The 57,671-nt window shown below is 50.8% G+C and carries 51 protein-coding genes (2 of these 51 only partly in view); 27 read left to right on the forward strand and 24 right to left on the reverse strand.

Annotated features, from left to right (window positions below; translation table 11 throughout):
• A protein-coding gene (locus JTN23_RS19700; protein WP_247236753.1) for an MDR family MFS transporter crosses the window boundary here: on the reverse strand, positions 1-152 show its beginning. Its footprint begins 1,600 nt before the window's first position; the window shows 152 of its 1,752 coding nt (coding positions 1-152); it begins with the start codon at positions 150-152; its stop codon lies beyond the left edge, outside the window.
• 24 nt (positions 153-176) lie between these two features.
• Positions 177-710: a hypothetical protein gene (locus JTN23_RS19705; RefSeq protein ID WP_247236754.1), complete on the reverse strand. Its 534-nt coding sequence runs from the start codon at positions 708-710 to the stop codon at positions 177-179.
• Between the two features lie 730 nt (positions 711-1,440).
• On the opposite strand from JTN23_RS19705, the gene JTN23_RS19710 reads away from it, so the two are divergent.
• The 6 genes from JTN23_RS19710 to JTN23_RS19735 all read left to right on the forward strand — a co-directional run bounded on the left by JTN23_RS19710 (position 1,441) and on the right by JTN23_RS19735 (position 8,045).
• Entirely contained in the window at positions 1,441-2,847 is a 1,407-nt protein-coding gene (locus tag JTN23_RS19710; protein ID WP_247236755.1) for an alkaline phosphatase PhoX, read from the forward strand.
• A gap of 154 nt (positions 2,848-3,001) precedes the next feature.
• Positions 3,002-4,768: a right-handed parallel beta-helix repeat-containing protein gene (locus JTN23_RS19715; RefSeq protein ID WP_247236756.1), complete on the forward strand. Its 1,767-nt coding sequence runs from the start codon at positions 3,002-3,004 to the stop codon at positions 4,766-4,768.
• A gap of 96 nt (positions 4,769-4,864) precedes the next feature.
• Positions 4,865-5,101, forward strand: coding sequence for a hypothetical protein (locus JTN23_RS19720; RefSeq protein ID WP_247236757.1), 237 nt, complete (start codon positions 4,865-4,867; stop codon positions 5,099-5,101).
• A gap of 57 nt (positions 5,102-5,158) precedes the next feature.
• Positions 5,159-5,386 (forward strand): hypothetical protein, encoded by a 228-nt coding sequence (locus JTN23_RS19725; RefSeq protein WP_247236758.1) that lies wholly within the window; start codon positions 5,159-5,161, stop codon positions 5,384-5,386.
• A 346-nt stretch (positions 5,387-5,732) separates the two neighbouring features.
• Entirely contained in the window at positions 5,733-7,064 is a 1,332-nt protein-coding gene (locus tag JTN23_RS19730) for an NAD(P)/FAD-dependent oxidoreductase (protein WP_247236759.1), read from the forward strand.
• A gap of 30 nt (positions 7,065-7,094) precedes the next feature.
• Positions 7,095-8,045, forward strand: a complete 951-nt coding sequence (locus tag JTN23_RS19735; protein ID WP_247236760.1) for an NADP-dependent oxidoreductase — start codon at positions 7,095-7,097, stop codon at positions 8,043-8,045.
• Between the two features lie 101 nt (positions 8,046-8,146).
• Here the strand turns inward: JTN23_RS19735 and JTN23_RS19740 are convergent, their stop codons facing one another.
• Positions 8,147-8,458: an EthD family reductase gene (locus tag JTN23_RS19740; protein ID WP_247236761.1), complete on the reverse strand. Its 312-nt coding sequence runs from the start codon at positions 8,456-8,458 to the stop codon at positions 8,147-8,149.
• Positions 8,459-8,815: 357 nt separating this feature from the next.
• On the opposite strand from JTN23_RS19740, the gene JTN23_RS19745 reads away from it, so the two are divergent.
• The 3 genes from JTN23_RS19745 (at position 8,816) to JTN23_RS19755 (ending at position 12,848) form a co-directional block, all read left to right on the forward strand.
• Positions 8,816-9,433, forward strand: a complete 618-nt coding sequence (locus JTN23_RS19745) for a hypothetical protein (RefSeq protein WP_247236762.1) — start codon at positions 8,816-8,818, stop codon at positions 9,431-9,433.
• 20 nt (positions 9,434-9,453) lie between these two features.
• Positions 9,454-11,478, forward strand: coding sequence for a heavy metal translocating P-type ATPase (locus tag JTN23_RS19750; RefSeq protein WP_247236763.1), 2,025 nt, complete (start codon positions 9,454-9,456; stop codon positions 11,476-11,478).
• Positions 11,479-11,627: 149 nt separating this feature from the next.
• On the forward strand, positions 11,628-12,848 hold the full coding sequence (locus tag JTN23_RS19755; protein WP_247236764.1) for an acyltransferase family protein: 1,221 nt from the start codon (positions 11,628-11,630) through the stop codon (positions 12,846-12,848).
• 7 nt (positions 12,849-12,855) lie between these two features.
• Here JTN23_RS19755 and JTN23_RS19760 read toward each other — a convergent pair whose 3' ends face one another.
• Positions 12,856-14,016, reverse strand: coding sequence for an MFS transporter (locus JTN23_RS19760; RefSeq protein WP_247236765.1), 1,161 nt, complete (start codon positions 14,014-14,016; stop codon positions 12,856-12,858).
• A gap of 117 nt (positions 14,017-14,133) precedes the next feature.
• Positions 14,134-15,552, reverse strand: a complete 1,419-nt coding sequence (locus JTN23_RS19765) for a four-carbon acid sugar kinase family protein (protein ID WP_247236766.1) — start codon at positions 15,550-15,552, stop codon at positions 14,134-14,136.
• Between the two features lie 170 nt (positions 15,553-15,722).
• Here JTN23_RS19765 and denD point away from each other — a divergent pair, with 170 nt between their 5' ends.
• The 3 genes from denD (at position 15,723) to JTN23_RS19780 (ending at position 19,104) form a co-directional block, all read left to right on the forward strand.
• The gene (gene denD / locus JTN23_RS19770) at positions 15,723-16,679 is read left to right on the forward strand and encodes a D-erythronate dehydrogenase (protein WP_247236767.1); all 957 of its coding nucleotides are present in this window, start codon (positions 15,723-15,725) and stop codon (positions 16,677-16,679) included.
• The gene (locus tag JTN23_RS19775) at positions 16,676-18,133 is read left to right on the forward strand and encodes a GntP family permease (RefSeq protein ID WP_247236768.1); all 1,458 of its coding nucleotides are present in this window, start codon (positions 16,676-16,678) and stop codon (positions 18,131-18,133) included. Before denD ends, JTN23_RS19775 begins: the two co-directional genes overlap by 4 nt.
• 110 nt (positions 18,134-18,243) lie before the next feature.
• On the forward strand, positions 18,244-19,104 hold the full coding sequence (locus tag JTN23_RS19780; RefSeq protein ID WP_247236769.1) for an aldo/keto reductase: 861 nt from the start codon (positions 18,244-18,246) through the stop codon (positions 19,102-19,104).
• Positions 19,105-19,181: 77 nt separating this feature from the next.
• Here JTN23_RS19780 and JTN23_RS19785 read toward each other — a convergent pair whose 3' ends face one another.
• Entirely contained in the window at positions 19,182-20,648 is a 1,467-nt protein-coding gene (locus JTN23_RS19785; RefSeq protein WP_247236770.1) for a S8 family peptidase, read from the reverse strand.
• A 448-nt stretch (positions 20,649-21,096) separates the two neighbouring features.
• On the opposite strand from JTN23_RS19785, the gene JTN23_RS19790 reads away from it, so the two are divergent.
• Both JTN23_RS19790 and JTN23_RS19795 read left to right on the forward strand, forming a co-directional pair.
• Positions 21,097-22,134, forward strand: a complete 1,038-nt coding sequence (locus tag JTN23_RS19790; protein ID WP_247236771.1) for an LLM class flavin-dependent oxidoreductase — start codon at positions 21,097-21,099, stop codon at positions 22,132-22,134.
• Positions 22,135-22,651: 517 nt separating this feature from the next.
• The gene (locus tag JTN23_RS19795) at positions 22,652-23,503 is read left to right on the forward strand and encodes a hypothetical protein (RefSeq protein ID WP_247236772.1); all 852 of its coding nucleotides are present in this window, start codon (positions 22,652-22,654) and stop codon (positions 23,501-23,503) included.
• An 82-nt stretch (positions 23,504-23,585) separates the two neighbouring features.
• Here the strand turns inward: JTN23_RS19795 and JTN23_RS19800 are convergent, their stop codons facing one another.
• The gene (locus tag JTN23_RS19800) at positions 23,586-23,873 is read right to left on the reverse strand and encodes a hypothetical protein (RefSeq protein ID WP_247236773.1); all 288 of its coding nucleotides are present in this window, start codon (positions 23,871-23,873) and stop codon (positions 23,586-23,588) included.
• A 108-nt stretch (positions 23,874-23,981) separates the two neighbouring features.
• Here JTN23_RS19800 and JTN23_RS19805 point away from each other — a divergent pair, with 108 nt between their 5' ends.
• Both JTN23_RS19805 and JTN23_RS19810 read left to right on the forward strand, forming a co-directional pair.
• Complete coding sequence (locus JTN23_RS19805) at positions 23,982-24,881, forward strand: sugar phosphate isomerase/epimerase family protein (RefSeq protein ID WP_247236774.1); 900 nt, start codon at positions 23,982-23,984, stop codon at positions 24,879-24,881.
• 57 nt (positions 24,882-24,938) lie between these two features.
• Entirely contained in the window at positions 24,939-27,623 is a 2,685-nt protein-coding gene (locus JTN23_RS19810; RefSeq protein ID WP_247236775.1) for a PVC-type heme-binding CxxCH protein, read from the forward strand.
• A gap of 16 nt (positions 27,624-27,639) precedes the next feature.
• Here JTN23_RS19810 and JTN23_RS19815 read toward each other — a convergent pair whose 3' ends face one another.
• Together JTN23_RS19815 and ygiD are read right to left on the reverse strand one after the other, a co-directional pair.
• Positions 27,640-28,647, reverse strand: a complete 1,008-nt coding sequence (locus tag JTN23_RS19815) for a hypothetical protein (RefSeq protein WP_247236776.1) — start codon at positions 28,645-28,647, stop codon at positions 27,640-27,642.
• Positions 28,648-28,789: 142 nt separating this feature from the next.
• Positions 28,790-29,623 (reverse strand): 4,5-DOPA-extradiol-dioxygenase, encoded by an 834-nt coding sequence (gene ygiD, locus JTN23_RS19820; protein ID WP_247236777.1) that lies wholly within the window; start codon positions 29,621-29,623, stop codon positions 28,790-28,792.
• Between the two features lie 596 nt (positions 29,624-30,219).
• Between ygiD and JTN23_RS19825 the strand changes: the two genes are divergently transcribed.
• Entirely contained in the window at positions 30,220-30,870 is a 651-nt protein-coding gene (locus JTN23_RS19825; RefSeq protein WP_247236778.1) for a hypothetical protein, read from the forward strand.
• A gap of 52 nt (positions 30,871-30,922) precedes the next feature.
• Here JTN23_RS19825 and JTN23_RS19830 read toward each other — a convergent pair whose 3' ends face one another.
• Positions 30,923-32,140 (reverse strand): RtcB family protein, encoded by a 1,218-nt coding sequence (locus tag JTN23_RS19830; RefSeq protein ID WP_247236779.1) that lies wholly within the window; start codon positions 32,138-32,140, stop codon positions 30,923-30,925.
• A gap of 251 nt (positions 32,141-32,391) precedes the next feature.
• Between JTN23_RS19830 and JTN23_RS19835 the strand changes: the two genes are divergently transcribed.
• Entirely contained in the window at positions 32,392-33,282 is an 891-nt protein-coding gene (locus JTN23_RS19835) for a hydroxypyruvate isomerase family protein (protein WP_247236780.1), read from the forward strand.
• A gap of 90 nt (positions 33,283-33,372) precedes the next feature.
• Here JTN23_RS19835 and JTN23_RS19840 read toward each other — a convergent pair whose 3' ends face one another.
• Positions 33,373-34,752 (reverse strand): SPW repeat domain-containing protein, encoded by a 1,380-nt coding sequence (locus tag JTN23_RS19840; RefSeq protein ID WP_247236781.1) that lies wholly within the window; start codon positions 34,750-34,752, stop codon positions 33,373-33,375.
• Between the two features lie 598 nt (positions 34,753-35,350).
• Between JTN23_RS19840 and JTN23_RS19845 the strand changes: the two genes are divergently transcribed.
• The 6 genes from JTN23_RS19845 (at position 35,351) to JTN23_RS19870 (ending at position 42,465) form a co-directional block, all read left to right on the forward strand.
• Positions 35,351-36,199 (forward strand): sterol desaturase family protein, encoded by an 849-nt coding sequence (locus tag JTN23_RS19845; protein WP_247236782.1) that lies wholly within the window; start codon positions 35,351-35,353, stop codon positions 36,197-36,199.
• Between the two features lie 173 nt (positions 36,200-36,372).
• Positions 36,373-37,572, forward strand: coding sequence for a Gfo/Idh/MocA family protein (locus JTN23_RS19850; RefSeq protein ID WP_247236783.1), 1,200 nt, complete (start codon positions 36,373-36,375; stop codon positions 37,570-37,572).
• Positions 37,573-37,643: 71 nt separating this feature from the next.
• The gene (locus JTN23_RS19855) at positions 37,644-38,663 is read left to right on the forward strand and encodes an SMP-30/gluconolactonase/LRE family protein (RefSeq protein WP_247236784.1); all 1,020 of its coding nucleotides are present in this window, start codon (positions 37,644-37,646) and stop codon (positions 38,661-38,663) included.
• Positions 38,664-38,751: 88 nt separating this feature from the next.
• Positions 38,752-39,255: a (2Fe-2S)-binding protein gene (locus JTN23_RS19860; RefSeq protein WP_247236785.1), complete on the forward strand. Its 504-nt coding sequence runs from the start codon at positions 38,752-38,754 to the stop codon at positions 39,253-39,255.
• Positions 39,252-40,256 (forward strand): FAD binding domain-containing protein, encoded by a 1,005-nt coding sequence (locus tag JTN23_RS19865; protein WP_247236786.1) that lies wholly within the window; start codon positions 39,252-39,254, stop codon positions 40,254-40,256. The genes JTN23_RS19860 and JTN23_RS19865 overlap by 4 nt, the downstream gene beginning before the upstream one ends.
• Complete coding sequence (locus JTN23_RS19870; protein ID WP_247236787.1) at positions 40,246-42,465, forward strand: xanthine dehydrogenase family protein molybdopterin-binding subunit; 2,220 nt, start codon at positions 40,246-40,248, stop codon at positions 42,463-42,465. The genes JTN23_RS19865 and JTN23_RS19870 overlap by 11 nt, the downstream gene beginning before the upstream one ends.
• 58 nt (positions 42,466-42,523) lie before the next feature.
• Here JTN23_RS19870 and JTN23_RS19875 read toward each other — a convergent pair whose 3' ends face one another.
• Complete coding sequence (locus JTN23_RS19875; RefSeq protein ID WP_247236788.1) at positions 42,524-42,793, reverse strand: hypothetical protein; 270 nt, start codon at positions 42,791-42,793, stop codon at positions 42,524-42,526.
• A gap of 15 nt (positions 42,794-42,808) precedes the next feature.
• Positions 42,809-43,048 (reverse strand): heavy-metal-associated domain-containing protein, encoded by a 240-nt coding sequence (locus tag JTN23_RS19880; protein ID WP_247236789.1) that lies wholly within the window; start codon positions 43,046-43,048, stop codon positions 42,809-42,811.
• Positions 43,049-43,661: 613 nt separating this feature from the next.
• On the opposite strand from JTN23_RS19880, the gene JTN23_RS19885 reads away from it, so the two are divergent.
• The 3 genes from JTN23_RS19885 to JTN23_RS19895 all read left to right on the forward strand — a co-directional run bounded on the left by JTN23_RS19885 (position 43,662) and on the right by JTN23_RS19895 (position 45,835).
• Positions 43,662-44,000 (forward strand): four-helix bundle copper-binding protein, encoded by a 339-nt coding sequence (locus tag JTN23_RS19885; protein WP_247236822.1) that lies wholly within the window; start codon positions 43,662-43,664, stop codon positions 43,998-44,000.
• A 182-nt stretch (positions 44,001-44,182) separates the two neighbouring features.
• Complete coding sequence (locus tag JTN23_RS19890) at positions 44,183-44,845, forward strand: metalloregulator ArsR/SmtB family transcription factor (protein ID WP_247236790.1); 663 nt, start codon at positions 44,183-44,185, stop codon at positions 44,843-44,845.
• Between the two features lie 54 nt (positions 44,846-44,899).
• Positions 44,900-45,835 (forward strand): sterol desaturase family protein, encoded by a 936-nt coding sequence (locus JTN23_RS19895; protein ID WP_247236791.1) that lies wholly within the window; start codon positions 44,900-44,902, stop codon positions 45,833-45,835.
• A gap of 44 nt (positions 45,836-45,879) precedes the next feature.
• On the opposite strand, the gene JTN23_RS19900 is transcribed toward JTN23_RS19895, so the two are convergent.
• The 11 genes from JTN23_RS19900 to JTN23_RS19950 all read right to left on the reverse strand — a co-directional run.
• Complete coding sequence (locus JTN23_RS19900; protein ID WP_247236792.1) at positions 45,880-46,200, reverse strand: 2Fe-2S iron-sulfur cluster-binding protein; 321 nt, start codon at positions 46,198-46,200, stop codon at positions 45,880-45,882.
• A 90-nt stretch (positions 46,201-46,290) separates the two neighbouring features.
• Positions 46,291-47,295 carry an NAD(P)/FAD-dependent oxidoreductase gene (locus tag JTN23_RS19905; protein ID WP_247236793.1) on the reverse strand — a complete coding sequence of 335 codons (1,005 nt, stop codon included), beginning with the start codon at positions 47,293-47,295 and terminating at the stop codon, positions 46,291-46,293.
• Between the two features lie 135 nt (positions 47,296-47,430).
• Positions 47,431-48,327, reverse strand: coding sequence for a LysR family transcriptional regulator (locus tag JTN23_RS19910; RefSeq protein WP_247236823.1), 897 nt, complete (start codon positions 48,325-48,327; stop codon positions 47,431-47,433).
• A 57-nt stretch (positions 48,328-48,384) separates the two neighbouring features.
• Positions 48,385-49,179, reverse strand: coding sequence for a TIGR04290 family methyltransferase (locus JTN23_RS19915; protein WP_247236794.1), 795 nt, complete (start codon positions 49,177-49,179; stop codon positions 48,385-48,387).
• 1 nt (position 49,180) lies between these two features.
• Positions 49,181-50,278, reverse strand: a complete 1,098-nt coding sequence (locus JTN23_RS19920; protein ID WP_247236795.1) for a CgeB family protein — start codon at positions 50,276-50,278, stop codon at positions 49,181-49,183.
• Positions 50,275-51,381 (reverse strand): CgeB family protein, encoded by a 1,107-nt coding sequence (locus JTN23_RS19925; protein WP_247236796.1) that lies wholly within the window; start codon positions 51,379-51,381, stop codon positions 50,275-50,277. The genes JTN23_RS19920 and JTN23_RS19925 overlap by 4 nt, the downstream gene beginning before the upstream one ends.
• Positions 51,382-51,387: 6 nt before the next feature.
• On the reverse strand, positions 51,388-52,500 hold the full coding sequence (locus tag JTN23_RS19930; RefSeq protein WP_247236797.1) for a CgeB family protein: 1,113 nt from the start codon (positions 52,498-52,500) through the stop codon (positions 51,388-51,390).
• Positions 52,501-52,552: 52 nt separating this feature from the next.
• A complete protein-coding gene (locus JTN23_RS19935; protein ID WP_247236798.1) occupies positions 52,553-53,695 on the reverse strand; it encodes a glycosyltransferase family 4 protein in 1,143 nt (380 codons plus the stop codon).
• Entirely contained in the window at positions 53,682-54,674 is a 993-nt protein-coding gene (locus JTN23_RS19940; protein ID WP_247236799.1) for a Gfo/Idh/MocA family protein, read from the reverse strand. The genes JTN23_RS19935 and JTN23_RS19940 overlap by 14 nt, the downstream gene beginning before the upstream one ends.
• 12 nt (positions 54,675-54,686) lie before the next feature.
• Positions 54,687-55,700 carry an MDR/zinc-dependent alcohol dehydrogenase-like family protein gene (locus tag JTN23_RS19945; protein WP_247236800.1) on the reverse strand — a complete coding sequence of 338 codons (1,014 nt, stop codon included), beginning with the start codon at positions 55,698-55,700 and terminating at the stop codon, positions 54,687-54,689.
• A protein-coding gene (locus tag JTN23_RS19950; protein ID WP_247236801.1) for a GDP-mannose 4,6-dehydratase crosses the window boundary here: on the reverse strand, positions 55,697-57,671 show its 3' portion. Its footprint extends 38 nt past the window's final position; 1,975 of the gene's 2,013 nt are visible here — the last part of the coding sequence; its start codon lies off the right edge, out of view — the gene reads right to left on this strand; it ends in the stop codon at positions 55,697-55,699. The genes JTN23_RS19945 and JTN23_RS19950 overlap by 4 nt, the downstream gene beginning before the upstream one ends.

Raw genomic sequence — 57,671 nt, forward strand, 5'->3', positions numbered from 1 at the left:
ACCATGTACGAGGTAGCTACCCAGGCATATCGCTCGAGGCCTTGTAGATCTTGTACAATACGGGGTAGGGCCGTGGCGACTATGGTCTGGTCCAGCGCGCCCAGAAACAGGGCTAAAAGTATTCCTATTAACGTGAGTATTCGGTCATCCATCAGGTAGTGTACGGGGTTAGAATGTTACGGTACCAGATCGAGGGGTTGTACGGGTATAACCACTATATGAATCCAGTGATGAGTCATGATCACACCTGATGCAAATATAAGGTGTGCCGGGAGCAGGCTGAACAGGTAAGGCCGGAGGTGCACCTTAGGCGGATTGGGATGTACCTTAAAGAACAGGTACCAGACCGTGCTGCCAAACAACCCGAAGGCCAGACCCAACAGGAAACTATGCAGGTAGTCGGGCTGACCAATGCCCATGTTCCATAGGAGGTGAAAACAGTAGGAGAATAAGATCCCAACGGTATAATGGGCCGCCGTACCTGCTACAAGTGCCAGCGGCTTACCCGAGAGTTGACCGGTAGGAGAGGTGCTGAATGTGAGCATGGTACCCAATATCTTCACTACTTTCATGGTACGGTGTGTCAGGTAGGTAAGTACATACATAAAAAGGGTCATAAGGGCAGTTCCGACTATTCCCTCCACCATAATGGCCCAGGGATTGGCCAGCCAGCCATCCGAAAGTATAACCTGTAGTTGTTTGCTGTACATATCTTACTCAGCCTTTACCCCTTACAGTGAGTCATCACCCGTATGATTAAATAACCATACCACTTCTGTCACCTTTCCCACAGTGCTCGTCTGCTGCTATAAAGGTCTTGTTAATGTTTTTTTAAACATCACTGATTGAAACGGGTTATAGCTTCGATCAAAATTAGAAATAACACAATTTTTAGACTTCGGCTTATTCTTTCAAAATTCAATGGACTCTGATGATCCCAAAGTCTTCCTTAGAAGATGGAAGCGTCCGCCATTTAAGCGCACCAGTCAGGGAGCTAAATTGGTAGGTTATGGTTTTTTATTCTGCATACTGCTCGCCATAGTGATGAAAGCAATTGACTATTTCCTGGGCTGAAGGGCGAGCAGCCACTTTTTTTAGATTTACTTACAGGCAAAACCTGACATATGTACGGGTTAAACAAGAGGCTGAATAAGGCTCAGGGGATCTCTTTACCAAATTTTCAAGCCTGGCCCATGTACAGTACCCGCTTGTAAAGTAGGTAGATCAGCACCAGATTAATTAAAAAAGAAGTATTCGGGGAAAAGGAAACAATATGTTTACACGACAGCTGCCACCTGTTTGGAGCGGCTGTTTTTATTTTGTGGTAGGTAATAGTCCAATGCTGCTTTTAGAGTGTACTAACTTCGGTTATCAGCCAGAGTAATCAATACGTAACCGTACTACTATTTCCTGACCCTTACCCTTTTATCGAGTACTTCTATGAACAAGATTTCCCCTACTACCCGCCGCGATTTTCTAAAACTAACCGGATGTGCATCCGTTGGTTTTCTGGGTCTGTTTTCCTTTGTTAATAAACCTGCTTCGGTCATGGACCAAATGGCTGAATCTGCCTTTGGGTATGGTCCCCTGCTACCTGACCCCAAGGGAGTCCTCAACCTGCCGAAGGGTTTTTCGTACCAGATGATCTCCCGCATGGGCAATACCATGAGCGACGGACTGCTGGTACCCGGCCTGCCCGACGGTATGGCTACTTTTAAAGGTACCAAAGGCCGTACGATTATAGTACGCAATCACGAGATGAACCCCAACCCGGAAGGAGGAGCCTTTGGATTGAAAAACGAACTACTTACCAAAGTAGATAAAGCTAAGTTTTATGACTACGGCAAGGGAGTACAACCTGAGCTGGGAGGTACTACTACCATTGTCTATAACCCGGCAACGGGCAAGGTAGAGAAGGAGTTCCTGAGCCTGGCTGGTACCACCCGCAACTGCGCTGGTGGCCCCACCCCCTGGAACAGCTGGCTGACCTGCGAAGAAACTACCAAGAAAGTCGGTAGCGACAATACCTGCGAAAAAGATCACGGGTATGTATTTGAAGTACCTGCTACCGAGAAGGTACAGCTGCACGCGGCGGTACCCATCAAGCCCATGGGTCGTATGAACCACGAAGCCGTGGCCGTGGACCCTCGCACCAGCATAGTGTACCTGACCGAAGATACCGGCGACAGCCTCATTTACCGCTATATCCCCAATGTACCCGGGCAGCTGCTCAAAGGAGGTAAACTGCAGGCACTGATGATCCGCGGGCAGAAGAGTGTGGACACCCGCAACTGGGAAACACTCACTACTCCGACTTTCCCGGTTCGCGAGCTGCACGAGGTGGAGTGGGTAGATATCGAAAATGCAGAGTCACCCAACAACGACCTGCGCTACCAGGGATTTGATAAGGGAGCGGCCCGTTTTGCCCGGGGCGAAGGCATGTGGTATGGCAACAAGGAGATATTCTTTGCCTGTACCAGCGGCGGACGCAACGGCAAGGGGCAGGTGTTCCGGTACGTACCCAGCCAGTACGAAGGTACCGCGCAGGAAAAGAGCGCTCCCGGAAAGCTTGAACTATACGTGGAACCCAACGATCAGGATCTGGTTAAAAACTGCGACAACCTGACGGTAGCACCCTGGGGAGATGTAGTACTTTGCGAAGATCATTCGCACCCGTTTGTAGTAGGCGTTACACCCCGGGGAGAGTACTACAAGCTGGCCGAAAACGTAGGCTTCCAGACGGAATTTGCCGGAGGGGTATTCTCACCGGGCGGCGAAACCTACTTCGTCAATATTCAGGGAGCTGGTATAACACTGGCTATCACAGGTCCCTGGAAGACGGTTTAAAACTAATAGTCCAAGTTATAATGCCTGCTGTGGTGGATCTGACCTGCCGCAGCAGGCATTTTTTGCGCCACTACATTCTTCCGAAGGGTCAGGTAAATTCGCTTTGATACTCGCTTCTTGAGGTAGTATGATTAATCTTCTATCAAGTAAGAGTATGTCCACTATTCTCAGAGTTCTTCTGCCTCTTCTGGTATTCGGAAACATCGCCGCTGGTACCCAGGCCCAAACCCGCCAGGCTGCTCCTCTCACTATTTATGTTTCTTTCAAAGGCAAGGATACCAACACCGGCCTGAGCCGGAGCCAGGCCTTTGGTACCCTGGCAAGAGCGCAGGCCGCGGTGCGGGAGCAACGGGCTAAAGGTTCCGTAACCAGACCCGTTACCGTAGCGATTGAAGCAGGTAGTTATTTTCTGGATAAACCTCTCGTCTTTACTCCGGATGACTCCGGTACCGAGCAGAGTCCCGTCACCTATACCTCCCAGAATGGAAAGGTGCTCATCCACGGCGGGCGGCAGATCAGGGGCTGGAAGCCGTACCAGGGTAACATCTACATGACCCAGGTACCCGAGGTAAAGGAGGGCGGGTGGAAGTTTCGCCAGCTGTATGTTAATGGTGCCCTGAGGCAGCGGGCTCGCATACCAAATACGGGTTTTAAGATAGTGAAGGGATTTCCGGATGGTGGTGCCGAGGTACATTACCATACCGACAGTCAACGATTTGAATACGCCAAAGGTGATCTTGATCCTACCTGGAAAAACCTCGAGGACGTGGAGGTAATTGTGTACCACTTCTGGACCGACTCCCACCTACCCATCCAGTCGCTCGATACCACCACCAACATCGTTACCTTTAAGCATAAAGCAGGCAAAGTCTTCACCGACGACTTCTCTAGTAACGGGGCTCGCTATGTGGTAGAGAACGTCATGGAGGGCCTGGACCAGCCCGGCGAATGGTACCTGGACCGGAAGACAGGTACCCTGTACTATATACCTATGCCGGGGGAAGATATGAGCAAGGCCGAGGTAATTGCGCCCGTAACCGAGAAGTTCATCACATTTCAAGGCGATGCCCAGGCCCGAAAGTACATAGAGCACCTCCACTTTAAGGGGCTGGACTTCATGTATACCAACTGGGACCTGCCTCCCGGCAACTCCAACGACAACCAGGGATCGGCCTCAGTACCCGCCAGTATCAGCCTTACCGGCACCCGTCATACCACGTTTTCGAACTGTACCATCCGCAACATAGGTACCTTCGCGTTCGAGATCGGAAGCGGGAGCTCTGACAATGCCTTTACTCATAATGAAATCGCCCATATCGCGGCGGGAGGGTTCCGGATCAACGGCGGTACGGAGGCTGATCATCCCCTGCTGCGTACCGGTCGTAATACCATCAGCGATAACGACATCCACCACTACGGTGAGGTATTTCCGTCGGCCGTCGGGATACTGCTGATGCACACCTTCGGTAACAGGATTGCCCACAACAACATCAACAACGGCTGGTACACGGGTATATCCATCGGCTGGCGCTGGGGGTACCAGCCCAGTGTCAGCCGCGACAATGTCATTGAGTTCAACCACATCCATACCATCGGGCAGGGACTATTATCAGATATGGGGGCTATTTATACGCTGGGGCTTTCGCCGGGTACGGTACTCCGCAACAACCTCATCCATGATGTAGATGCCAACCACTACGGAGGGTGGGGGATATATAATGATGAGGGGTCGACGCATTTGCTGGTGGAGAACAACATCGTGTATAACACAAAGTTTGCGGGCTACAACATCCACTACGCCAAAGAGATCACCGTCCGTAACAACATCTTTGCCCTGGGGCGGCTCGAGCAAATCAGCCGTACCCGGCAGGAGCCCCACCGGAGCGTCTTCTTCGAGAATAACATCATCTACTGGAAGTAAGGGGAGCTACTGAGCAAGAACTGGGAGGACAAACCGTACTCCTTCTACCTGCGCCCCGGCGACAAGGGTACCCAGGAGCAGACCAGTACCTTCGATATGGATTGGAATATTTACTACAATCCGGTAAGCCCTTTAGACAAAGTAAGCTTTAATGGAAAGAGCTGGCAGCAGTGGAATACCCTGGGCAAAGACCAGCACTCGCTCTATGCGGATCCGCTGTTTGTGGATGTCGACAAGTTTGACTTTCGTCTGAAAGAGAATTCCCCGGCTCTCGGTCTGGGCTTCCGGCCCATTGATATGAGTACCGTCGGTCCCCGAAAGCTAAATCAATAGGGGTAGTGCTTGTGGTGCCGTCAGTTTAAATCAAACCTGTATACCACCTTGAGAGCCTTGAAATTAAAATCCAGCCCGGATCACGATCCAGTATGGGGGCACGTAATGCTCATGGATGACAATGTCCATTACTTCCTGCTGGAATATCCAACCGGTAATGGTGTTCCGCATATTTTCTCCGACCCGTCGCTCACCCTGGAACAGATACGTTCAGCGCTACACCCTCAAAGCGACCCGCTGGATAGTTTTGAGTTAGTGGAGGTAGAGGTACTAGTGAAAAGGTAAAACAGGAGGAAAAGCAGTAAAAAAAGGCAGTTATTGGTAGTGGGTGACTAGTAAACATTTGATAAATAATCAGATTATACCACTATATTTTTACCGGTTGATTATGAAATTTTTAAAAATACATAGTAGTTTTAAGTGCTAAGATCTATCTAGCTAGTCTTAGTGTTGTGGATAGATACTCTGCTGATCCTGTCGGCAGAGTATTTCCATTTTTAGTCATCCTCTGGGTATATTCTCTTCCTTACCTGCCTCTGCGGGGGCTCCCGAGCTTCTATAAAAAAACATTCCGGGTCTATAATCGCTTTTTGATACTAGTTATTTAGTATCCAGCTGAACATATACGTATATGCTTCACAACGCCCGTATCGCCGAAACCGGAAAACAACGAGTAGTAATTATTGGAGGTGGATTTGCCGGTATAGAATTAGCCAAGTCACTCAAGGACCTGGACGTTCAGGTTATTCTGATAGATAAACATAACTTCCACACCTTTCAGCCCCTGCTGTACCAGGTGGCTACGGCTGGTATCGAGGCTTCTGACATAGCCCAGCCCTTTCGGGAGCTGTTTGAGTCGCAGGAAAATCTGTACTACCGGATGGCCGAAGCCATCTCGGTGGATACCGATCAGCAGGTAGTCGAAACATCCATCGGTCTGGTGCACTACGACTACCTGGTGATAGCGACCGGAGCCGAAACCAACTTTTATAACAACAGGGAAATAGCCAGCAAGGCCATACCCCTCAAGGATATTGAGGATGCCATGACGCTCCGGAACACCATCCTGAGCAACTTCGAGAAAGCCCTGCAGATCGACGAAGAGGAGCAGCTCAACAGCCTTATGGATTATGTCATAGTGGGGGGAGGACCCACCGGAGTAGAACTGGCCGGCGCACTGGGTGAGCTACGGCAGCACGTATTCCCGAAGGATTATCGTGAGCTTAACTTCAAGGATATGGATATTCACCTGATCCAGAGTGGCCCCCAGTTGCTGAAAGGAATGTCGGAGGAGGCCTCCCGGAAGGCGCTGGAATTCCTGGAGCAGTTTGGGGTAAAGGTGTGGCTCAACCGGCGGGTGAAGTCGTACGATGGGTACACGGTCATGCTGGATACGGGTGAAAAAATAATCAGCCGGACCATGGTGTGGGCGGCGGGCGTAGTAGGAGCCCCTATCAAGGGCATTCGTCCGGAAAGTGTACTGAAAGGGGACCGGTTGCAGGTGAATGTGTACAATCAGGTGCTAGGGTATACTAATGTGTTTGCGATCGGAGATATCGCGGCCATGGTCACTGAAGAGAATCCCTACGGACACCCGATGATGGCGCAGCCAGCCTTGCAGCAGGGTAGGTTGCTGGCCGACAACCTGAAGCGACTACTGGAAAACAAGCCCCTGAAAGCCTTCGAATACCACGACCAGGGATCCATGGCGACCATTGGCCGTAATCATGCCGTGGCTGATCTGAAGATCTTCAGGAAGGAATACCGCACCCAGGGCTTTCTGGCCTGGTGTATCTGGATGTTCATTCACCTGATCTCCATCATTGGGTTCAAAAACCGGATCACGGTATTCATGAGCTGGATATGGAGCTATTTTAACTTCAACCAGGGTATCCGCCTGATTATGGGTGAAGTTAAAGAGAACAAACCCGTGGAGGAGGTTACCGAAAAGAAACTGGTATAGACTATACAACATATATGACTTTTTAAATCAATGAAAGCTATCTTATTAACTGAGCCCGGTGGTACCGACAAGTTGACCATCTCCGACATTGATCTGCCCGTATTACAGGACAGCGAGGTACTTGTAAAGGTAAAAGCACTAAGTATTAATCCCGTCGATATAAAGACCCGCACTGGTAAAGGAGTATACGGTCGTATCAAGGAGCAGGCGCCCCTGATTCTGGGTTGGGACATTTCGGGAGAGGTGGTGGACGTGGCCGATAGCTCATCCCGCTTCAAACCCGGCGACGAAGTATTCGGTATGGTCAACTTTCCGGGTCACGGTCGGGCTTATGCCGAGTACGTGGCCGTACCTGAGCACCATCTGGCGCTAAAGCCGCAGGAAATATCCCACGAGGAGGCCGCTGCGGCCACCCTGGCGGCCCTTACGGCCTGGCAGGCACTCGTGCACCAGGGACAGGTACAACCGGGGCAGCGGGTATTTGTACATGCGGCAGCCGGTGGAGTGGGTCACTTTGCAATACAGATCGCTAAACATCTGGGCGCTTCGGTGGTCGGGACGGCTTCTGAGCCCAATACTGGATTTCTGAAAGGCCTGGGTGTTGACCAACCAATCGACTACCGGAGCGAGGATTTTGAGCAGGCGGTCCGGGAGGTAGACTTCGTGCTGGATCCCATCGGTGGAGATACCACCCGTAAGTCTCTGAACATACTCAGACCCGGAGGTAAGTTGATCTCCATTGTAGGCGGAGCCACTGAGGACGTACAGGCCCTGGCTCAGGAGCGAAGGGTAAGTGCGGCAAACTACCTGGTACAGTCCAATGGAGAGGATATGGAGCAACTGGCGGCCCTGCTGGCTACGGGCAAGATCATAGCTCATGTATCGCATGTATTTACTATGGATGAAATAGCCAAAGCGCACGAACAGATCGAAACCGGACGAACCATCGGGAAGGTAGTAGTTACCGTAGATGGTGATTAAGCAATAAGAAAGGGCCGCTGTACGGAGAGTAGCGGCCCTTTGCTGTATTACGAAAATCTACTGATTCCTCTCAAATGGATATCTCAAGCGGGTTAGCGTCCTTAACGGTCCTGGCTAACCTGCATGATGGGCTGCACGTTCGTGAAATTGGGAATATCGGCTATTAACTCCGCCGAATGCGTATTCATAGCCTGTTGAAGCTGATCCAGTGTTTCAAAGTTCAATGAACCGATCAGGGCATAAGCAGGAGGTACGTCGGGAGTGGGTCCCACCAGTCCTTCTTCAATATCAATATTCTTCAGACCCATCGGTATTAGCCGTTCCTTTACCAGGGGCACATGCACTTTAAGAAAGTAGTCAATATCAAACTGGCTTTCGGTGCTTTTAGGATACAGTACATTTAGCTTGATCATATATAGTATGGTTAAGGAATACCTATAACGTCAAGAATTTTGAATAGAGGGGGGGGATGAAGTAAGTACAGGCTTTTTCTCGAAAGAAACAGCCGGGGTACTTATGTATCCAAATATATAAAAGTCGTTACATATTTGCAACAGTTTTTATCCAGTGGTAATCGGCTTTGCAAAATCTTGCTCATTACTTGCTGATCCTATTTAACTTCGCCGCACCAGACCCCTGTACAACTTTTTTATTGAGCAGGTACTTGTTGAATATTTTATTGCCAAACCACTTTTAAATAAACAGGTACTTGCTGGTTGTACTGGTAGGTTTGGAGTTGATCGAGCCCTCATCGGGAAGTTTATTTTACTATGACTCATATTATAATCGGTAGCCTGCTGCTGAGCATTATTCATGCTGCTATACCCAACCACTGGCTGCCTTTGGTACTAATAGCCAAATCGGAAGGGTGGCAGAAAAAGGAAACGATGGTAGTAGCTGGTATAGCCGCCCTGGCACATACTCTTAGTACCATTAGCCTGGGAGTGATCATCGGACTCATTGGGGTAAAAATATCTGATCAGCTCCGGCTTTTTCCAACGATTATTGCCCCACTTGTGTTGATATTTATGGGACTCCTCTACTTCGGAATGGATATGGGACATACCCATCACGAACATATTTCGGAGAAGAAGCTGGCTAAAAAGTCCAAACGCAGTATTATACTCAGTGTATGTATTGCGATGTTCTTTTCACCCTGTCTGGAGATCGAAACCTTTTACTTCAGCGCCGGCTCATTTGGCTGGAAAGGCATTATATCCATTTCGCTGGTATACCTGCTGGTAACGGTCTCGGGTATCATGGCATTAGTGGCGGTAGGAGGGAGGAGTCTGGAAAAGGTAAACTTTCATTTTCTTGAAAATCACGAAAAGAAGATCACCGGTTTTACGCTGATCTTACTGGGTATTTTCACATTTTTTGTTCATTAGCAGTCATAATAGTTACGGGTATGGCTCACAACGATAAAGATAAACGATATACAGGTCTGCAGCCTATGGAGATCACTTCGCCGCGTACGGCCGAAAAGCCGGGACCGCAGGGAGTGCTCAATGATGCCTGTTGTGCACCCGATGGCCACTCACATGACCACGGGCACGACCATGACCACTCTCATGATGATACCAATTCGTACGTACCCACTGTTGTCAGCCTGCTGCTTTTACTATCGGGTATCGCTCTCGACTACTTTAAGGTAGCCTGGTTTGAGGGGCCGCTCCGGTTGGTCTGGTTTGGGATAGCGTATGGGCTGGTAGGCTGGAAAGTGGTCAGGCACGCGGCAACCAACATAGCCCGTGGTGATGTATTCAATGAGTTTTTCCTGATGTCTCTGGCCACGCTGGGTGCCTTCTATATTGGCGAATACGCCGAGGGGGTAGCTGTTATGCTCTTCTATGTGATCGGAGAGCATTTTCAGGAATCTGCCGTGGCGCGTTCGCGCAAGTCCATCAAGGATCTGATCGATAACCGGCCGAAGACGGTCCATGTACTACGGGGAGGCTTACCCGTTGAAACAGACCCGAAGAAAGTGAAGATCGGTGAGGTGATACAGGTGCGGGCGGGCGAACGGGTAGCCCTGGACGGCGATCTGATCAGCGACCGGTCCAGCTTCAATACGGCCGCTCTGACGGGTGAAGCCAAACCTGATACTAAAACTAATGGAGAAAGGGTACTGGCCGGAATGATCAACCTCGACCAGGTAGCGGATATAAAGGTAACCTCTGCCTACGACAATAGCGCCCTGTCACGCATCCTGAAACTGGTGGAGCAGGCCAGCAGTCGCAAAGCCAAGACCCAGCAGTTCATTACCAAGTTTGCCAAAGTATACACGCCCATTGTGGTGTACCTCGCCTTAGCGCTCACTTTTCTACCCTACTTCTTTGTAGGCACCTATGTATTTGAAGAGTGGCTGTACCGGGCCCTGATCTTCCTGGTAATCTCTTGCCCCTGCGCGCTGGTGGTATCTATTCCGCTTGGGTACTTCGGGGGGATCGGGGCGGCTTCGCGCAATGGTATCCTGTTCAAAGGTTCCAACTACCTCGATCAGATGCGCAAGGTAGATACCGTAGTTATGGACAAGACGGGTACCCTGACCGAAGGCGTATTCAAAGTACAGGAGGTAGTGGTAGAGGGCATGGAGCAGGAGGCGTTTCTGAGTCTGCTCGCTACGCTGGAAAGCAAATCCACCCATCCCATAGCTCAGGCCATAGTAGACTATACCGGTGCTCAATCCGTGCATAGTGATGTAGGTTCGGTAGAAGAGATACCCGGGCACGGCCTGCGGGGTAGGGTACTGGGCCGGGAAGTACTGGCCGGTAATACCCGCCTGCTGGATAAGTTTGGTATCCACTACAATCCGGCCCTCCATCAGGTGGTTGAGACGATCGTGCTGGTGGCGGTAGACGGACGCTATGCCGGTTATGTGACCATCGCGGATCAGGTCAAGGAAGATGCCCAGCGGGCGGTACGGGCGCTGCATGCAATGGGCGTTCGGCGGGTGGTGATGCTTTCGGGCGATAAAGATTCCATTGTTCAGAAAGTGGCCAGTAGTCTCCAGATCGACATAGCCTACGGCGACTTACTGCCGGAGGATAAAGTGGCCAGGGTGGAGGAGCTACAAAATCAAGGCGCTACCGTAGCCTTCGTGGGGGATGGTATCAACGACGCTCCGGTGATTTCACTGGCTGATGTTGGTGTAGCCATGGGGGGCTTAGGCTCAGATGCCGCCATCGAAACGGCCGATGTAGTGATCCAGACCGACCAGCCCTCCAGGATAGCTACAGCCATCAATATAGGTAAGAAAACCAACGGGATCGTGTGGCAGAACATCGCGTTAGCTTTTGGGATAAAGGCGCTGGTGCTGCTATTCGGAGCCTTTGGCGTAGCCAGTATGTGGGAGGCTGTGTTTGCTGACGTGGGGGTCGCGTTTCTGGCCATTCTTAATGCAATTCGTATTCAGCGCATGAGCTTTTCCTAGTAGGTTTCAGCTACTAATTGTACTGGACCCCAAATAGACGGTATAATTTAAGGGATCTTTACGGAAATGGAGCTTAATTATCCTGAAAGCGTTTTCGTATTCACCCAAATTTGTAATTTGGGCTGCTTAACCCTTATCTTAACCTTTACATGAAACAGCGTTACTACTCCCTGGATGTTTTCAGAGGAGCTACAGTAGCCTTTATGATCCTGGTGAATAATCAAATTGGATCAGCGGCTTTCACCCCTCTTCGCCACGCCCCCTGGCACGGACTCACCCCCACCGATCTGGTTTTTCCTTTCTTTCTGTTTGCGGTAGGTAACGCCATGGCCTTTGTGATGCCACGTCTGGAAGCCGCCGGAGCCGCCGCTTTCTGGCAGAAGGTAGGCAAGCGGGCCGCCCTGATCTTCCTGATTGGCCTTTTCCTGAACTGGTTTCCTTTTGCCATGTGGGAGAATGACCAGTTGCTATTCAAGCCCTGGACCTGGATCAACAGCGATGGAGAGCTTCGGGGGGTACGTATCCTGGGAGTACTTCAGCGTATTGCCCTTTGCTACTTTTTTGCTTCGGTAATTATCTACTATGCTAAAGTACGGGGTGCTTTCTGGATTGGGGTTGGTATTCTGGTGCTTTACTGGCTGCTATGTGAACTAGGGAATCCCGTTGATCCGTACAGCCTGGAAGGCTGGTTTGGTACGGCCTTAGATAAGCAGATACTCGGGGAGGCACACATGTACCGCGGCGAAGGGATTGCCTTTGACCCGGAAGGATTGATAAGTACCCTGCCGGGAATAGTGCAGGTGATATTTGGGTACCTGGTAGGGTACTATATTCTGGGCCAGAGCAAAGCCAGCGGCGAGTTCACGGCTAACACCACTCAAACGGGTACCCATCCCATTTACAAGACACTTACGATGTTATTCCTGGCGGCTGCCGTGCTACTGTTCATCGGCTATGCCTGGGGATTGGTTTTTCCGATCAATAAGAAAATCTGGACCAGCTCGTACGTAGCCCTGACGGTAGGGCTGGCTATCATGTTATTGGCAGTGTTGATCTACTTTATTGAGGTCCGGAACAACCGGGGCACCTGGACCCGCTTCTTTGAAGTATTTGGCAAAAACCCGCTGTTCATCTACGCACTAAGCGGCCTGATCCCAAAGTTTCTGTCCATTATTCGGCTGAATGATGGGGTGGACGAAAACGGAGCCATCGCCTTCATCAGCCCCTGGGGCTGGTTCTTCAAGTACCTGGTTGCACCGGTGGCCGGTACGCGCGAGTTTGGCTCCCTCCTGTTTGCTGTACTGTTTGTACTCCTGCTCTGGGCTATCGGCTACTGGATGGACCAAAGAAAGATCTACGTTCGGGTGTAGTACCCTTTCAGGCGGGTACTTCTTCCTGGTTCGTCTGGCTCTGGTAACGGAAGAATAGGTGCGAAACGGGAATGAACACCAGCCCTGCAAAAGCAAAAGCCACAAACGACATGCGCAGACCAAAAGCATGAGCCAGATATCCGATCATGGGCGGACCTACCAGCATCCCTACGGTGGCGTAGGTAGCAATGATAGAAATGGCCATACCGGGGGAGTACTTCCGGGATGAACCGGCCAGCGCGTAGGTCATGGGTACAATGGAGGCCGTACCAAAGCCGGTCAGTGAGAAGCCTACCATGGCTGTCTCAAATCCGGGAAAGCTTACGGCCATACCGATACCCACCATGATCAGTATGGCGCTCATCAGGTAGGTATTAGGCATACCTATTTTTTCGATTATCTTATCCGACATAAAGCGTGAAATTGCCATGCAGACCATGAAGATCAGATAGCCGTAGGTGAATACCTCGACGTTCAGGACTTCCCTGAAAAAGATACCGCTCCAGTCGAACATACCTCCTTCGCAGACCGCCGCAAAAAAGATGAGTATCCCCAGGTACAGGATGTAAGGGTCGGGTTTGCCCAGGATCAGCTTGTTGCCCTCGGTGGTGCGGTCGTTGCGGAGCAGGTAACGGTAGGAGAATGCAGTGACCAGGAAACTAATGGCTGCCACAGCGGCCAGGTGAGTCTCAATAGATATGTTATTGGCTACCATGATGGTCGAAAAGCCAACGCCGGCGATACCCCCCGTACTCCACAATCCGTGGAAAGACCCAAGTATTTTCTTATCAAACTGCTTTTGTAGAGTAATAGCCTGGGTATTGACGGCGATACTGAATATACGCATGGTAAAAGCGAATATACTGATCGCTACTACCAGGCTGGCGGTACTTTGAGCAAAACCAATCAGGGCTAGGGCTACGGCGTTCAGACCAAAACTGATGGACATGGGTACCCGGCTGTCGTACCGTGCGATCAGCCAGCCTGAGATGGGCAACCCTATCATGGAGCTGACGGGCATAGCCAGCAGTACCGTACCCATCTCAGCTTCGTTGTAGCCAAAAAAGGTCTTTATAGTAGGGATTCGGGAGGCCCAGGTTGAAAAACTTACTCCCGATAAAAAAAAGAATATGCTCAGAAATATCCGCTGCTTCGCCTGCAATATCATACCTGTCAGATTTGGATGCAAATTTTCCAATCTAACAATATTACAAGTAGTTTGTCGCAGTGATTATAGTACATTTTTACTATTAAATGGATTAACCCAACTCTTCCCTTTTATTATCTAATTTTTCGAAGTTTTGAGTTGTAAATATACGTTGGTCAGGGCTTTGTCGTCCCCCACATTACCCGGGAAAACCACGTAGATCAGGTCGGGATACTTACTGTGCGGATCCAGCTTCCAGACCGGTACCCCCGGTATAATCTGACCCAGTACGGTAGCTTTCTGAACACCCAATCCCTTAGTAGCCAAGTCACTGGATGTAATACCTCCCTTGGCAATCATGAAAGAAGGACGTACCGTCATTCCCTGAACTACCCCAACCAGAAATTCCGAAACCTGGCTGTTGATCTTCAGATTACTCTCCACATCCTGGCCTACCTCCAGCTGGCGGCTGGTATGGATGACTACATCGGCCCCCTCCGAAAGCCACTGATCAGCCTGCTGAACAATAGCCTGGTGGTAGCTGGCGATTTCCTCCGTGGATAGATGCAGTAGTTTTGAAACATCTACCTCTATGGAACGATGGCTGCCCTGGTCAAGCAGGTACTGGAGCTGACTGGTGGTTTTGGGTACATACGAGCCTACCACGATCAGGGAGTTACTTGATGATGTAGCTGAATCAAGCTGAGGCACATATGCTTTGCCGGGAGCCATACCCGCCCGAATGGGTACAAAGGTGGCGGAGGTACGGTAGATACAGGTCTGACCGGCCTGCTCGGCCATCTGTACCCCCCTGATAAACACTTCGAGGTCCCTGTTGGAAGTAGCATTGACAATACATACCTGCCCCGGCTGACAGGCCAGCAGCTTCTCACTGACCCGCTGGGGGCCGCCCAGGCGGATATCTTTTAGCGAAACCGATACTACCTCTCCGGCCTTTACCCTGCCACCTGTTTTTTCTTCTACCCATTCTCTTAGGTTGGAGTGGCGGTAGCCAAATACAGCATCCCGGGCGAAAGGCGTTTGGGAAACCGGTACCAGTTCATCCTGTTCTTTGATGTAGTGGATGTCCTCAATCGTGTACCGTCCCCCCTCGACAAAGGCAGGTACTATAATGCGGATGGCATCCGTCTGACCCAGTACCCGGGCCATGGCGTCTACCTCAGCCGGAAAGTGTCCGCGCAGGGTGGAGTCGCTCCGACTGATGGTGATGATCTGCTGCCCGCATATTTCTATGGCCTCCTTAAGATGGCGGCAGATCTCTTCCGTGAGTTGTACCGCAGCGGCTTCGGCCATGCTGCGGGAGTTGGTAAGTATGAATAACACCGCGGGCTTCTTACGTAGCTCTTCCACGAGCAGAGGTACGCTCCACTGGGTCAGTACGGTAATATCGTAGGAGGTCTGGGTGCCGGTGGGATCGTCATCCAGTACTACGAGGGTTTTACCCGCCTGTTTGAATTCGGCATGTATCTCCGGCAGGAGGTCCTGCCCGTATTCGGGGGGAAGTTGATCCAGTAGGTCGGTGGAAATAGTACTCATCTTGATAGTCTATAAACAGGTGACTAAGTTAGATGATGATTTTATATTTTCCCTACTTTTAGACCACCTGATGGTGACTGCTCCGGGATCAGTAGTAAGTAGAATCCACCGAATGCCGCTTTGAAATATGAAGAACTAAATCGTATTTAAAGTAGCTGAATCCATTCCGTATGCAAATAATTATTACCGGTGGTGGAGGTTTTCTGGGTCAGAAACTGGCCAAAGCCTTACTCCAGAGTACCTTGTCCTTTGATGAACTTCTGCTCGTAGACCTGGTCATGCCCGCCCATCCCGATCAGGATCGTCGCGTAATCTGTCAGCAAGCCGATCTGTCAAAAGAGGGGGCAGTCGAATCGCTTATTACTCCCCAGACTGGCCTGGTGTACCACCTGGCTGCCATCGTGAGCAGCCACGCCGAAAGTGACTTTGACCTGGGGTACCTGATCAATCTGGACGTAACACGCCGACTGCTCGAAGCCTGCCGCCGTACCAAAGCCGGTATCCGCTTTGTCTTTACCAGCTCACTGGCCGTCTTTGGCGGCGAACTCCCGGAGGTAGTTACGGATGCCACGGCGGTTACGCCGCAGTCTTCCTACGGTGCTCAGAAGGCCATGGGTGAGCTACTGGTCAATGACTACTCCCGCAAAGGCTTCGTCAATGGCGTTACCCTCCGGCTGCCTACGATCTGTGTACGTCCCGGTAAGCCCAATAAAGCCGCTTCTTCCTTTGTGAGCAGTATTATTCGTGAGCCCCTGCAGGGGGAGGAGGCCGTATGTCCGGTTTCAACGGACTTGTCCCTGTGGTTATCCAGCCCGGCGACCGTCATCCGCAATCTGGTTCACGCGGCTACGGTAGAGGGCTCTTCGCTGGGCAACTGGCGAACCCTGAACCTGCCGGGCATCAGCGTGACGGTACAGCAAATGCTGGACTCGCTCGAGCGGCAGACGGATGCAGCCACTCTATCCCGGGTACGCTTTGAACCTGATGAAGCCATCAACCGGATTGTCAGCAGCTGGCCGGGACAGATTGATAACAGCCGGGCGCTCCGGCTGGGCTTTCAGGTCGACTCCGGCTTTGACAGCTTCATTACCCAATTCATGGCAAACGACCTGCAAAAGACTCTATGAGTAGCCTTCCAGTGCCCATCGTAGGTCTGGTGGTAGCGGTAGGGGTACTCATCTTCCTGGTGTTGCGTACAAGGGTACATGCCCTCATTGCCATGCTCATTGCGGCCAGTATTGCGGGCCTAGTAGGAGGTATGTCGGCCGACAAAACGGTGTCTGTCATCACCCAGGGGTTTGGTACTACCCTCGGCAGTATCGGTATCGTCATAGGACTGGGCGTTATGATGGGCCGGATCATGGAAGTATCCGGAGCGGGCGAGCAGATCGCCTACAGCCTGATCAGGTGGTTGGGCAAGCGAAAGGAAGAGTGGGCGATGGTCATTACCGGCTATCTGGTTAGTATCCCCATCTTTGTGGATTCAGCCTTTGTCATTCTGTACCCCGTTGCCAAGGCCCTGGCACAGCGGAGCCGGCGCTCCCTGCTGACACTGGGGGTAGCTTTGGCGGGGGGATTGGTTATTACCCATTCTGCCGTTCCGCCCACTCCGGGGCCGCTGGGGGTGGCGGGGCTGTTCGGGGTGGATGTGGGGTCTATGCTACTGCTGGGTATGGCCCTGGCTTTACCCTGTGCGGTAGGGGTGGTACTGTATGCCCTCTGGCTCGCCACGAAGTACCCACATTTTGATCATGCGGCGCCGGTGGGTGAAGAGCTGAAAACCATTCACCAAAACTACCTGCAGGACAGGCAGGAAAAGCCACTACCCGGACTGATGCTATCGTTGCTGCCTATCGTAGTACCTATAGTACTGATCTTTCTGAAGGCACTGCTGACCACCCTGGCACAACTACCGGGGCAGGAAGGGCTGGCAGAGCAGCCGTTAGTCCAGGTCCTGTACTTTGTAGGTTCACCCATTATCGCTTTGTCCATCAGTACCCTGCTGGCTGTGTACACCCTGGTTCCGGAGCTGGATCGGGCCAGTGCTCTGGCCCGGCTGGAAGAAGGTTTGCAATCGGCCGGAATCATCCTGATGGTGACGGGGGCCGGAGGGGCCTTAGGGGCTGTGGTGCGGGAGAGCGGGGCCGGTAGCCAGCTGGCGGCTCAAGTAGCTGGCCTGCCTATTTCACCGGTTATGATTCCCTTTATTGTTTCTACGCTGGTACGGCTTATTCAGGGATCGGGTACGGTGGCTATGATTACGGCGGCTTCCATCTCGGCTCCCATTCTGGCTCAGATACCGGGTGTTAATATGCTGCTGGCCGCTCAGGCGGCGGCCATGGGCTCCCTGTTTTTCAGCTACTTCAACGACAGCCTTTTCTGGGTAGTCAACCGCCTGATGGGGATTGTTGAGATCCGGCAGCAGCTGGCGGTATGGTCGGTCACTACCACAATAGCCTGGGCCATTGGCGGAAGCTGCGTTGCCCTGCTCAACCTGTTCGTGGGCTCCGGGGGTACTTTACTAGATCCATTCCTGCCCCTGCTGGTAGCGGGAGTGATCCTGCTGGTGGTGCGCAGGTGATGTCACTGGTGGTTATTAAATTACATAATCCAGCCACTTTCTCATAACTTTTGCACGCACTTCCGGTTTACAGATGGTGTCGTGTAAGAATGAAAACTAAAAGTGAGAAAATGAAAAACGGAACCACAAGCACATTCACAGAAACCTTTACCCTGGGTGGCGATCTAACTGTAAACCGGATGGGGTACGGGGCCATGCGCATCACGGGAGAAGGGATCTGGGGACCACCCAAAGACCGCGAGGAGTGTATACGGGTACTGAAAAGAACGGTAGAGCTGGGTATAAACTTTATAGATACAGCCGATAGCTATGGTCCCCATGTTTCGGAAGAACTCATCGCCGAAGCCCTGTATCCTTATCCCGAAAATCTGGTAATAGCCACCAAGGGCGGCCTGCTACGTACCGGCCCGAACCAGTGGCCTGTCAATGCACACCCCGATCACCTGCGCGAAGCGCTGGAGGGAAGCCTCAAGCGTCTGAAACTGGACCAGATCCCACTATACCAGCTTCACCGCGTTGATACAAAGGTACCTTTTGAGGAGATTTTTACCTTTCTGCAGAAAATTCAGGAAGAAGGACTGGTTAAGCATATTGGCCTTTCGGAGGTGTCGGTAGAACAGATCAAGCGGGCGCAGGAGTACATTGAGGTAGTGTCGGTACAAAATATGTACAGTGTCGACAACCGTAAGTGGGAGGAAGAGCTCAAGTACTGCGAGCAGAACAACATGGCATTTATACCCTGGTACCCGCTGGGTGGAGGTAACGTAGAGGCCATGAACAAACTGGAGCGGATCGCTCAGAAGCACGGAGCTACGGTACATCAGTTGGCGCTGAGCTGGCTGCTGCACCATTCACCCAACATCCTGCTCATACCGGGTACCTCCAAGGTAAAGCACCTGGAAGAAAATGTCAAGGCTGCTTCCATAGCACTGGATCAGGAAGATCTGGATGAATTGAATGGGTTAGGGTAATATTTTGAAGAATAACTACAAGAGAAAGGCCGGATCAAATTCCGGCCTTTCTCTTGTGCAAATCTATATACTAAGGGTTATTTCAGAGTACTAACAGCCCGCAGCGCATTTACGCGGCCATATCCAAAAAGAGGATCACGACCAGGTTTTCCCAGATCGTCCGACGAAGCTCTTAAAGCGGCTTCCACCCTGGCCGGAGCCATCGGGCCTCCGTTTTTACCGATGATCAGCGCGGCTACACCAGCCACGTGGGGAGCTGCCATACTGGTACCTGCCGAAAAAGTGTACCCTCCATACTGACTGGTACTCAGTACCATATCAAAGTACCAGAACATATAGGGCTGCAGGCGTGAATCTCCACCCGGTGCCGAGAAGCTAATATCAGAGGTACCAAAGTTGGAGTACGAGGCGATCTGGTCGAGGTCGGTTTGTGGATCTTCGTACCAGTTGGTAGGTCCCGTAGCCGAAACTGACAGCACATGAGGAAGATTAGCGGGTATCGAAATACCTGATTTATCCTTGTTGCCATTGATGGCATCATTACCGGCTGCCGCTATCACGGTTACCCCTTTCTGATTGGCATAGCTAATGACACGGCTCATCGCTACCAACAGCTCCTGTACGGCTTTGGTGTTTGATACTACTGTATCGTCAGAAGGATCATTAGGTGTACCATTATCATCAATGAACTTACCATTTCTGGGGAGGTACGAGCCCAGGCTCATGTTAATGATGTCGGCCTTCTGGTCAACGGCGTCCAGGATACCAGCCAGTATCCACGAGAAGGAGCCCCTACCGGAGTCAGAAAGTACTTTGATCAGCTGTAGCTTTGCCTTAGGGGCTACTCCCACTACACCAATGTTGTTGTCCAGGGCTGCTACAATACCAGCCACGTGGGTACCATGGCTAAACCCCGGATAGTTGAACTGTACTCCTTCGTTGGGAACAAAGCTTTTGCTATAGATAATGTTACCAGCCAGGTCCGGATGCATCAAATCGTAGCCGGTATCAAGTATGGCCACTTTTACACCTTCACCCCGGTGTCCCGATTGCCAGGCAGCATTTGAGTTGATGGCCTTATGCTGCCACTGAAAACCATAATAGGGATTTAAGTTAGGGTTCGTGGCTGTGGCCTGCACTGCATTCTGCGGATCCTGCAGATCAATGGAATTGGTCGCTTCTATCCATTTGGCGCTTACATCCGGAATGACCGATTTAATGCCGGGCAGCCGTTCCATTTTGCCGGCAAAATCAGGATCAGCCGAGACAGCCGTAGCTACGCCTATGTTTTTTAACTGGGTACCCATACGGCCTTTGGCTTTACTTACCTCTGCTTCCAGATTGGATGGTAGTGCATTGGTAGCTGATACAATGATGTAGCTACCCTTTTGAATGATGAAGTCTGACTGAGCAGCCGCGGCTGAACGAGCGGCTTTGGTGTTTTGAATAGTTGAGGGGTCCAGATTAGGTTGATCAGTACAACCTGTTCCTAATCCAATTAAAATACTGGCACAAATAAGTGAACGAAGTGAAAAGTTTGTCATACGTGTTACTGGGGTTAAGGTAAAAATTGATTAAAGTTTATATGGTGTAATTGTGATTGCTTTTTTGGCTCACCTCATCCGGCTCCCTCCAGGTACCTTCCGGGCACATACGGCACTAGTTGAGTAGTTACGGTAGTGACTGGATGTATATATCGAGCGACAAAAAGGTAGGAATTAGTTGAATAGAATTCACCTCCAGTGACTAAAAATCAACAGGCCACTTAGTGAACGGTTACAAACGGAGTACTTAGGGGTAAACCTGAGCATGTAACCAAGAGCCGGAAAGAGCTTTCTGTTCCTACTACAAAGACTTTAATTCGGTGGGTAAAGGAACCCGGATAAAATCAATGAGGTTACTCTAGGTACTATCATCATACCTTACATAGCATCATACCTTACATAGTGAAATTTGATGATAGGGATTACTACTAATGCTCTCATATAGAAGATGGATTTAACTACCCAAAGAACCCATAAGCAGCTCGCTGATATAGCCATATCTGTACTGGATCTGGCGCATGTGCGCGCTGGCAAAACCCCCGCGGACTCCTTTAAGAACAGTGTTGAACTGGCCCAGCACGTTGAACAGCTCGGATACAAGCGTTATTGGCTGGCCGAGCACCACAATATGCCCGGTATTGCCAGCTCGGCTACGGTGGTACTCATAGGTCATATTGCCGGACAGACCTCTACCATCAGAGTAGGATCAGGAGGTATTATGCTACCCAACCACTCGCCCCTGGTAGTGGCTGAACAGTTTGGGACGCTGGAGTCGCTCTACCCGGGACGCATCGATCTGGGCTTAGGACGTGCTCCCGGTACCGATCAGATTACCTCCATGGCCCTGCGGCGCGATATGCGGGGCAACGTTGAACAGTTCCCCCAGCATGTGCAGGAAATACGGGATTATTTCGGTCCGGCCAATCCGGCGGCGCGGGTAAGGGCCGTTCCCGGTGAAGGGTTGCAGGTACCTATCTGGTTACTGGGATCAAGTACCTACGGAGCTCAGCTGGCTGCTATACTGGGTGTACCCTATGCCTTTGCCAGCCACTTTGCACCAACCAACCTCCACGCGGCACTAAAGGTATATCGTGATACTTTTCAACCATCGGAAAGCCTGGAGAAGCCCTATGCTATGGCCTGTATCAACGTCATTGCGGCCGATACCGACGAGGAGGCGCACTACCTGGCTACCTCCCTGTACCAGGCCTTTCTGAACGTCATCCACGGCAAGTCTAATTTGCTACAGCCACCGGTAGAAAGCATGGATGGGCTGTGGGATGAGGCCGAGGAGCAGGCGGTATATCAGATGCTGCGCTATACCTTTATTGGTAGCCATCAGACGATAAAAGAAGATCTGCAGAAATTTCTGGATCTGACCCAGGTAGATGAGATTATGGTCGCTTCGGCGATATATGATCCGGTAGCCCGCCTCCGTTCGTATGAGATCCTGCAGGAGGTATGTAGGGTAACCCAAACCGCGTAGTCAATAAAGTTTTGAAAAACAATCGCCTCCAGAACACCGGTTATCTGTGTTCTGGAGGCGATTGTTTTTTCTGTTGGTCAGCTTCTGAAAAACATATCACTCATGTAGTGTAGTCAGAAAATCTACCGTTTGATAATTTTATGCTTATATTAAGTATCTATATATAGCATAAAAGGTTACATTTGATTGATTTTGGATTCTACGTACATGCACCCATTGAGTGTGTGACAGTATTGATCGTTGTTGTAGATATAGGGTAAAGTAAGGCCACCTCAACCTACCTTATCCATAGAAGCTACCTGCCCATCGTACTGCTGATTGAGATCAGCTACTGGTTCAGCTATTCCTAATTTCGTCGAGCTGCTTTACAACTACATTCTGTTTTACATCTTCGACCCTACGGGTCTATTCAGTTTCTGCTGCATTTTCGGGTATACGAGTCCTCATTTCTGCTGACGCTGTCAGTGCGTACCTCTTTGTCAATCAACTTTTCTCAAACCCAATAATCCACTACCGTATGAAAGCTAATCTTACTTTTCGTCTTGCTCTGAGCCTTTTTGTGGGCTTACTCCTGATTCAGGTCTGCAATGGCCAGGCTCCTTCCCGTAGTTATTCTGAGGTATATTTCCACAAGCTCAAACCCGGACATACCATACAGGAGGCACAAGCCATTGAAAAAGAATGGAAGAAACTACATCAGGCTCAGCTGGATGATAACCATATCACGGGCTGGTACATGTTATCGAAGGTGATGTCGTCCAATCCTGATAGGGGTGAATATGATTATATCACCATCAAAACGTTCGGTGATATGGGTATCCTTGAGAATTCCTATCCTGCCAAATACAACACGAAGGTATATGGAAGTGAAGCAACCAGGAAGTGGGAGGATCTGATGAAACGAACCGGCGCTATTCAGGAACACGGTAAGATGGAAATCTGGGAGACCTTAGATGGTATATTCTCGGAAAAGTTTACATCACCGAATTTGGCGCCTATCTGGCTGATTGAGATGATGAAGGTAAAGGACGCCCGTGTCAACGACTACCTGACCGTTGAGCGAAATATAAAGGACTTACATAAAGAACGTATTGCCATGAATAATATCATGGGCTGGAACGTGGCCGGGTTGATGTATCCGGCAGGAAGCGAAAAAGGCTATAACTTCGCAACACTCAGCTACTTCCCTTCAACCAAAGAAATGGCTGATCAGAAGTACGCTGAAGCCTTTAAGAAGGTACATCCTGATGGGGATATGCAGAAACTGGCGAATCAGGTATATGACTCCCGCGATAAAGTGCGACAGGAAGTATATTATCTGCTGGAGTATGTTTCTAAAAATGCTAGTGCTCAGACAGCGGCTAAATAGCATATAGTACCAGGTAATGATATAAGGTACAGGTGTAAGCTAATTCTCAAAGCTGCTTACACCTGTACTTGCTTAAGGTATCCTACAAGGCACAGCGTAGATTGGTATGCTCCCCCATGGTACGCAGTTGTTTGAGGATCATAGAACACCTTTCGTAGTCTTCTGATTCTTCCAGATAAAGAAGTACTTCTTTGACAAATTGGGTCCCGAAAAGCTGAGCCATGTGGTAGTAGTCCTCATTACAGATCTGTACGGCCAGGGTACCCAGATGTTCATTGGAGAGAGGAAAGTAGAGTGTGATGGGCTTTTTTTCGGTGAAGTACTCGACCAACTCCTGGGCCAGAGTGAAGGATTCATCGAATTTTTCCATAGTAAGTGCTTCGATAGTGTGTATAGTGAGTCGTTCAGAGGGCTGAAAGTAAAAATTTTCTGCCTTTTACTTTTTAAGTTATTATCTAACGGCTTACTAGTAATTAAAATGCTGGAATCTTCCCGTCGAGACTTTCTTAAAACAGCCGGCCTGGGTGTGACCGGGCTGGGTATGGTGGACGTACCGGACCTGAACGCCCCCCTGACCTTGTCAGAATCTAAACCTAAAAAGGTAGAACTTGCCATAGCCACCATTACCTGCGACGGATTCGGGGATATGAACTTTGAACCGGCCTTCGCCATGATTCCAAGGCTCCCCTATAAGAATGTGGAATTTAACTGCTGGTACGCCCGGAACCTGACACCCGCAGGCATCCAGAGCATCAAAGCTCGTTGCCAGCAGCACAGGCTGAAGCCCATCTGTGTCCAGGGCAGTTCATTTGGAGCATCCGGTAACATCATAAAGGATGTGACGCACAAGCTTTGGAACATGGAAGCGGCCCGAAAGCTGGGCTGCAACCGGGTGAAGTTTACCGGGACGGGCAGGGGGAGTGAGGGAGGGTTGGATGCCATCATCAAAGTACTGAAGGAACTGGCTCCGGCAGCGGAGGAAATGGGGATGCTGATCCTGGTGGAGAACCACGCCAACAACAACCTGGAGACTATAGAAGACTATGACCGGCTGTTTAGTGCCATTGCGTCACCCAACGTAGGCATGTGTATGGACAACGCCCATTTCGACGGGGCTAACGTAGATCTGTACGAAGTAGTTGAGCGGTTTCATTCGCGTATCCTCCATATTGACCTGAAAGATACCGAGCGCAAGGGCATTCATAAGGTAGTCAGGTACGGCGAAGGCGTTACGGACAATGCCGGGGTAGTGGAGCGAATGCTGGCTTACGGCTACACCGGCTACCTGCTGATTGAAATGGCCCCTCCACAAAACCAGCAGACCCTGGAAGAAGACCTCCGGAAAGCCTACCATTTGTTCCAGAAGTACGAACGGTAGCGCCCCCATGGAAAGACTCACCAACAGTACTCGTACTACCAGGCAATTTCCACTTGTATGCGCAGAATAAAATTAATCTTCCATCGGCTACGGATCATGCCCACTGCCGCCTTATGCACCCTGTTGCTTCTGGCCGGATACCTGTTTGGGTTTAGGACCATAAATTCCGTTGCTGTACCTGACACGGAAGTTCCCCGGGTACTGGATGACCGGCTGGAGCTGATGCTGTTTGCCTCGGACCCTCAAATCGTCACTCCCATTGGTATCGCCATTGACAGCCTGGATCGGATATATGTACTTGAGTCGCATACCCACCTGCCACCTTCGGGCTACGGAGGTCCTAAGGGGGATGTCATCAAGGTTTTTGTTGATCAGAATGCGGATGGACTTCCAGACAACGTATCGGTTTTTGCGGAGGGGCTCAAAGAAAGTCTTAATCTGGCTTTTTCACCCGCGGGTCACCTGTATGCCGTAACTTCCAGGGAAGTATGGGCCCTGTACGACGAGGATAAGGATGGTGTAAGTGAGAAGAGAGAAAAGGTACTGGAGCTGGTAGAGCCGGCTTCTGTCTATGCCCATGCCGCCTTATTGGGTATCACGTTTTCGCCGGATGGCTGGATGTACATTTCCCGCGGGAACACCAGCGGCGCTGCCTGGAAACTGAAAGGTACGGACGGCTCCACCGTAGGAGGATATGGAGATGGCGGGAATATAGTGCGGGCGCGGCCGGATGGTACACAACTGGAAGAAGTGGCTACGGGGTTCTGGAATCCCATGGACCTGAAGTTTGATAGTATGGGGCACTTGCTGGCCGCTGACAACGACCCCGATAGCCGCGGACCTAATCGGCTGGTACACGTAGTACCGGGTGGCGACTACGGCTACAAATCCCTCTACGGGGGGAGTGGCATACATCCATACCTGTCCTGGAACGGCGAACTACCCGGTACGCTTCCCTTTGCGGTAGGTCTGGGAGAGGCACCATCGGGACTACTTGAGGCCACTTCGGCCGCTCTACCAGCCGATTACCAGGGGCAGATGCTGGCGAGTATATGGGAAGAAAGCCGTATCGTCAGGATTGGTCTGAAACCACAGGGCGTATCTCTGACCGGAAGTACCGAAGTAATAGTAGAGGGAAATCAGCAATTTCGACCGGTGGCTTTTGCTACGGATCGGAAGGGTACCATCTACTTCACCGACTGGGTCCTGCGTGACTACCCCAATCACGGTCGCGGGCGCATCTGGCGCCTCAAGTCAAAACCAGCAGTACAGGTTGTTAAGCCTAATCCTGTTTTGACTAATTCACAGACAATAGTGGGTAGTGATGAATTAGCGCAGGTGTATGCCACCAATTTAGAAGCCGATTATGAATATCTCATAAAAAAGCTCCAGTCTGGAGATCCTTTTCTGAGACATGCGGCTGTTCAGGTACTGGCGCGTCCGGTCTTTCATCCGCAGGTTATTGGAGCCATCAAAGACCCGGAGCCGGATGTACGGTTAGGAGCTATGCTGGCCCTACAGAAAGGAAAATATGCAGAGGCGATTCCAATCCTGCGGCGTCTGCTACGCGATCCCGATCAGCGCATCCGACAACAAGCCCTCCGGTGGATCGGGCAGGAGGGACTGTCAGACTTGCGGGCGGATGTGGATCAGGCGCTGGCGGTGGGTACCGCTACGCCTGCTTTGTTCGAAACATACCTGGAAACAATAGCACATCTGTCGCCCGATTTTATCAGTGCCTATCACCACCAGACTGAGCGCTATGCTAAGTCAATCAAGCGTAGCCTGCCCGAGCACTTCGTAGAGACCTTTGTGCAGGATTCAAAGCGTCCGGCTGCCTTACGGGCTCTGGCTGTGAGGTACTTGCCCAACCCGGCGGGGCAAATGCAAGTACTTACAGCCCTTACGCAGCAGGAACATGATCCTCAGCTCAGGGTTGAAGCAATCCGGACTTTAGCTACCGTACCGGATGAAGCCGTAGCAGCACAGCTGCTAAAAGTAGTCACCGGTACCACTGTTCCGGTGCAGGTAAGGGCTGAAGCGCTACTGGCTCTAACCCGACAACCCGTTGATTATACAGCCAGTGTACTGGCATTACTGGATGATCCTCAACAGGATATACAGATTGAAGTTGTGCGGTATCTGCGTGGATATGCCACTAACCCAAAAGTGCAGCAAGCCTTAAAACGGAAGTATACCACTCTACGAAAACAAAATAACTCACCCGTAGCCGAAATGATAGGATTAACCCTGACCTCTGCGGCGGCTCCATCCGCACGTCCGGTCACTGCTAAAGTGTGGCAGGTTGCGCTGCAGCAGGGTGGAAACCCCGAGCGGGGCCGGAGGGTGTTTTATTCACTTCAGGCGGTTTGCTCATCCTGTCATGCTATTCAGGGCAGAGGAGGTGATCTGGGGCCAAAACTCTCCAACGTAGGTAAATCCAAAACCCGTCAGCAGCTGGTGCAGGCCATCATAAATCCGTCCGAAGAGATAAGTCCAGAATGGCAGGGCTGGTACATCAGGCTCCACAATGGAGAGGTACACCAGGGGAGGCAAATTGACGTGGGTGATAAGGAAATAGAACTCTATACCCAGGCGGCTGGCTTCCGGTCGTTTAGTAAAAAAGACGTAGCCGAGTATGGCATGAACCAGACCTCTCTGATGCCGGAAGGACTGGAGAATCAGCTAACGGTGTCAGAACTGCTGGACCTGCTAGCGTTTCTGGAATCAGAAAAGAAATAGCAGGTTGAGTTATGGATCAAGGGGTATACCGTGCTCTTTTGGCAATAAATTCAAATACCGTTCGGTGGTAGGGATTGTGCTCAGGATCAGGGATACCCGAAGGTGGAATAGAGGGGTGTCCGTAGCCTTTCTGAAACATATCATGGTGGTACACAATGTAGCCACCGGCCTGCCATACCTGGTAGATCTGCAGGATCTGATCAAAGGGAGAGGGCGTTTCGGCGGGGCCTCCAAACTCTGCCGTACCATTGCGGGCCGGTTCGTCGTCTACCACCGGTTTTTTGAAGCGCTGCTGCAGGTACTTAATCTCCAGCGGGGCTACCTCCCAATGCCTACCTACCCACTGACGGCTGCTGTGCGGAGTCAGGAAGTCAAGTGTCTGGTTCTGCTTTTCATCCCCCAGGTCGCCGCCATAGCCAGGTGAGTTGGTGACCAGGCGTTTGGGATCATGGGTTTTGATGGTTTTGAGGTGGTCCAGTACACGGTCGGAGTGCTCGTTCCAGACCTGCAGCACTACATTGCGGTAGGGGAGTAGCTCCCTCGTTAGGGCTGCCACCGCTTTATCCGCCGACTGCTGGTCCAGCCTGATGTTATCATTATAACTCACACGGGCAAATAGCGCGAGTTCTATCACCATACCCTGCTCGGCAGCATCCCGGATGATGTTCTTTAGGGTAGTGAGGTGCTCCTGCCGGAGGCTTCCGTCGGTGTTGTAGAGCGTACAGGTGGGGCAGGTATCCACAAATCCCAGTTTGTTGTCCCATTGGCCCCACACACGCAACACGTTGATACCGTACTTCTCAAACTTGCTAAGCCATACCTTTCGGTCAGTGGAGCTTTTGTTGAAAGCCGGATTGAAGATGGCATTGAAAAAGCTGATGCCAGTAAAAGGAAAGGGCTTACCATCCATCAGGATCTGGGTACCTTGTACAGTAAGCTCTGGGTTAGACTGGGCCTTTGCTGCTTCAGGTGAAGCAATCAACACCTGCAGAATCAGTAAGGCAATAAGTAGATAATTATGCATCAAAGGTACGGTTGGTTGGAAGTAGACTCAGCACAGAATGACCCGCTGGTACTTACAAAAAACAGCAGGCGTTCAATTCTCATGACGCCTGCTGTAAAAAAATCCAACCTGATTAAAAAAGGGTGAGTTGCTCACCTTAGCTTTAAATGCTTTCTATCCTGACCGAAGTCATGGTCAATGAGCCACCAACGGCTTTGTCGTTGAAGAAAGATACCTTCTCGTCTTTTCCTTTCAACCCCAGAGTATACAGCAGGGGTAAGTAGTGCTCGGGAGTGGGGATGGCGAGCATGGCCTCCCGACCCAGGCTCTGGTAGTTGATCAATGGATCGTGCTCATCCTGGCTGATAAGCTGCTTGAAACGTTCGTTCAGTTCCAGCGTCCAGTCGTAGCCGCCCCCGCGAATCATCTCCCACGACACCATCCGAAGGTTATGCACCATGTTACCACTGCCTACTATAAGTACTCCCTTACGCCGCAGATCGTATAGCTCGCGGGCCAGCTCGTAGTGGTAGCGGGGGCCCTTGGTGTAATCTATACTAAGCTGAAGGACAGGAATATGGGCCTTGGGGTACATATGCCGGATGATGGTCCAGGTACCATGGTCGAGACCCCAGTCATGATCAGGCTCTACCTGTACAGAACTGACCAGCGAACTGATATCCTGGGCTAGCTGCGGATCGCCGGGAGCGGGGTACTGTACCGCAAACAGCTCGGGCGGAAAGCCTCCAAAATCATGAATTGTTTCGGGAAAACTCATGGCGGTGATTCGGGTACCCCGAGACAGCCAGTGCGCCGACACCACTACCACGGCTTTGGGCTCGGGTATCTCCGCGGCCATTCTTTGCCAGCGCTGGCTAAACTCATTATCTTCAATGCCGTTCATGGGAGATCCGTGCCCGATAAAGAGGACGGGCATGAGTTGCTCCTGGCGGGGTAGCTGCGAAGTAAAGTTCCTGAATTCAGATAGCCGGTTCATGATATAGGGTTAATTCTATTTTACTGAATATCGTATTCGTGTGTTCGGGTAATGATGCTTACAAATATATGTACATACATATAATGTAATTACGCGTAATATAGTAAAATAGTTTCCTTAGAGTATGAATTATCGCTGCCGTAGTATGAACAGGTATCGCTGAGGTAGGACCACATACATAAGTACCCTACCATTGCCCTCCCTATACAGTAGGTACGACACGCGCGAAACAAAAAAGGAAGCCAGTCGGCTTCCTTTTTTAGCACATTCCTAACCCTTTTATAAATAGCAATCAATTACTACTTTGATTTTGTAAGTCTACCCTTTTCAACAAGGCGTTTCCGTTTTTGTTTGTCAAACTACCTACCAAAGCACCATTCTATTCGATTATAATAATTCAATCTAAAATTATTATAACTTGTAGCGGTTCTAATACTCATAACCCTCTAATCATCACTTAAATGAGCAAAGCATTACCTCCCATTTTTTTTCTATTCTTTATTCTTCACCTGCCATTCCATTCCCTTTCTCAAAGTAGCCGTTGGACACAGCTTGGAAAAGCGGGTGATTGGAAAAACACGGTTGATATAGTCGCGATGAATGGCTATCTGTACAGCATTGAAACCGACGGTACATTATGGAAAACCGATGAAAACGGCAAGTATGAGAAACTGGCCGGAGAAGGAAGTTTTCATGATGTCAGGTTTCTGGTCGGACTGGATGGCTACCTGTTTACCCTGGAAGGTGACGGGGCATTATACCGGACCAACACACGCAGCCTCCGCTGGGAGAAGCTGGGTAAGGACTGGAAAAATACCGTTGCGATGGTAGCCATGAATGGCGCTCTGTACAGTATTGAAACCGACGGTACGCTGTACCTGACGGATAAGGAGGGCAACTGGAAACAACTGGGTGAGGCAGGTAGCTTCAAAGATGCATCACTACTGGCAGCCCTGGATGGGTACTTATGGACGGTAGAGGAAGGTACCCTGTACCGTACCAACCCCAAGTCGATGCGATGGGTACAGGTAGGTAAAGCGGGTGACTGGCAGGAAACGGTTGGATGGACCAGTGACCGTGGCTTTCTGTGGAGTGTTGAAGCCAATGGTACCCTGTACAAAACAAATAACCTGGGTAACTACGAGCAGGTAGGCGAACAGGGGATTTATTCGGAGATGACGCATCTGGCAGCTTTGAATAACTATCTCTTCACCATTGAGAAAGGAACCCTTTACCGTACCCGATAAAGTACTTCATCATAAGCAAGAAGGGTACCTACCGAGGTACCCTTCCTGGTTTTTAGTCCTTGTACGGATCGTATACTTCCATGCCCGCCATAGCTACTCCTACCGGTCGCAGCCGGTGCAGTACCCGAATGGTGTCACCCATGTAGCCTAATACCTCTTCCAGTTTTTTATAACACTCGGGGGCTTCGTCAGGTCCTGCTCCCCGGAGTTCTATACCGGCCTGGGTCATGTACTCCTTTACAGCAGTAAAATTGACCTTGCCCTGCGTAATAACAGTGGGTCTTTTTACTCCATTCTTGTCCCGCATCCATTTCATTTTACCGGCGGCCTGGGTACGTGACATCACCCTGCCGGCGCCGTGAACGGTGGAGTACAGCGCTTTTTTGGATTCTTCCGAATCTACCCCTTCGATAATCACGGAGGTGTCGGCCATGGTAGCTCCGATGAAGCCGAGCTGTCCCGGAAAAGCAGGGGTACAGCCCTTGCGTACGACCCAGTAGGTCTCACCAAAGTGCTCCTCTTTCCAGGCAAAGTTGTGGTGGTTATGTACCGAGAAGGTTACCTCCGGATGGTCCAGGATTTCCAGTACCTTATCTACCACCGCGTCGCGGCCAGCGTAGGCGTACTCTCCTGCCAGGTTCATGGCTTCAATATAGTCCTGACCAATTTCAGAGTCCAGATCAAACAGAATAGGCGGCGAATCCATGGATCCCTCCTTACCCATGTCCGTAAAAGACATACCCTGTGATAAGGCGATGAAGCCGGTAGTGGTACGATGGCCAAAGCCCCGGGATCCGAAGTGTACCCCAATCCAGAGGTACCCTTCCTCATCTTCAAACAGATCAATAAAATGATTGCCGCTGCCCACGGTACCCAGCTGGGGCTTGGCGAGGTCTTTATAGAACTTTCGCTGGGGTTTGAATTCAGCGTGCGCAATTTTTTCCAGCACCGGATGGTCTACCGGCTCGTTGTTAGGGCGGCCCACTCCGAAGGATATACGCCGGAAGATTTCGTCCATTACCCTGGGTATCTTTATATCCTTTACCTGCAGATTAGTACGGACGGCTTTATTGCCACAGGCTATATCAAACCCTACTCCCGAGAGCGAGATTTTATTTTTATAGGCCACAGCTCCACCGATGGGGTGTCCGTAGCCATAGTGGGCGTCGGCAGTCAGTACGCCTATATCTTCATCCGAAAGGCAGTTTTGGATCTGCCGGATGGAATTTTCATCAATGATTTCTTTCCCAAATATGGTCAGGTTCTTCATAAGGCGTGCGGTTAACTTCAAAGTACTACAGGTCTAAAAAAGCTGTACCTGCCGCAGCGAGTTATAACTGCCCGGATAGTCTTTGGATTGGATGAGTCGGGTGAAGCTTCTTGTCGCTCCAATATAATTCCTGTATTAAATACAGTAAATAAGGCTCATCCCTACCCTTTTTTAACTAGTGCCGATGAGAGGTACCTGGAAGTACCACTTTATTGTGCAGTAGCAACCAATTAGTTATACCTATACAACGCATGAAATCAACCTCAAACCGCCGTTCCGCACTTAAGAATATAGTGGGAGGTGCGGCCGCCCTTTCGGCACCGCTGACCCTGTCGCAAGCATTTGCTGCATCAGAAAAAGCACTTGGTCCTGAACTGAACGGCAAGATCAGACACTCCGTATGCCACTGGTGCTATAACAAAATTCCTCTGGATGAATTTTGTCGGGAAGCCAAAGCCATGGGTATCCAATCCGTAGAGCTACTGGGACCCAATGAGTGGCCTACTCTGAAGAAGTACGGTTTGACCTGTGCACTTCCCAATGGAGCGGGTATGGGTATCACCAAAGGATTTAATGATCCGCAGTATCACGACGAACTGGTAAAGAGTTATGAAGCCCTCTTCCCTAAACTGGTCGAAGCGGGTTATAATACAGTTATTTGTTTTTCGGGCAACCGGAACGGCATGTCTGATGAGAAGGGCCTCGAAAATGCAGCCATCGGACTGAAACGACTCATGCCTTCGGCCGAAAAGCACGGGATCACCATGATCATGGAGCTCCTTAACAGCAAGGTCAACCATGCGGACTACATGTGTGATAAGTCAGCATGGGGCGTGGAACTTTGCAAAAGAGTTGGCTCGGAACGCTTCAAGCTCCTGTACGACATTTACCACATGCAGATCATGGAAGGTGATGTCATTGCCACCATCAAGAAGAACCACCAGTACTTTGGCCACTACCATACAGGTGGAGTACCAGGCAGGGCCGAGATTGATGACTCGCAGGAGCTGAACTACCCTGCTATCATGAAAGCCATTGTGGATACTGGCTATAAAGGCTTTGTAGCACAGGAATTTATTCCCAAGCGGGCTGATAAACTCGCTTCGCTCAAGCAGAGCATTCAGATATGTGACGTAGCGTAATAGCCATCCGTACCAGTACCGGGGAGGCCTGTGTTGTTTACAACACAGGCCTCTCTGATTTCTGATGTACTGGTGAATTGTAAAATAGCTTCAGATAATGTACTTATCAATACTTCCTCTTTTGTCTTCCACCTTCCCCCTGGGTAAGGCCAGAGGAATTAATATGGCTCCGCAGATCATTCCATTCCACAAGGCGGCATTTTCCTCGGTACCTACTATCCAGGGGGCCGCAATCAGCCACAGGCCAAACAGCATCAGGATGAAACGCAATGGCCGGCCTACCTCGGACATGGCTATGACGGCAAAGGTAATGATGAGGGATCCGGTAATATTTTCACTGTACATAATAGTACCCTGATACCCTAATGTACTATACGCTGACATAACCCAGCCACCCAATACCAAGGCCAGTGCCAGGTTCCAGGGTCTGAGTGTAAGGTCATGGAACATCTCGCGACCCGTAAATTCCATTAAAGCAGCCGGTGATTTAGCTCTTTCTTCCTTACCACCCTGCATTGTACCTCCAAACCAGAAGGTAGTCCAGTAGGATGTACGATGTGCCCGCTTTTCGGCCCGCATCATCTGGATGGTCGCTACTGCTTCGTCGATGGTGAATGGTATCATTAGCATTGAAATCAGGGCGCTGGTAAGGCACAGGGTACACCAGTAGCCAACCGATACGGGTTGCAGGATCACCAGCGTGATACTCACCACTCCCAGTGGTATAATGAGTATTGCAAAAATGATCACTACCCAGGGCATGGTGCGCCAGCGATTGATGCCTCCAGCGCAGCCAAACAGGATATCCATTACGTAGGAGAATGCTCCCAGCATGGCATCCGAAACTGGAAACGACTTGGATACTTCGGAGGTAAGTACTTTACGGGTTCCATCTCCAAAAAATGGATCCCAGACGGTAGTGATATAATCCATCTGGTAAGCACCCATGTACCGGGCCACAAAAAAACCTACCCACGACAGGAAGATCACCGGCAGGCGCTGATTCCAGGTAGAGGGATTATAGCTCCAGCCCGGGGGTACATCTGGTCCCGGTCGCTCAAACAGCTTTAATCCCGGCTGTCCCGGTACAATAATTCCGAACACAACTACCAGAATACCCACCAGGTAGTTGTTGTGAAACCCCGCCTCTTCCTCAGCCCAGAAGATCATAGGAGCTATCAGCAGCCATACTCCCAGGAACACCAAGCTCCACTGCGCCCACAGCTTGTACGGGTTTAGAGCCAGGTAGCTAAAAACCATCAGAAAAAAGCCAGTCAGGATGTCGCTCCAGATCATGGTAGACTGCTCGTAGCCAAAGGAAGGGGGTGATGCAATCAGCCAGAACCCCAGCAGCATGGTACAGTAGTACACCCAGCCTATATTACGGTGATGTGCCTCGTGGGCATGCTGCCTATCCTGAGTGAACGTATTCTTTTCAACAAAAAATAAATTGCTAAACTTCAGTGCCATAGGGTATATGGTTTGGTGCAACAGCAAGTACTTGTATCTGGCTCTACAGGAGCTTCTCCCTAACCACTTCCCACTCTGGCCACCTGAGGGAGCTACTGACTTATTAACAGCTCTTTAGGCTTTATGTTTATAGGGTCTTGCTGTTTTCCACCGGCTACAATTAAAGAAGGTCGGGAAAGATGTTTGGAGAGCGACGGATGCGAAATACCTGAATAGTTAAGCGTTTTCCAGATATCACTTCTACCTAAGTTATCACGTTTTTGGGGCTATTATTTACCAGATCGGGTATTACCGGAGCTACTGTTAATCTGGCAGGATGATCCGTTTACTATTAACTGCTACTAGTCTTAGTCAAATAGATCAATAAGTTTTATGGTACAGGACAATTGATAAGAGGAAGTGGCCAGGTAGTCAGGCATTGAGTATATAAAGTACATGAGATACGTAGCAGGTTTAGATTGGAAGAGAAGCCGCTTCGAACCAATTAGAAAACGGATAGTTTGGTAAGTAACAATGGCAGGGCGGCCCTCTCCTCTGCTACTATATTATAAATTCAGTTGATCCACATCGATTCCTGATTTACCTAACTCCACACCTTATGAGAAAAAGCAACAGTGAACAGATCAGGAAACTTTTTGATTTCGGAGGGGCACCGATACTGGCAATTGGTGTCATAGGGCTTTTTTATACTGAAAAGCGGTACGCGCTGCGCAAGCGGAAGGACTCTGTCTGGCAGAGGTTGAAAACCAACGCCATGGTGTCGTCCACGGCAGTAGCTACTCTTCGTCTGTCGTTGATACCGGCGCTGGTCAGGGCGGCTACCTGGGCCCAGAAGTACCAGGTAGGGGTGCTCCAGGTACTTCGCCTGCCTTCACCGCTTAGCTCTATCCTAAGCTTCTTGCTGCTGGATTACGGGAGCTACCGCTGGCACAAACTCAATCATCGGCTGCCGTTTCTCTGGCGGTTTCACCAGGTACACCACGCCGATCTGGATCTGGATGTAACTACCGCTCTGCGATTTCATTTTGGGGAGGTACTAATCTCGGTACTGTACCGGGGAGGATGGGCGCTCCTGGTAGGTGCTACGCCCCGGCAGGTACTAGTGTATGAAGTCATCTTCGAGGGAGCTACCAACTTCCACCATACCAACCTGAAGCTACCGGAAAAGGTAGATCGTAGCCTGACCAATTTCATTGTGACGCCCCGCATGCATGGTATTCACCATTCGGTAGTAAGGCAAGAAACCGACAGCAACTACAGCGTGGTCTGTACGCTTTGGGACCGTCTGCACGGCACACTGCGGCTCGACATCCCCCAGGAGCAGATCAACATAGGTGTACCCTACATCAGAAAGCATACTGACGCTAAAGAGCTGATGGTAATGCCCCTCCGGCCCCTGGCTGAGTGGACTTTCCCGGATGGACAGGTACCAGTGCGGGTGCTTTAGGGCAAGATTGGTGTAATTACCCCGATAAGGAAATAAAGAGCCATTACTTTAATGGGGCTTCGCAACTCCGAATCATACCTGTTTGTGCTGTTCACGAAAAACATTAATGTATCTAAAAGGTTACAAATCAGCAGTAAGGGACTATTGTATTCAAGGTTACAACATGTACAAATATGAGTTCAGATCAACATCGTTTTTCGCGTCGGGAGGTACTTGGGCAGTTAGGAATGGCCTCGCTGACACTCCCGGGTTTGACTACACTTATGGGATTGAGGACATACAGTAGTTCATCGGGCGAGCTAATGGCGGCACTCGATCAGGACTCAATTTATGGAATGGGAACGGAGCGAAAACTAGGCGTCGCGCTGGTAGGCCTTGGCAAGTACAGTGAAGAACAACTGGGGCCGGCACTGGAGAAAACCAGCCTTTGTCAGTTGACAGGTATTGTTACGGGTACTCCCGATAAAGCCAAAAAGTGGAAAAAGAAGTATAACATTCCCGACAAGAACGTCTATAACTACCAAACGTTCGACCAGATTGCGGATAATCCGGCTATTGATATTGTGTATATAGTACTGCCTAACACCATGCATGCAGAGTACAGCATCCGGGCGGCGCAGGCGGGTAAGCATGTCATCTGCGAGAAGCCCATGGCCATGACAGCGGCGGAATGCCAGCAGATGATTAATGCCAGCAATAAAGCAGGTAAAAAGCTCTCCATAGGGTACAGGCTCCACTTTGAGCCGCATCACCACGAGCTGATGCGATTAGGCCAGAATGAGGTAATGGGGAAGGTAAACCGGATAGTCGCCGATAACGGGCAAAAGCAAAGCAATGATACCCCCTGGCGGCTGGGTGGCGGCGTTGGCGGGGGCGGACCTCTGCGAGATGTAGGCGTCTACTGTATACAGGGAGCTATATACACAAAAGGCGAGGTGCCAATAGCCGTAACCGCCAAGTACCATCCCGTTACTGATCCGAAGAAGTTTGACAAGGTAGAGGAAGGTATGGATTTCCAACTACACTTTGCGGATGGTACGGTAGCCGAGTGTAAAACCAGCTACAACGATAAATACAACAAGCTGCGGGGCGAAGCGGCCAACGGATGGTTTGAACTATCGCCTGCCTATGCCTATGATGGATTGAAAGGAGCAACCAGCCAGGGTAAAATGAACATCGAGAACGTACCTCAGCAGGCCCGGCAGATGGATGCTTTTGCTGATTGCATCCTCAACAACAAGGCTACATCCGTTCCCGGTGAAATGGGTATGCGGGATGTGCAGATTATCGAAGCCGTATTTAGGGCAGCCCAAACGGGAAACAAAGTATCCACCAGGGAGGTGGTACAGGTTTTGGATGCAGTTAAAAAGTAACAGCAAGTCTCAGCTATTTTTGAGATATATCCTTAAAAACTAAATGTACATATCCACATAAGATAACTAGTATGGAAGAACAAACCGGAACACATCAACTGACTAAAGTAGCTTCATTTAAAGGAGTACAGGTAACGGGAGTGACCATGAGCGAAGGCGGACGACTATTTGCCTGCTTTCCGAGATGGCGGGAGGGGGTACCCTTTTCGGTGGTTGAAGTGGACGAGGAGGGTAAATACACCCCCTATCCCGACGAGTCGTGGAACCAGTGGCTGGGAACACCGCAGGACAACAAATTTACATGTGTACAGGCAGTATTCGCCCACGGTAATTCCCTATTTGTGCTCGACCCGTCCAGTCCCGAGATGAAGGGTGTCGTAGGTAATCCGACGCTCTATGAGTTTGACCTGACCACGGATCTACTGAAGAACAAATGGGTTTTTGACCGGAAGATCGCTCCCGAACAGTCCTACCTGAATGACCTCCGCATTGACGAGGAATATAATAGGATATACATCACCGAGTCAGGTACCGGCGCCATCATATTGCTGGATATGGAGCTGGGTGTTCCGAGACGGCTGCTGGATAAACACCCGTCCACCAAGGCCGAAGATATATACCTGACGGTGGAGGGCGAGAAGTGGCTCCGTGATGGAGAACAGCCACAGTTTCATGCCGATGGCATTGCACTTTCACCGGACAGGGCATTTTTGTACTACCATGCGCTGACGGGTTACCACCTCTACCGCGTATCGACCGACATCCTCACCAGTGAAATCATTGATGAGGAAAAACTTGAGCAGCAGGTAGAGAATCTGGGCAAAACACCGGCTCCGGACGGAATGATCTTTGATCAGAACGAAAACCTGTACATGGCAGATCTGGAAAATAACGCCGTGGTGTACCGAACACCGGAGGGAGATATCAAGACACTCGTACAGGATGAGCAGATCAAGTGGGCGGATACCTTTACCCTGGATGGCCGGGGCAACCTGCTTTTTACCACTTCACGTATCCACGAAGCCGTAGGCGATATATCGGATATGGAATTCTGTATATATAGTGTTCCTCTCGTGGGGCAAAACGCTTAATTCACAGCAATAGATACATCTGGTAAATCTAAGCCGGGATGGCACCGCTATCCCGGCTCTATCCTCATTACCCCATCCGCTTGAACTTATGCAAGAAAAAGCCTTATCCCCCACGGTATCCACCGAGATAATAACTTTAACCATTAATGGTACCAGTAAGCAGTTAGAGGTCGAAGTGTGGACCTCCCTGCTGGATCTGCTACGGGAACCCCTTGACCTGACCGGCACCAAAAAAGGGTGCGACCATGGTCAGTGTGGTGCCTGTACCATTCTGCTGGACGGAAAACGCATCAATTCGTGTCTGACCCTGGCGGTCATGCACGATGGCTCCGAACTGACAACCATTGAAGGCTTGGCTCAGGATGGCGAATTGCATCCGGTGCAGCAGGCTTTTATAGACCACGATGCTTTTCAGTGCGGCTATTGTACTCCCGGACAGATATGCTCCACCATCGGCCTGATCAACGAGGGGAAAGCGAAAACCCTTGATGATATCCGCGACCTGATGAGTGGCAATATCTGCCGCTGTGGAGCCTATACCAATATTGTGAAAGTAGTACAGGAAGCCCTTGAACGAAACCATAAAGCATGAAGCCATTTACCTATACCCGGGCTGATGATGTCACATCAGCCGTAAGTGAAGTAAGCCGACAGGAGGGAGCCAAGGTCATAGCGGGGGGCACCAACCTCCTGGACCTCATGAAGATCGATGTGATGCAGCCCCGACACCTCGTCGACATTACCCGACTGGCTCTTACTACCATCGAAAAGACCGCCGAAGGAGGCCTCCTGCTGGGGGCGCTGGCAACCAACGCCGATACAGCCTACCATGAGCAGGTAGAGCAGCGGTACCCGCTGCTTTCGCATGCTATACTGGCCGGTGCTACGGCGCAGTTGCGTAATAAGGCTACCGACGCGGGCAACCTCCTGCAGCGAACCCGCTGCTACTACTTTTACGATACCCACACGGCCTGCAACAAGCGTGAGCCCGGCACCGGCTGCTCTGCTATCCATGGCTACAACCGCAATCACGCTATTCTGGGGCACAGCGAACACTGCATCGCTACCCATCCGTCGGATATGGCAGTAGCCCTGGCAGCCCTGGAGGCGCGCATTCACGTAACCGGCCCGCAGGGCGAGCGTACCATACCCATCGCTGATTTTCATCGCCTGCCGGGTGATACTCCCGAAAAGGACACCAATCTGGCCGATGATGAAATCATCACGGCCATCGAATTGTCTCCCAAAGGATTTGCCCGGCACTACACCTACCTGAAAAACCGGGATCGGGCTTCCTACGCGTTTGCGCTGGTTTCGGTAGCAGTTGGTCTTGATATGGAGGGTGATACTATTCAGGAAGCCCGCATTGCTCTGGGGGGAGTGGCTCATAAGCCCTGGCGTAACCCGGAAGCAGAAGCCTTGCTGACTGGGAAAAAGGCCAGCCGGGAAAACTTCCAACCCGTGGCCGATGCCTATGTACATGGGGCCAAAGGCTTCGAACACAATAGCTTTAAGATAGAACTGGCGCGTCGCTCCATAGTACGAGCTTTAATGCAGGCCGCTCATGTAGACCAAAACAGCAATGGCAACTAATCAGATAGGAAAACCTCAAAATCGGGTAGACGGCCGTGATAAAGTAACCGGCCAGGCCAGGTATGCCGCCGAATTTAATGTCAAGGATCTTGCCTACGGTGTGGTCGTATCAAGTGCCATAGCAAAGGGGAGGATCAAAGAGATGGACACTAGTGAGGCGCTGCGTGTAGAGGGAGTGCTTGAAGTATTCACTAGTGAAAACAGGCCGAAACTGGCTTCATACGACACAAGCTTTCAGGATGAGGATGCGCCTCCCGGCTCACCCTTCCGACCGCTTTTCAATCGGGACGTATTGTTCAATATGCAGCCCATTGCCCTGGTAGTGGCCGAAACCTACGAACTGGCCCGGTATGCCGCTTCGCTCGTAAAGGTCGAGTACGAAACAGAGGAGTATGCTACTGATTTTGAAAAGGAGCGACCCAATGCCTACGTACCGGAAGAATATAAATCAACCACACCACCCGATCCGTGGGGAAAGCCCGAAACGGCCCTGAAAGAGGCCGAACATAAGGTGGCCGAAGAGTATTCGCATCCGAGCCAGCACCACAACCCCATGGAGATGCATGCTACTACGGCAGTATGGGAGGGGGATGGTCGTATCACCGTGTACGATAAAATACAGGGTGTACTTAACAGCCAGGAATATATTATGGGGGTATTCGGTCTGGCGAAGGAAGACGTACGGGTACTATCCCCTTTTGTAGGTGGAGCCTTTGGATCCGGCTTACGACCGCAGTACCAGCTTTTCATGGCGGTGATGGCTACGCTCGAACTGAAACGGTCCGTGCGGGTAGCGCTTACCAGACCTCAGATGTTTTCCTTTGGCCACCGTCCCAAAACCGTACAGCAACTGTCTTTGGGAGCCGCTGCCGATGGTACTCTTGAAGCCGTAGTACACCATGTCTTTGCCGAGACCTCCCGTTTTGAAGATTACAGTGAAGATGTAATTATCTGGCCCGGCGTACTGTATAAGTGTGACAACGTGAAGGTAAGCCATAAACTGGTGGGCCTGGATGTGTATACTCCGCTCGATATGCGGGCTCCGGGGGGCACAACGGGTATCTATGCCCTGGAATGTGCCATCGACGAGCTCTCCTACAAAGTAGGAATGGACCCGGTGGAGTTTCGGCTGAAAAACTATTCGGTTAGGGATCAAAATGAGGATAAACCCTTTTCCAGTAAAGAGCTGCGGGAATGCTACCGTCAGGGGGCAGAACTATTTGGCTGGAAGGACCGGAAGCCACAGCCCCGATCCATGCGCGAAGGCCATAACCTGATTGGTTGGGGAGTGGCTAATGGAGCCTGGGAAGCTACTCAGAAGCCGTCCGGGGCCAAAGCTGTCCTGACCAAGGAAGGCAAGCTCACGGTAAGTAGTGCTACGGCCGACATTGGTACCGGTACCTATACCATCATGAGCCAGATTGCAGCCGAGTGCATGGGACTACCCATTGAGGCCGTGGAATTCAAATTAGGTGATTCGTCCCTACCCCAGTCCCCCCTCGAAGGAGGGTCCTGGACTGCTTCCACGGTGGGGTCGGCAGTGAAGTTGGTCTGTGAGAAGCTGGGGGAGAAACTCCTGGAACTGGCTCAGGAATCAGATGACTCACCCTTCAAGGAAGCTGGCATAGAGGAGGTGGAGTTCACGGATGGTCAGATGCGACTTAAAGAGAATTCATCGGTTGCCATCCCACTCACCCAGCTCCTAAGAGATAATAAGAAGGATAATATACAGGTAGAAGCTGAGTCAAAACCTTCGGACGAACAGGAAAACTACTCGCCTTATTCGCACTCAGCGGTATTCGTGGAAGTAAAGGTGGACGAAGACCTGGGCACCATTAAAGTTACACGGGTAGTAACTGCCGTTGCCGGTGGACGTATCCTGAACCCCAAGACCGCCCGCAGTCAGATCCTGGGTGGCGTCGTGTGGGGCATAGGCATGGCTCTGGAAGAGGAATCGGTTATGGACCACCAGTACGGCCGGTTTATCAACCATGATCTGGCCGAATACCACGTTCCGGTCAATGCCGATGTACACGATGTTGAGGTGATATTTGTCGATGAAGAAGATTCTATCGTCAATCCACTCGGGGTGAAGGGATTGGGTGAAATCGGCATTGTCAGTGTAGCACCGGCCATTGCCAATGCGGTGTATCATGCTACGGGTAAGCGGGTACGTGATTTGCCCATTACCCTTGATAAGGTAATGTAGCGGGTAGTTAAGTAGGATAAAAGCTGAGGGCTGACAATCAATTGTCAGCCCTCAGCTTTTATAGTCTTGCTTCTAAATGGTATTGATGCTTTTGCCGGTCCTGATCCAGCTCGATGGTGTAGGTTAACTTACTACCTTCTGGAAAGCTATCCGCATCCGTGTAGGGCGTTCGGATTCCCTGCACTAGCAGCTCTTCCTCCCCATCATTAACCTTCCGGAAGATCTTAACATCACCCAGGCACTCTTTCCGAAAGGATATTTTGCGCCCCTGCTCGGTCAGCTCAATGTAGGGAAGGCCGCTGGGATGATCAGTACTTACCTCAGTCATAACACAACTTTAGAGTTAAATATCGCCTCCTCCGATGCCCTGCACACGTAGTACCTCGGCCTGGAATCCAGCTTTCTCAACCAGACTTTCAACGTGGTGCGGCTCTATCTCATCCCCGGATACACTCAGTATCTTTTCAGGTGTGTTAGTATCCACATCCCACATGGATATCCGATCCTCACCATCAAGGTAAGGCGTAACTTTGGCTACGCAGTCTCCACACTTTATGTTGGTTTTGAATTTAAGTATTTTCATAGGTACATAAGATTTGATAATTGATATCAGGCTCAACGTGCCTTTACTCTTTTATTGATTGTCAATATCAGTAACTATCTAACAGGCTACATCAGGAGATGTTCAGATTAGTCTCCATTTTACCGGATATACTCATCCCATCCGGCATAGTGCTGTGTGACTGGTCCAAGGGGTAATGCCAGGGCTGCCACGGCTAGTACTGCACCTGCGATATTCAGGCTGGTGGGACTGTTGGCAAGGATAATGTGTACCAGTCCCTGGGGGATCACCAGGATACCAAATTCAGCGTACTATCCAGGGCCATGGTACGCCAGCGGGCAGGACTGCCCTTCCATCCATCCCATCAGAAACACGAAAGTATAGTTCGACCTATGGATAATGTAGAGCCATGGCTTTGCTGGTGTGCCTGAATGCAATGAAAATTTTTCAAAAAACGATTCCATTAGCTGAATGGTAAGTGTACAGGTTACTCATAATCATTCAAAAAGCAACTGGATTATTCTCTTTAGTGATTAGAGGTTCAAAGTGTAACGAACAGATAAACCTTAAAAAACAATAGGTAACTGAGTATGTTAAATACTAGTAACCTATTTTCAACTAAACTCGAGGAATGATGGCGAATGAACAATTTCAATCTTGTATTCAAGCTTGTCAGGAGTGTGCTGTGGAATGTAGCCAATGTATGGATGCCTGCCTGGGAGAGGAGGATGTAAAAATGATGGTGGACTGTATCAGGCTGGATCGGGATTGTGCTAACATCTGCTTTACGGCAGTAGAGTTGATGGCTAACAACAGCCCGTTTGCCGCTCAGTTATGTGATTTGTGCGCTCAGATTTGTGATGCCTGTGCTGATGAATGTGAGAAGCACGATGCGGATCACTGCCATCGCTGCGCTGAGGTCTGCCGTCGTTGTGCCGAAGAGTGCCGACGCATGGCAGCAATGGCCGCCTAAACTGCTATATCAATCAGTATCAGATAAGGAGCCGTACCTGTAAGGTGCGGCTCTTTTTGCTGTGGTGCTTTACATAGTAGCTTCAGTAGTTGATACTGGCTTATCTATTATTCAATAGAACTATTGAATAATAGATTGTTTATAGTTAAATTTGCTTCGTACACTAGCTGTCAATCTACCTAATGGAGAAAAGAGAATTTAAGGAGCGGGTATATGGAGGAATAGCCCAGATGACAAAGGCCTTGTCCAACCCGCATCGGCTGGAGATCATTGAATTATTAGCACAGGGGGAAAAAACAGTAGAAGTGATCGCTGCTGAGGTTCGTGCTACCGTGGCTAATGCTTCACAGCACTTACAGGTACTTAAGCAGTCGCGGCTGGTGAATACGCGCAAGCAGGGGCATTATGTATACTATCGACTTTCGAGCCCGGAAGTGTTTCAGGCCTGGCTGGCGCTACGCACATTAAGTATCAGGGAGCTTCCTGAGGTGGAGAAGGTGGTGAATGACTTCCGGAAAGAAAAGAATAGTCTGGAAGGAGTATCTATTGAAGAACTGATTCAAAAGCTGCAGGCAGATGAGGTAATCATGCTGGACGTACGACCTACCGAAGAGTACCTGCTGGGGCATATACCCAGGGCTATATCTGTACCTCCCGCTGAGTGGGAACAGCAGTTGCTTACCCTGCCATCCGATAAGGAGATTATTGCCTACTGCCGCGGGCCATTCTGTGTATTTGCTGATGATGCGGTAGCCCTCCTGAAGAGCAAAGGGTACCGGGCCACCCGTCTGGAGGCGGGCTTTCCGGACTGGAAGCATCAGGGGCTCCCCGTTGAGCTAAATTAGAAGTGTTTGAATGTAGGAGTTAGTAGAAGTTCTGACCTGTAAAGACCTACACCTATGGTGGTGCTTGAGAAATATGGAAATATTCTGATCAACTCCTTCTATGGCTACGCCGACTATTTGTGGAGGGAGGTACTAAATCCTCATGGGACCAACTTCTTTTACTGGCTGCTGGCGCTTTCGCTTTTCTGCTGGTTGCTGGAGATCATAGTACCCTGGCGGAAAGGGCAGCCCATCCTTCGTCGCGACTTCTGGCTGGATGGCTTCTACATGTTCTTTAACTTCTTCCTGTTCTCCCTCATTGGTTATAATGCACTCTCCGATATAGGTGTAGAAGCCTTTAAAGATCTGATGGGAATGGCAGGGGTGCAGCATCTGGTGGTATGGGACATAGCTGCCTGGCCGGTGTGGGCACGGCTATTGACGCTGTTTATAGTACGTGACTTTATCCAGTGGAATGTGCATCGCCTGCTGCACCGGGTTGAGTGGCTCTGGCGGATTCATCAGGTACACCACTCGGTGGAAGAAATGGGCTTTGCCTCCCACATGCGCTACCACCCTCTGGAGACAGTGATCTACCGTACTATTGAGTACGTCCCCCTGGCTATGATTGGTTTTGGCCTGACTGACTTTTTTATAGTACATCTGTTTACTCTGGCTATTGGCCACCTCAACCATACCAATGTGTACCTGCCTCTGGGGAAGCTAAGGTACCTGCTCAATAATCCACAGACCCATACCTGGCATCACGCTAAGGATCTTAAGGAGTGTCGGTATGGCGTCAACTTCGCCATTACGCTCAGCCTGTGGGACTACCTGTTCGGTACCGCTTATGTACCCAGGGACGGTAAGGAAATAGCTTTGGGTTTCAAAGGTGTGGAGCAGTTCCCCCGTCACTTCTGGCATCAGGTGAAGTATCCTTTTACGAAGGACAGAAGGGAGAAAGCCATGCAGGATTTTAAAGTGGAAAGTACATCAGGAATAAAAAAATAAAGCCGGCGTAGCTACGCCGGCTTTATTTACTAATGAAGATTATATCAATGATTCTCACTGGCAATTCTGAATAATGCTCCTTCCATGTACTCCTCCACCCGAAGCTGGCAGGCCAATCGGCTGTCGTCGTGGGCACTGGGTAATGTATCCAGTATATCCAGTTCTACATCACTGACCGGAGGAAAGTTATCGTGCCCTTCGAGTACCTGCACATGGCAGGTGGCACAAAGCCCCATACCCCCACAGGTAGCAAGTATATCATACTCTGATGCTTTTAGTACTTCCATCAGGTTCAGGCCGATGCCTTCGGGTACTTCGACCGGTCTCTGCTCGCCGTTACGGTCTTCTACAATAAAGTTTATCATCTTTGGAAATAGTGAGAGAATGAGTGATTAAGAGAATGAGAGAATATTTGTTTTATTCACTAAATCACTCATTCAATATTTAAAATTAAATCAAAACGCCGGTACGCCGTTAACGGTGGTGTACTTAAAGCTTAGCTTCTGATTGGGGTAGACGTACTTGAACGCGCTCTGGCACATCAGGGCTGCCTCGTGAAATCCGCAGAGGATCAGCTTGAGCTTACCCGGATAGGTGTTGATGTCTCCAATGGCATAGATGCGCTCTACGTTGGTACTATAGTCAAAGGTGTTGACGCTGATGGCGGATTTATCAATAGCCAGCCCCCAGTCAGCAATGGGTCCCAGTTTGGGAGTCAGTCCAAACAGGGGGATCAGGTGGTCAGCTTCCATGGTGTAGCTGCTTTTATCCTTACCTACCAGGGTTACCTCCTTAAGGTGTCCATTGCCATTGATGGAGCTGATATTGGAGTTCAGGATAAGGTTGATCTTACCTTCCTGTGCCAGTTCGAATACCTTCTCGGCCGAGTCGGGTGCACCGCGGAAGGTTTCGCCCCGGTGTACCAGCGTTACCTCCTGGGCTACATTGGCCAGGAATATGGTCCAGTCAAGGGCGGAGTCGCCACCACCCGCCAGTACTACCCGGCGGTCACGCAGTAACTCGGGGTTTCTGACCATGTAGCTTACCCCTTTCCCTTCGAAACGTTCCAGACCTTCAATCTCAGGTTTACGAGGTTCAAAAGAACCCAGTCCGGCGGCTATCACCACCACTTGGCAGTGTACACGGGTACCCTCGCTCGTCCCAACTATATACGATCCATCTTCCTGCTTGTCGAGTACTTCGACCCGCTCACCCAGGCTGAATGTTGGCTTGAAACTAGCAATCTGCTCCATCAGGTTATCCACCAGTTCCTGCGCTTTTACTTCCGGATAACCCGGTATATCATAGATGGGTTTTTGGGGGTAAATCTCAGAAAGTTGTCCACCTACCTGGGGCAGGGCATCAATCAGGTGGCAGCGCATTTTTAGTAATCCAGCTTCAAATACGGCAAATAGTCCAACGGGACCGGCACCAATGATGCATATATCTGTTGTAATCATGATTTATGTTTTGATTAAGCTATAACCCTACGTAGGATTATATATGTAACTACATTAAAAACAGCTGTAACTGATTGATGGTTCAAAGGTAGAGGACTTACGAAGGGAAGACTAATAACTATTTGTTATGAGTCATTAGCCGTGGTTATAGTGCCGGCGGGCAAAGCGTAAAAAAGTCTCAGACAAGGGCTCGGCATCACCCTGACGAAGTATGGTGTAGAAGGGGCGTGAAATATCAAGGCCCTGAATGTCAATGACCCTGAACGAACCTGCTTTCAATTCGCTTTCGATCGCATAAATGGAGATGAAGGCCAGGCAGTTGGAATGAAAGAGGTAGGACTTGATGCTTTCGGTACTCCCCAGGTACATCTCAATGGGCAGATCCACAAGTTTAACGCCTACCTGACGCAGGGCGTGTTCGATGACTTCAAGGGTACCCGAGCCTCGTTCCCGAAGCAGGAAGTGATAGGCTTTGAGCTCCTCCACGGACACCTCATCCCGCTGGGCCAGCGGATGCTCCGTCCTGGCTACCAGTACTATTTCATCGGGTACAAAGGGAGTATAGCGCAATTCGTGCAGGTGGGTTCTACCTTCCACGATACCCAGGTCAATGTCCCGGTTGAGCAGGGCCTGTTCGATCTGCTCGGTATTGCCACTGACGAGGGAGATGGTAATATCGGCGTGTTTATCATGAAAGCGGGCCAGTACCGGCGGCAGTACGTACTGTGCCACCGTAGAGCTGGCCCCCAGCCGTAGCACACCCGAGTGCTGTCCTTTCAGGCTGTTCAGGTCGAACTCAAGCTGCCGGTAGTTGGCATGAATGATTTCGGCGTGGTCCAAAGCTATCTTTCCGGCGGGTGTCAGCCTGATCTGCTTCCCTGCCCGCTCAAACAGGGCTACTCCAAACTGCTGTTCCAGTTCATGGATATGCCTGGTGACGGCAGGTTGTGTAATATGCAGTTCAGCGGCGGCTTTGGTGAAGCTAAGCTTTTTGGCAACCGTATAGAAAACGTACAGGCGGAAGTCCAGCATGTAGGAACAGTTCAGCAATAAAATGGTAAAGTAAGCAGTTTGCTCATGAAATACTGCTTACTTACCTATTTTGATTTTTACTTCCTCCACCCAGTTTTGTTGAATTGCCGACAGGTACTCACTCTTGTTCCAGGTATCCACTGAGCTTTCATAACCCGGGTCTTTGATACAGATCAGGGTTTCATCCAGCGGTTTGTCCGATACACTAAAACCCGTAGACCGCAGCATAGCCCGCATTCCACTTTCGTTGGCCAGCCACCAGTTGGTTGGGTCACCGGCAAAGCTATGTTCGATGAAAGCCATCTTGGGCCACTCCGGCTTCAACAGGTTTTCCCGATCATGGATATGGCTATCGTACACCTCTTCAGTGGGTAGTTCCCCCGGCATAGTCAGGGTCTGGAACACCATCATGTGCTTGCACCTGCGACCCAGGATATCCAGTGCCAGCAGGGGGTAGCGCAGGTGGTAAAATACTCCCATAAACCAGATCAGGTCAAACTCCTCGTCCAACCGGGCCAGATCATATACCTGCATCTGCCTGTACCGGATCTGATCCTGCAGGCCGAAGCACTCAGCCACCCACTCCGCCTGCTGCAGGTAGTGCGCATCCACATCGATACCCAATACCTGCGCGCCCCGCCTGGCCAGCTCTATACTATAGAAGCCGGCATTACAACCCACGTCCAGCACCTTCATTCCTTTCAGATCCTCGGGAATGGAGGGGGAAAGATCCTTCCACTTAAAGGAGGGAAAATCCCCCAGAAAATGGTCCGGAGCGGTCTGCGTACCATCGGGCAAGTGTATGTTGTGGAACCAGGGACCTAGTTGTTTTATCTTCTCCTGATAATTCATTTTATCCATTAACGGTTGTGGTCTCTTTTTTCGCTTTAAGCTCCTCCGCGTAGCCGATCAGCTGCCTGGCCCGCTGAACGGAGGTATGCTCTTTCAGTACACGCTGTCGGGCCCTTTCACCAATTTCTTTGCGTGTCTGTTCATCCATCTCTCTCAGATACCGAAGTGTATCTGCGCTATCATAGGATACCAGTATCTCCTCATCAAACCGGAATACCGTATCCAGTCCATCCCAGTAGTCTGAAATAATGGGTACTCCGCAGGCAGCCGCTTCAAATAACCGGACACTGGGCGAGTACCCGGCCTGAATCATATCCGCCCGGGTGATATTCATGGTAAAGCGCTGGGTAGTATAGAAGTGCCGGTGCTCCGACGGCGGCAGATGGTGCGTGTGCGTAACATTGGCAGACCACTGTATCGTATCCGGATACTGCGGACCTACCACGGCAAAGCGACCCTCCGGCCAGGCACGGGCGGCATCGATCATCAGCTTTTCCAGGGGCGGCTGGCGATCGGGGCTGTAAGTACCCAGGTACCCCAGGTCGTATTGTATAGGAGTGGTTTCGGGATAGTACAGATCCGTATCTACCGAGCAGTACAGGGCCTTGGCCGATGGGGAGCCATAGACTACCTCCAGGCGGGCCAGCGTAGGCCCGCCGGTAAAGGAGAGGTACAGGTCGTAGCCGGGAATCAGATACGGGTGCAGGTACTCGTAATCCTCCCTCTCCAGCTTGGCTAGTGTAACGGGAGTATCTATATCGTAGAAAGCCCGGATACCCTGGGCCGTTTGCTGTACCCACTTTCCTACTTCTACCCCTTCGGGTACGTAGGAACCTACGATGACCATATCGGCCGCGGCCACTACTGATTCGTAGTTCTGCTTCAACTCTTCCAGAGAAGAATACAGGTCCAGCTTGCAGTAGGGGGGAGCGGGCATATCCCGGTTGCTGGCGTACCAGGGAACATCCCGTTCGAGGAAGTGTACCTGGTGTCCCTGCTGGTGGAGCTGCTTTATCAACGCCCGGAAGGTAGTGGCGTGGCCATTGCCCCAGGAAGAAGTAATGGATAGCCCCAAAATGGTAATGTTCCAGGATTTCATGACAGTACCTCCTTTCGGTTGGTTTTGAGGTTTTTCATGAAAAGAGCCTCCGCCAGTTGAGCCCGTTGCGCATAGGTATGGTCACGAAGTACCCGCTCGTAGGCGGCTTTCCCGATCTGGGCAGCCCGCTCGGGTGAGAGCGTAGCCATAATCTGAGCTACCTCGGCTCCGGTTTCGGCAATAAGGATCTCCTGATCGGGTTCAAAGAACATTTCGATGCCTTTCCAGTGGTCGGTAATAATACAGGCCCTGGCCCCGGCGGCCTCAAACACACGGGTCGCGGGTGAGAAACCATACTTGGCCATGCTGTCGCGGCTGATGTTCAGCACGGCCATGGCGGTACAGTTAAGAGCATTATGGTCTTTGGTATATACGTGGCCCAGGTACTTGATATTGGACGGCATGGGCTTGTCGTGCCAGCCGTTACCACCCAGCATAAAGTTCTTCTGGGGAAGGGAAGCAGCTGCTTTGATAAAAAACTCCTCGACCCGCTGCTCCCTGTCGGGCAGACGGTTACCCAGGAAGGCCAGGTGGCAATCAAAAGCCTGATCCTTTTCGACCGGATGGTGCGTCTCAGGGTCAAGGGCATTGTATACAGGGATGCAGGCTTTAGCACCCATGTCGGTATAGGCTTCCACTACCGGATCACCACCTCCGTAGGTAAGTACCAGATCGTATTTTTTGACGTGCTCCCTGAAGGCATCATTCGGGTCGCTCTGCATACGGTCCAGGGTAGCCGGGGCATCTACGTCCCAGAAGATGATAAGTTGATCTTCTCCGGCCAGTTGTGGAATCCGCTCTTCCAGGTATTCATCGAATACACCAATCCCGCTGGTTTTGATGAGTATGTCAAACTCCGGTGTCCGGGTTAGTACCGCTTCCAGTGCTTCTGTGGTAGCGTCGTACACGACAGACGTAGCCCAGTCCACATCGGGCAGGTCACGGTGCTGTTGCCGCTCGTAGGCATCGGGCTCGAAGAACGTTATATCGTGTCCTAGTTTATGTAGTTCTTTGATGATACCACGGTAGTAGGTGGCGGCGCCGTTCCAGTAGGCCGATACAAGGCTCGAACCGAAAAAGGCTATTTTTAATGGCTGTTTCATGGCAGGTCAGAGTTTGATTGCAGTAGGTTCGGGTTGTGTAAGCTGCTCATACACTTCCATCAGTTCATCTGCCCGATGGGCACAACTGTGTCGGTCTCTGATGGTTTGCAGACCGTTTTCGGCCAGGGATGCAGCCAAAGTAGGGTCATTCAGTACCTGCTGCATCCTTTCTTTCATCTCATTCCCATTCGCAACGCTCAGGTAATCTTTGCCGACGTTGAATAGCTGCTCGGCATCCTGCCAGGGAGCACTGATAAGCGGTATCCCGCAGGACATGGCTTCAAATGGTCGGATGGTAGGTATGCCCGGAAGCGCCCGGGTATAAGGGCGCCGGGGTACGTGGATGGTAAAACGATACTTGGCAAATACATGAGGTACCTGGAAGGAGGGAAGATACCCACCATATTCAATTCCCGCATCAGCCAGAAGTTTGAGTGCTTCATCCGGGTATCGTACCCCGTACATTTTAGCCTTCAGACCCAGCTCTTTTACGGGCTCGATCAGGAACTCGATCAGCTCCTCGGTACGCTCGTCGTCGCCCCAGTTGCCGATCCACACCAGGTCACCTTCTTTTTCAACACCTTCTATCGGGTGGAATAGCCGCGTATCTGCGGCTTCGTGCCAGGTCCAGGCCTGCTTTACCCATCCTTTTTTCTGATATATATTCTTAATTACCTCTCCGTATGCCAGTACTCCGTCGTAGTTACTCAGGTCGTAGTTGGACATACTCTGCTCTTCGGTGACCGACCGGTGATGGGTGTCGTGAAAGAGTAGTTTATAATCGTACTTCTTCTTCAGGTTACCTACCAGCTTGACCAGATCGTGATCATTCCACTCGTGTACCAGTACCAGATCCGCATCCTGAAGGTAATGACCGAGATCCGGGTTAGTAGCGTCATACATGTCGGACGTAAGCGTAGGGTAGTTGTCTCTGAATTCGGTATATACCTTTTCTCCTCTTTCGCTCAACAGGTTGGTGAGGCTCCATCCGCCTTTGGGTTCCAGTACCTGTACCTGATGGCCGCGGTCGATTAGTTCGGCCGACACGCCACGTAGAAAATGAGCGTTGCCGTGATTCCAGTCAGATAGTAAAGAGTGGTAGAATAGTACGATTTTCATGTATGGACGGGTTAGTAGCTGTCAATGTATTTTAAGCTGGTTGGGCAGTATGTTAGACGATGGCTTTACCAGCGTTTTTCTGATCTGATATTGCCGGGCTGTTCAGCATCTCCTCATACTTCGCCAGGTAAAGGTTTGCCATGCGCTTCGTAGTGAAGGCTTTGGCCCGAATGGCGGCCCGCTCGGCGTATTTCTTCCTGAGGTCCGGGCGTTGGCTGAGCGTCTCGAGCGTATATTTCAGGGCTTCCAGATTGCCCGGTTCAACAAAGAAGGCCGCTCCAATCCAGTTTTCGCGAAGACTCGGAATATCACCCAGTACCAGGGTACAACCGGCATGAGCTGCTTCCAGAATGGACAAGCCAAAGGGTTCGTATCGGGCGGGCAGGGCATAAATCGAAGCTTTGGACAGCCAGCTGTTTACTTCGTTCTGATCCAGCTTACCGGTGTAGGTAACGTTGGCGAAGGTAGCGTTATCGGATGAGCCGGGTACCGCATCATCTCCCGCAATGACAACCGGCCAGGAGAGCTCACCCGCCACGCGGTTGAGGGATTCTATATTCTTGGCGCTATCCCACAGGCGGCCCATGCTGAAAATGATATCCTGCTTTTCGTCGCGGGCTATGCTTACCGGTTCGCCCCCGTTAGGAATGACGATCTTGTTGGCCACTTCACCATAGATTCGGCAAATAGACTGCAGCATATCCCGACTGGGAGCTACTACCAGATCAGCCGCCTGCAGACCTCTCTGTACCCGGGTAAAGTACTCCTGGTACTGGTCCGGGGGCGTAGAACCAATTACATTTTCCCACCACGAGAATACGCACGAATGGCATACCATCATGACGGGTGCGTTCCAGTCCAGATGGCCGTGGCAGTAGTTGTTCAGGTGAATGAGATCAGGCTGAATCTGCTTCTGGAGTTCCATCAACCACGGACCCGCTTTGTCGACTCCCTCCCAGGGCTTGTCCATCCACTCCAGAGCGTAATCGCTGGAGTGCAGGGTCAGGTTAGGGATCTGAGCCGCCTGTACTTTCTGCTTTTCAGTAGGCAGGCTACCCATGGTTGCCAGATATACCTGAATATCAAATTTACCCAGTGCTTTGGCAAGATTCAGGGAATACGTCCATACACCGCCTACGGTATCGGCGGTCATCAATATGCGGCGGGGGTACTTGAGAGTATTATTTTCTTCCATAAATCTTATCCATTATTTGGGCTACTTGTACTACTGATTCTATATCGGTGTCAAAGCCGCTTCCTTCGGCCAGCTTGCTGGTCCAGTCTACGATGGCCCGGCCGCCCCATTCATCGGGTCCGCTAAACAGGACTTCGGTACGGGTACCGTAGAAGCGCGCTACTTCAAATTCATAAAAAGATCCGTTGATGTTTCGGAAGGAGGCTCCTCCCAGTGATCCGTACACGTTGAAATAGATCTCGGCTTCCTTACCAGCCGGCAGGTTCCAGGAGCAGCTCAATCGCATGGAAGCTCCGTTTTCGGTCTGCATCAGGGCCGTTGCAAAATCTTCCACTTTGGTGTCAGGATCAGTAAGGGGCTCGCCCTTGGAGAATAGCACGGAAGATAGTACCTCCACTTTAGGGTTGCCCAATGTCCAGAGGGCCAGGTCCAGCAGGTGTACACCTAAATCTATCACACAACCGCCACCTGATAACTCCGGATCATAGAACCAGGGCTTATCAGGGCCGTAGGCATTGTGAAAGCACATCTCGATGGCATATATTTTTCCGAGCTCACCCTTCTGTACCAGGTTGTGAAGGAGCCGGTAACAGGTATATCGGTACGAGAAGTCCACTCCCAGCAGCAGATTGGCCTCGCGGGCGGCGTTGACTACCGCAGCGGTTTCTTTGGTGTTACGGCCAAGGGGTTTCTGGCAGAATACTGCCCGTCCCGACTGGATCGCATCCAGCGACTGGGACGCATGCAGGGCGCTGGGGGTAGCTATGACTATGCCATCCAGCTGGTGGCCCAGCAGATCATCGTAGGAGGAACAAAAATCGGCCTCCGGAGCACTGGCTTTGGAGGCTTCGATATTATCAATGGAAGGGTCAGCAATGCAGGTAATGTTGGCGATGCCGGTTTTGGCAACGGCTTCCATACGGTTTCTTCCTATCCAGCCAACACCCAGGAATCCGATTTCTAAATTTTTATTTTCCAATGGTTAGCCGGGTTATTTCGTGTTCAGGATTAACGCTTTTACGAAGCCTTCGGGAGCTTCCTGGTGGGTCCTGAAAGCTTCGTTGATCTGTTCGAGTGAAAAGGTGTGGGTATACAAGGGAGTTGGATCCAGAATTCCTGATTCAACGGCCAGTACAGCTTTTCTAATCCCTTCGATGTACATCTCCGCATCCCGCTCGTGGGCGTTGATCACATCCAGGCCCCGCCAGTTCCAGAGTTGTACATTTACCTGACGCATCCCGTCCTGATGGAAACCGGCTATGACTAACTTGCCGCGGATGCGCGTTAGTTCACCCGCGAGGTTGAGTGGCCACTCCTTCCCGGTACATTCTATAACCCGGTCACAGAACTCTCCATTGGTAAGGTCACTCACCGCGTTGATGATCCTATAATGATCGTCCATGGCTATGGCTTCATCCGCTCCGAATTGCCGTGCCAGGCCCAGTGATGAAGTTCTTCTTGATACAGCGATAACACGGGCTCCGGCTTCTTTAGCTAACTGTACCAGCAGCGCTCCCAGAAATCCAATGCCCAGAATGGCGACGGTCTGACCGGCGCGAATGTCACTGCGGTTGAAGATGTTCATGGCGCAGCCCAGGGGCTCGCCGGGGAAAGGGAGTCCTTTCAACTTCTCGGGAAGCTTTATAGCATGGCTGGCGGGAGCGTAGTCATACTCCCCAAAGGCATTGTAGGATAGTACAGCTACATGATCTCCAACCTGGAAATCCATTACGTTAGCCCCTACGGCGTGTACGGTACCCCAGCCTTCGTGACCGGGACCACCAGCCTGTATGGGATACTGAAACCACTCCCGGCCTTCCCATACCGGTAGGTTGGAGGAGCATAGTCCGCAGCCATCCAGCTTTATACAAATTTCATCATCAGCGGGAGGACGTAGGGTTACTTCGGTAATCTCGATAGATTGGGGAGCTGCGATGACCGCAGAACGTCCCGTAACCAGATCTAGGTTAGATAGAGCAGGTCTGTTTTGTACTTCGGGTATCATACAAGTTTTATGTTAGAGGCAACTTTTTTAGGTTGATCATTATATTTGACGAGCCAGTGGTACAGCTTCTCCACCCCTTCCCAGGCCGATATGCGGGGCTTCCAGCCGGTTTCGGTCTGGAAGCGGGTGGTGTCTGATACATAGTACCGCTGATCACCCGGACGCCACTGGTCAAAGTTCACCTCTATTTTCTCTCCGTGTAGCTCCTGAATGTGATCAATGAGCTGTAACAAACTAATGGTATTGGCGGGACCTCCTCCCATATTGAAAGCTTTTCCATTCAGATGATCCATCTGATCACGAGCCTGTAACATGGCCTGAATAAGGTCTTCCACAAACAGCACATCGCGTACCTGCTTACCATCACCGTAGATGTTGATGGGCTGTCCCTGCAGAGCTTTGAGCAGGAAGTGCGCGATCCAGCCCTGGTCTTCGGTACCAAACTGGTGCGGCCCGTAGATACAGCTCATCCGGAACACGACCGCTTTCAGGCCATAGGTACGTACATAATCCAGGATGTAGCTATCGGCTATCCCTTTGGAGCAGCCGTAGGGGCTGTGGAAGTCCAGCGGGCGCAGCTCACTAATGCCACTTTCTCGGATCAGGGGCTCTTCGGGTTCGTAACGGTTATTGTCAATGACGAGTCGCAGGTCTTCCAACCCCCCGTATACCTTATTGGTGGAGGTAAAAAGCATCGGAGGCTGATGCGACGATTTCCGGATGGCTTCCAGTACATTGAGCGTACCGCGGGCATTGACATCAAAGTCCATGACTGGCAGGTTGCAGCTGGTCGTGACGGCCACCTGGGCGGCAAAGTGGTAGACAAAACTGGCCTTGGCTACGGCGGCTTCTACACAAAACTCGTTGCGAATATCCGCCACTTCAATATTGAGCTGGTCGGGGTAGTGGGTCTTCAGCCAGCGCAGGTTCTTCTCTACGCCCGGGCGTGACAGGTTGTCCAGGATGGTAACCTTTTCACCGGCTTCGGCCAGTGTCTTCACCATGTTAGTACCTATAAATCCGGCCCCACCTACTACCAGTACACTATCGGTTGTGTCGTGCTTGATGTAGGGAACGGACATCCATTTATCCGACTCCAGTTCCCGTGGTGATTTTTCACATAGTAATCGATATAGCAGTTTTTCGGTGCCGTCTGTCTTCACCATACCAAAGGCGTACTCACGTTCGTCGGTATGGAAGCCGTCTACGGTGGGGTATATCTTGTTCAGGTCGTTGAGGCCGTACCAGTACACCCGTTCCACATGAGCTCTGGTACTTTCCAGAAACATTTCCAGTTGCTTGCGCTCATCGTGTTTCCAGGTGGAGTAGCCTGTTTCGGTGATCCAGATCTTCTGGTTGCCACCATTGGAATTGATAACATTTCGTACCTGATCCAGCAGTTGTTCCCAGCCGTACCACTTATCATCAAATACGTGGGGGAAATGGTGAACGCCAATGGCATCAATGTACTTCATCACCTCCCGGTCGTACATGAGCTGTAGCCAGTTGGGATCTACCGGACTCATGCCTCCCAGCAGGGTTTTCTTTTTCAGGTGCTTCATCCAGTGGGCAGCCATCCCGATCATAGCGGTGAAGGTGTTCCACTGCCAGTCCAGCGTGTAGTCGTACTCACTCTTGTTGTTGGGCTCGTTCCAGAGCTCCACCCACTCGAAGTACTTGCCATACTGGGTTACCATCGTATCCAGAAAATCGGCGTAATCCTTAGGGTTGCGCGGGGGCGACGACGTTTTTGGAAGTATACCTTGCGAAGGGGGTGTATAAAGGAAGCAGGGAAGTATTTCCGCTTCTTTGGCAAGCCTGGGTATCAGCCATTTATACCACTGCTTGCCTTCGTCGGTATATAAATCCGCCCAGGACATACCCGTTCTTAGCTGGTTGATGGAAAGCTTGCGGAGCTGATCAAGAGTAGCCTCTACCCGTTCGTATTCGCCCACATGAAACCATTCCAAA

Origin of the sequence: Telluribacter roseus (assembly GCF_017355915.2) — a bacterium.
Classification (GTDB): Bacteria; Bacteroidota; Bacteroidia; order Cytophagales; family Spirosomataceae; genus Telluribacter.

Bases quoted from the DNA above. Each gene is read 5' to 3' on its own strand.
- JTN23_RS19705 (WP_247236754.1), bottom strand. From the start codon at position 710: ATGTACAGCAAACAACTACAGGTTATACTTTCGGATGGCTGGCTGGCC.
- JTN23_RS19710 (WP_247236755.1), top strand. From the start codon at position 1,441: ATGAACAAGATTTCCCCTACTACCCGCCGCGATTTTCTAAAACTAACC.
- JTN23_RS19715 (WP_247236756.1), top strand. From the start codon at position 3,002: ATGTCCACTATTCTCAGAGTTCTTCTGCCTCTTCTGGTATTCGGAAAC.
- JTN23_RS19720 (WP_247236757.1), top strand. From the start codon at position 4,865: ATGGATTGGAATATTTACTACAATCCGGTAAGCCCTTTAGACAAAGTA.
- JTN23_RS19730 (WP_247236759.1), top strand. From the start codon at position 5,733: ATGCTTCACAACGCCCGTATCGCCGAAACCGGAAAACAACGAGTAGTA.
- JTN23_RS19735 (WP_247236760.1), top strand. From the start codon at position 7,095: ATGAAAGCTATCTTATTAACTGAGCCCGGTGGTACCGACAAGTTGACC.
- JTN23_RS19740 (WP_247236761.1), bottom strand. From the start codon at position 8,458: ATGATCAAGCTAAATGTACTGTATCCTAAAAGCACCGAAAGCCAGTTT.
- JTN23_RS19745 (WP_247236762.1), top strand. From the start codon at position 8,816: ATGACTCATATTATAATCGGTAGCCTGCTGCTGAGCATTATTCATGCT.
- JTN23_RS19750 (WP_247236763.1), top strand. From the start codon at position 9,454: ATGGCTCACAACGATAAAGATAAACGATATACAGGTCTGCAGCCTATG.
- JTN23_RS19755 (WP_247236764.1), top strand. From the start codon at position 11,628: ATGAAACAGCGTTACTACTCCCTGGATGTTTTCAGAGGAGCTACAGTA.
- JTN23_RS19760 (WP_247236765.1), bottom strand. From the start codon at position 14,016: ATGATATTGCAGGCGAAGCAGCGGATATTTCTGAGCATATTCTTTTTT.
- JTN23_RS19765 (WP_247236766.1), bottom strand. From the start codon at position 15,552: ATGAGTACTATTTCCACCGACCTACTGGATCAACTTCCCCCCGAATAC.
- denD (WP_247236767.1), top strand. From the start codon at position 15,723: ATGCAAATAATTATTACCGGTGGTGGAGGTTTTCTGGGTCAGAAACTG.
- JTN23_RS19775 (WP_247236768.1), top strand. From the start codon at position 16,676: ATGAGTAGCCTTCCAGTGCCCATCGTAGGTCTGGTGGTAGCGGTAGGG.
- JTN23_RS19780 (WP_247236769.1), top strand. From the start codon at position 18,244: ATGAAAAACGGAACCACAAGCACATTCACAGAAACCTTTACCCTGGGT.
- JTN23_RS19785 (WP_247236770.1), bottom strand. From the start codon at position 20,648: ATGACAAACTTTTCACTTCGTTCACTTATTTGTGCCAGTATTTTAATT.
- JTN23_RS19790 (WP_247236771.1), top strand. From the start codon at position 21,097: ATGGATTTAACTACCCAAAGAACCCATAAGCAGCTCGCTGATATAGCC.
- JTN23_RS19795 (WP_247236772.1), top strand. From the start codon at position 22,652: ATGAAAGCTAATCTTACTTTTCGTCTTGCTCTGAGCCTTTTTGTGGGC.
- JTN23_RS19800 (WP_247236773.1), bottom strand. From the start codon at position 23,873: ATGGAAAAATTCGATGAATCCTTCACTCTGGCCCAGGAGTTGGTCGAG.
- JTN23_RS19805 (WP_247236774.1), top strand. From the start codon at position 23,982: ATGCTGGAATCTTCCCGTCGAGACTTTCTTAAAACAGCCGGCCTGGGT.
- JTN23_RS19810 (WP_247236775.1), top strand. From the start codon at position 24,939: ATGCGCAGAATAAAATTAATCTTCCATCGGCTACGGATCATGCCCACT.
- JTN23_RS19815 (WP_247236776.1), bottom strand. From the start codon at position 28,647: ATGCATAATTATCTACTTATTGCCTTACTGATTCTGCAGGTGTTGATT.
- ygiD (WP_247236777.1), bottom strand. From the start codon at position 29,623: ATGAACCGGCTATCTGAATTCAGGAACTTTACTTCGCAGCTACCCCGC.
- JTN23_RS19825 (WP_247236778.1), top strand. From the start codon at position 30,220: ATGAATGGCTATCTGTACAGCATTGAAACCGACGGTACATTATGGAAA.
- JTN23_RS19830 (WP_247236779.1), bottom strand. From the start codon at position 32,140: ATGAAGAACCTGACCATATTTGGGAAAGAAATCATTGATGAAAATTCC.
- JTN23_RS19835 (WP_247236780.1), top strand. From the start codon at position 32,392: ATGAAATCAACCTCAAACCGCCGTTCCGCACTTAAGAATATAGTGGGA.
- JTN23_RS19840 (WP_247236781.1), bottom strand. From the start codon at position 34,752: ATGGCACTGAAGTTTAGCAATTTATTTTTTGTTGAAAAGAATACGTTC.
- JTN23_RS19845 (WP_247236782.1), top strand. From the start codon at position 35,351: ATGAGAAAAAGCAACAGTGAACAGATCAGGAAACTTTTTGATTTCGGA.
- JTN23_RS19850 (WP_247236783.1), top strand. From the start codon at position 36,373: ATGAGTTCAGATCAACATCGTTTTTCGCGTCGGGAGGTACTTGGGCAG.
- JTN23_RS19855 (WP_247236784.1), top strand. From the start codon at position 37,644: ATGGAAGAACAAACCGGAACACATCAACTGACTAAAGTAGCTTCATTT.
- JTN23_RS19860 (WP_247236785.1), top strand. From the start codon at position 38,752: ATGCAAGAAAAAGCCTTATCCCCCACGGTATCCACCGAGATAATAACT.
- JTN23_RS19865 (WP_247236786.1), top strand. From the start codon at position 39,252: ATGAAGCCATTTACCTATACCCGGGCTGATGATGTCACATCAGCCGTA.
- JTN23_RS19870 (WP_247236787.1), top strand. From the start codon at position 40,246: ATGGCAACTAATCAGATAGGAAAACCTCAAAATCGGGTAGACGGCCGT.
- JTN23_RS19875 (WP_247236788.1), bottom strand. From the start codon at position 42,793: ATGACTGAGGTAAGTACTGATCATCCCAGCGGCCTTCCCTACATTGAG.
- JTN23_RS19880 (WP_247236789.1), bottom strand. From the start codon at position 43,048: ATGAAAATACTTAAATTCAAAACCAACATAAAGTGTGGAGACTGCGTA.
- JTN23_RS19885 (WP_247236822.1), top strand. From the start codon at position 43,662: ATGGCGAATGAACAATTTCAATCTTGTATTCAAGCTTGTCAGGAGTGT.
- JTN23_RS19890 (WP_247236790.1), top strand. From the start codon at position 44,183: ATGGAGAAAAGAGAATTTAAGGAGCGGGTATATGGAGGAATAGCCCAG.
- JTN23_RS19895 (WP_247236791.1), top strand. From the start codon at position 44,900: ATGGTGGTGCTTGAGAAATATGGAAATATTCTGATCAACTCCTTCTAT.
- JTN23_RS19900 (WP_247236792.1), bottom strand. From the start codon at position 46,200: ATGATAAACTTTATTGTAGAAGACCGTAACGGCGAGCAGAGACCGGTC.
- JTN23_RS19905 (WP_247236793.1), bottom strand. From the start codon at position 47,295: ATGATTACAACAGATATATGCATCATTGGTGCCGGTCCCGTTGGACTA.
- JTN23_RS19910 (WP_247236823.1), bottom strand. From the start codon at position 48,327: ATGCTGGACTTCCGCCTGTACGTTTTCTATACGGTTGCCAAAAAGCTT.
- JTN23_RS19915 (WP_247236794.1), bottom strand. From the start codon at position 49,179: ATGAATTATCAGGAGAAGATAAAACAACTAGGTCCCTGGTTCCACAAC.
- JTN23_RS19920 (WP_247236795.1), bottom strand. From the start codon at position 50,278: ATGAAATCCTGGAACATTACCATTTTGGGGCTATCCATTACTTCTTCC.
- JTN23_RS19925 (WP_247236796.1), bottom strand. From the start codon at position 51,381: ATGAAACAGCCATTAAAAATAGCCTTTTTCGGTTCGAGCCTTGTATCG.
- JTN23_RS19930 (WP_247236797.1), bottom strand. From the start codon at position 52,500: ATGAAAATCGTACTATTCTACCACTCTTTACTATCTGACTGGAATCAC.
- JTN23_RS19935 (WP_247236798.1), bottom strand. From the start codon at position 53,695: ATGGAAGAAAATAATACTCTCAAGTACCCCCGCCGCATATTGATGACC.
- JTN23_RS19945 (WP_247236800.1), bottom strand. From the start codon at position 55,700: ATGATACCCGAAGTACAAAACAGACCTGCTCTATCTAACCTAGATCTG.